This window comes from Polyangium sp. 6x1, from assembly GCF_029946515.1.
Lineage (GTDB): Bacteria > Myxococcota_A > Polyangia > Polyangiales > Polyangiaceae > Polyangium.
The window spans coordinates 1-56,582 of the sequence record NZ_JARZHH010000029.1 but is presented as its reverse complement, the minus strand read 5'-3'; the positions used below and the strand labels follow the sequence as shown (position 1 = coordinate 56,582).

The following is a 56,582-nucleotide window of genomic DNA, read 5'->3' as shown; positions in this document are numbered from 1 at the left end:
GGAGCAGTCCACGGTGCCTCGGACGACGACCGAGCCGTCGATCGACGAGAGCGAGGCCTTGGTGTCGACGATGAGCTTCGCCACGAGCATCTCGCTGACGGAGACCTGGAGCATGCCGCCGAGCGCCGCGGTGGGGTCGATGCCTGGCGTGGCCACCATCAGGAAATAGGTCTGTCCGGCCACGACATCGAATTCGATCGCGGATTGCACGTTGAAGTCGGTGTCGTTGTTGCAAGCGATCGGCGTGAGCGCGCCGATCGATCCGCTGAACGCCGAGAGGGTCGTGTCGTAATCGCTGCCGAACGTGTTGGCCGTGAGGCGGGCGTCCTCCGAAGCGACGAACGAATACCAGACGGTGTGCCCGTTCCCGGAGCAATCGAGGTTGTCGCTGGGATCTACCGGGAAGGTGGTCGAGGTGGTCGCCGAGCCGGTATAGTAGGGGCCGTCGTTGAACGGCAAGCTCGGGATCACAGTGGCCGCCAGGATCGAGTCGTTCAGCGGCGGCGGCGCCGGCGCCGGCGTGATGGACGCGGTCGCGAGGCAGATCGACGTCGGAAAGTTACTCCCGGCGGCGATCGTCGGCAGGGGCAGGCCCGTCGCGGCGCTGAAGACGCTCACCCCCTTGCCGTTCTCGGGGACGTAGAGCTTGGTGTCGTCAGGCTCCGGGTGAATCGCCAAGAGCTCCGGCCCCTGGAGCGAGAGGGCCGGCTCGACGACCAGCGGAGAGAACACGGTGCCGAGGAATTGCCCCGTCGTGGGCTCGTAGAAAAACGCATCGACGGAGCCGGGCTCGATGCTCGACCCGCCGGCCCGCGCGAAGACGCGGTCTCCGGACGGAGAGAGGATCACCGATCGACCGTTGCTCGCCGTGAGCAACGCGGTTTCGACGGGCGAGAGACCCGGGATCGAGAACGACTGGATCGTCGCCGGAGCGCCGCCGCCGACGACGACCGCGGAGTCGCTGCCGAACGCGCACGCGACGTTGTGGCCGTCGAAGCCGATGGGGAACACGACGACCTCGCCCGTGTCGCTCAGCGAGCCGTCCGCGCCGAGCGTCAGGCGGCGGAGCGAAGACCCGTCGGACGCGACCACGAGCACCGAGCCGTCGTCGCACACGTCCACGGAGCGGCAGCCCTGCCCCGCGAAAAAAATGTTCACCTGTTCGACGGTCTCCACGTTGACGACGGATATCGGCTCGGGCCCCAAGCCACCGCAGACGACCGCGAATGTCCCGCCGGGGGCGAGCGCAATGTCTTCACTGGCATTCTCGAGCAATATCGAGGGCCTGTCGACGAACGGAAGCGGCGGCATGGTGGTGAGGTCGAACACGAACAGTTGAAAGTTGCCGCCCGCGACGAGGCCCCGCGTCGTGTCGGCCGACGCGACGATCTCGCAGTCCCGCGGCTCCACGAAGGGCAGCGACGCCGTCCCGAAGACATCGCCTGTGTCGGCGTCGAACGAGGTGATGCTGCCGCTGTCTTCGGGGACGAGGCCGATGGTGAAATCGGCCGCGGCCGGTCGCGCCGCGAGGGCCGCCGCGAAGGCGGTGAGGATCGCTGGAATTCGCAAGAACCGGCCGGAGGAAAGGGATCCGGCCCTGTGAGATTGCTTCACGGTCAACTCCTCGGACAATGCCGACGGCATCCCGTGGAGACGCAGCCCGTCACGTCAACGCAATGACGCGGACGACGAACGTCGTGGCCTGATCCCCCGAGATCGCCGGGAAAATCGACGGATCGACGAGGGACCCGAAGACCGGCACGCGGGTATACCGCCAACGCGTCGATCGAACCACATCAATTCATCGCGACGAGGCCGCGCTGCGCCCGAGGCAATCGTGATTCTGCCCGGAATGCGGGCATTTCAGTGGTAGCTCGTCTTCCCATCGACGACCTACCTCGACGACGATTTCAATGAGGCGGAGGGGCGGGCCCCGACCGCCGGCAAACGGTGCGCGCCCCCGCTTGCCACCTCCGCCTCCCACCCCCTCCCAAGAAACCATTTGCCTAGCATATAGTTTACCAGGCACACTACTTAACGTGAGACACCGAACAGCAAGCGGGAGCCGAGGATGACCACGGAGGGCCGATCCATCGACCAGGCCCGGCGGGCGCTGCGGCTCTGTCAACGCCTCGCACGCTGGGCGGCGGCGAGCGTGCAGGCGAGCCGATCAGGGCAGGAGCTGAGCCTGCGGCAGCTCGGGGCGCTGTTCGCGATCCGGGAGGGGCTGACGTCGCCCGGGCAGATGGCGCGGCGGCTGCGGGTCACGCCGGCCGTCGTCACGGGGCTCGTCGACCGGCTCGTGCGGCAGGGTCACGTGCGGCGCGAGGCAGACCCGGACGATCGGCGCAAGCTCAAGCTCGCGCTGACGGAGACCGGGACGGCCGTGAGCCAGTCGGTCGAGCGTTCGCTGACCGAGCCCCTGGCAGGCGAGCTCGCGGCGGCCGAAGCGGCCGAGATCGAGGCGATGGGGCGCGCGCTGGACCTCCTCGAGCGCGCGCTCACGGCGCTGGAGGCGCGCACGCCCAAGGTCACGGACGGCGGGCTTGACGGGGACAACGACGTTTGGGGGGAGAACACGGAGGAACCATGACGACGAGCTCGGCAGACGGAGCGGAGAGCGCGCGCGCGGAGCGCGAGGGCAAGGGTGAGGCGAGGGGCGCGGCGAAGGAGGCGCCCCGGTATTCGTCCGTGGTGCTGGACAGGTCGGATCCGGCCTTTCTGGCCAGGTCCCCGGAGATTTACGCGGAGATACGGGCCGAGGGGCCCGTCGTGCGCGCCCTTCATCACCCGTTCCCGAGGGATGAAGGCGAGCGGCAGAACCTCCTGAAAGGCGAGCGCCCGATCGGCGAGGTGCTCTTCGTGGGCCATTACGAGAACACGGCGGCCGCGCTGCTCGACGATCGCCTCGCCTCCGACCCGTACGCGCGGTTGACGCCGGAGCAGCGGGCGAAGATGCCGCCGGTGCCGGAGGAGTTCCAGCCCATCGCGCATTCGCTCCTCATGATGGATCCGCCCGACCACACGCGGCTGCGCAAGCTGGTCCAGCCGGGCTTCAATGCCCGCGCGATGGAGGCGCTCCGGCCGCGCATCCAGCGCCTCGCCGACGATCTGCTCGACAAGGCCGAAGCCGAGGCGGCCGCGCGCGGCGAGGTGGGGCCGGAGCGGCGGATGGATCTGATCAAGGCATTCGCGTACCCGCTGCCGGTGACGGTGATCAGCGACATGCTCGGGATCCCGGAACAGGACCGCGAGGCCATCCAGAAGCTCGTGGAGCTGCGCGTCGACAGCAAGGACCCCGCAATCATGCAAGAGACGCGCAAGAAGCTCGTCGGGTTCAGCCATTACCTCGTCGATCTGTTCGAGCGCAAGCGGCAGGCGCCCGCGGACGACATGATAAGCCAGATGATCCAGGCCCAGGAGGACGGCGACAAACTCAACGAGAAAGAGCTCTTGTCGATGGTGTTCCTGCTTTATTTGGCCGGGCACGTGACGACGGTGAACCTCATCGGCAACGGGGTCGTCGCGCTCTTGACGCACCCGGAGGAGCTCGCCCGCTTCAAGGCGGATCCGGGGCTCGCGAAAGGGGTCGTCGAGGAGACGCTCCGGTACTGGGGGCCAGTCGATTACCTCGGCGCGGTGCGCACCGCGAAAGAGGACATGGAGATTGCCGGGGTGCCGATCCCGAAGGGTGGGCAGGTGATGGTCGGCCTCGGTTCGGCCAATCGGGATCCCGCGCAGTTCGAGAATCCCCACGCGTACGACATCACGCGCGAAGGCGCCCACCGCCACATCGCTTTCGGCAAGGGGATTCACCTGTGCCTCGGGGCGCCCCTGGCGCGCATCGAGGGGCAGATCGCGTTCGAGACGCTGTTCCGGCGGTTCCCCGAGCTGCGCCTCGCGGTGCCGGCCGAGGAGCTGCGCTGGGGCGGCGCCGCGGGGCTGCGCGGGTTCCGCGAGCTGCCGGTGCTGTTTTAGCGGCGAAGGTTCCGCTTCCGCCTGCGCCTCCGCCTCCGCCTACACGTCCCCGGACGTCACCGCGTGGTCCCAGTAAATCACGCCGCCCTCCTTCCACGTGACGAAGCGGACCCAGCCGTCCTGGGAGACGACGATCGCGAGCGCGCCGTGAATGTGCTGGCAAAGGCGATAGGCGGAGCGGTGCCGGGTCCCGACCGCCTCCGTCGACTCGATCGCATCACGCGTCCCTTCCATGTCCAGGGCCCGCCTCACCGACGGCACCTCGGACAACGCGCCGCCGATCTCGCAGCCGAATCCGAGCAGCTCGAGGCGCCTCGTCAATACGACGGCGCCATCCACGTCCGCCAGGCCCGCGATCAGGGTCGAGAGCTCGGAAACCGCTTCGTCGAGGTTCACGAGGTGCGGGTCGGTGCTGGACTCGTAAATGTCCCAGCCGACCGACGCCGAGGGCGGCGCCCACGCCTTGTTGCGCCCGGCGAGCGCGTCCATGGTCGCGAGGATCAACGTGCGATAACGACGCCGCGGCTCCCCCTCGGAAAACTCGTATTTGATGCGGAGCAGGCCCGCCGCCTCGCCCACGTCGCCCGGCGGCAGGAAGATCAGCGTGCCGCCGTGGTGCCCCCGGCGAATCGTGGTGATGAGGCGCTTCAGCATCTGCCAGGTGATGAGCCGCGTCACCTCGGGATCGAGCTCCGCGCCGGGGGTGCGCGCGAAAGGCCGGGCCTCCTCGTGCAGCGCCGTGAGCTCGGCGTGCACCTCCTCGAATCCCTCGGAGAGCCAGCGCGCCTCGAAGACGTTCATCACCGGCCCCGTGATCCTGCCGCCCTGCAGCTCGCCCAGCGTGATCGGCCCCCTCGCCACCGCGAGCTGCCCCGGCCCCGAGGCGCGAATGACGAGCGCCCACGGCGGCAGGCTCGACCACGAGCCCCGCCCGCCTTGCGCCGCGTGGAGCCAGCGGGGACCCGAATGCAGCAGGCCCCATATCTCGAATCCACCACGGCCGTCCTCACGCACGCCGATGAGCGCGCGGTGGTATTTGATGGCCGGCGACAGCCGCCGCAGCTCGTGCGCGTCGAGCGGGCGGGCACGCGTGAACACCAGGCGGTGCAGCCCCCAGGGGGGGCCGGCCTCGGCCGGATACCTCTCGGCGTCGCCGAGGATCAATCGGAAGGTGACCGGTCGCTCCTCCTCTCGCAGCAGGCTCGCCTGATAACAGATCGACAAAAGATCCTCGAGCGCCGAAAGCATCGGGAGTCGTGCGCTCCCCACCGCTTCCACCTCGTCCCATCGCTCACGCACGAGCCTGGCGAGCTGAGGTGGATACGAATGCAGCACCCTTCGATCCTAAGGCCCGCGCGGCATCCTCCCAAGGGGCCCGCTCCGCGGCGGTCGCCTCATCCTGCGGCCGCGCGCCGAGCTCCCTCGTCATCGAACGGCAGCCGCATCGTGAACGTCGTCCCGCGTCCGGGGGCGCTCACGACGTCGACGCTCCCGCCGTGGGCCTCCGCGACGCCGCGGACGACGGCGAGTCCGAGCCCCCAGCCGCCCGGCGATGCGCGCTCGTGGCGCGCGCGGGTGAAGGGCTCGAACAGCGTGGCCTGCTCGTCCGCGGGGATGGGCCGGCCCTCATTGTGGACCTCCACCTCGACGCGGTCCGGCAGCGACCGCACGGTGAAGCGCACGGGGTCCGCCGATCCGTATTTGAGCGCGTTCGACGCGAGGTTCCAGAAGGCTCGCCGGAGCTCCTCGCGACCGAAATTCCCCGTCGTGGGCCCTTCGGGCGCGACGACGACGAAACGATCGCCGTGCTGCTGGGAAAGCTCGGCCACGAGGTCTCGCACGATATCGAGGACGTCACAGCGATCGCGTGAAATCGGCAGGCGCTCGCCGGCCTGGACGCGCTGCGCGTCGAGCAGGTCGCTCACCATGCGCTCGGTGCGGTCCAGGCTCCGGAGGAGGGTCGACGTCCAGCGTTTGGACCTGGGGTCGTCGGTCGAGCGGTCGGCCATTTGCGCGGCGACACGCGCCGCAGAGAGCGGGCCGCGGAGGTCGTGCACGAGGACCGACGAGAGGACGTCTCGCAGCCGCTGCTCTTCGTGCAGCGCCTCGATTCGATCCTCCAGCATGCCGTAGAGCTCGGCGTTCTCGATGAGGAGCGCGAGGTGCTCGGCGATCGCCTCGATACGCCGCTTCTCCCGCGCCGAGAAAGGCCGCTGCTCGCGCATGCCGACGTACATCACGCCGAGGAGCTTGTGCTGAAGAGGGATGCGGACCCCGAGGAGCGAATGAATGCCACTATGGCGGAGGTTGTCGGTCACGTCGAGCTCGGTCGTCTCGGCGTCGAGGAGGCTCGTCGTCTCGTCGCGCGACGCAATTTTCCCGGCAAACGAGGAGGGCGCGAGCGAGCGGGCGTAATGCGTGAGCCGCTCGTCGGCGTCCCCCGCCGACGCGGTCATCACGAGCTTTTCGGTCGTGGGCTCATGAAGCAGGAGGGCCGCCGTCGCGGCGCCGAGCGCCTCCATGACGATCGGCATGGCGGCGTCGAGCCGGTGGGCCAGGGTCGGGGACCTGCGGAGCGCGTCGGGCGGCTCGCCCGTGAACGCCTGCCGTAGCAGCCGGAAGAACCGCTTCTCCGATTGCGCGTCGTCGAGCAGGTGCCGGACGAACCTGTCGGACACCAGCACCGCGGACCCGTGCACGACTTCGAGGATCCTGTCGAGCTCCAGCGGATCGCACCGCTCCTCGGGCGGCACAGCCGCCCACGCCTGGAAGATGCAGCGGCCGATCAGCGTGAACTCGCTCTGAAGCTCGACGAGATCGAAGCCGTGGCGGAGGCGGGAAGCGAGGTGGTTCTCCACGAGCTCGACCTGGCGGGCGCTCGGCTCATGCCCGTCCGAATCGACCAGGGACGCGAGGTAGAGCGGGATGATGTTCATCAACTCGGGCCGCGAAAGCCCACGCGCCGACGCCGTTTTCTGCGCCACCTCGGCCCACCGGTCGAGGATCCTGCCGCTCTGCGTCTCGATGATGTGCTTGATCGTCGGCACGATCCACCCCTCCAGCGGCTATCCCATAGCACGTCTCATGCAAAGCCGAGATGCTCGGCCCGGGCGCCCCCTTTGGCGTGCTTCCGCTTCCGCTTCCGCTTCCGCTTCCGGGGCCCCGAAAATCGCGGACCGCAGACTCTGCTGGTCCGGAGACACACCACGGGTTAGCCTCGCGGCCATGCCGGACGTGACTTGGATTCGTGGCGCGAGTGATACCGAGATCGCGGAGAGGGTGATCGACCCCATCCTGATGGCCGCATTGGACCGAAGCAAATGGGCTATGCTTCGCAGCGAAGAGCGTGCCGTCGGAGTCGTCTGCCTCCTGCACAACACCGCATGTCGGAGTGGACTCGGCTCCTACATCGCCGAGGAGCCTGCTCACGTGCAGGATGCGACGGCGGGTGCAGCGCGTGACCTCGGGCTCGAGGATATCGCGGCCGGATGGGAGCTGGCGATTCGTGGGATGGACCTCTCTGCGTGGCGTGGGGGGATTCCGAGTGAAGTCGAATGGGGCCATGCAGAAGCACGCGAAGCCCTGGAACAGGCGCTCGTCACGGGTGCCCACGGGGACATGCGAACCTTCCTGGCGAACTGGGTCCGCAAGCATGCGGACGCCTTCGCGCACTGATCTCCACGTCCACGTATCTGCACCTCGGTCCCGAGCGCGGTCCAGGCTCACAGGCCTATCCACCACCGGGGAATCCTCCCGTCGCGTGATTCGCCCGGCGAGGACAACGCCCACCGTGTTCCCTTCGTCCTCCCAGCTCGCCGAGAACGCAGGGGGAATGTTCCCGCCGTCCTCCCAGCTTGCCTATCCCCCAGCCGGGAACGGCAGGACCGTCCTCCCAGCTTGCCTATCACCCAGCCGGGAACGGCAGGACCATCCTCCTCGCCACGCGAGGAGGCAGGGGAGAACGTTCCCCTTCGCTTCTAGCTCCGCTAGGAGACAGGGGGGAACGCTCCCCCCTCGCTTCTAGCTTCGCCAGGGCGCACCTCGGAACGTTTCCCGGGTCTTCACGACCGGGCAGAGGGATGGCAGAGTACCTCCAGGATATCGCTTGATGCGCCGCCAATACTTGCTCATCGCGTGGGTGCTCGGCTTCGGCTGCGCGTCCCCACCGGCACCTTCGTCGCCGCCACCATCCCCCGCAGCCGCGCCTGAAGTCCCCATCACGCCGGCGCCGACGCCGACGCCGACGCCGACGTCGCCGACGCCACCCACCACAGCCGCGATCAAGACCCCGATCACGCTCGGATGGCGCGGGCTGGGCCCATCCGACATCGACTTGTTTCAGATGCTCGAGAGCGGCGAGCTCCGCCTCGGCATGACGCGCGAAGAGATCGTCCGCGTCCTGGAGCACGAGCCGACGAGCACCGAGACCACTAGCGATGGGGACTGGCACTTCCATGCGAGGATCAACGGCCTTCGAGGCGATTGGAACTTCGACATCATGTACGGCAGTCTCTCGCGCCTGTCCTTCGAGGCGTACCGCGCCGTCGACAGGAAAACGCTGGACGGAACGTCACCGGACGGACGCGAACGAGCGACGCGCGAAGCCGCCGAAAACGCGCACACGACGATGAACGATCTGACGCTCCTCTTCGGCGCGCCTCTCCGCGTTCGCAAGGGCGGACTCGTGCACAAGAACGACACGAGCGCGGATGCCTCGCGCTACCTGCTCGACGCGCGATGGTCGACGCCCTCGCAAAGGGTCAGGCTTTCTTCGATGACCGATTGGGGGAAAGGCAAGTTCGCGATCGTCACGCGGATCCTGATCGCGCCGCTCGCGGCGACCGAGGACGACGACTGACGGCCGCATGGCCGCCCCGTCCCACGCGTTTCCACCTCGCTCGCGTCAGATCCGTGCGCGTTGTACCCTCGGAAGGAGAGCCCTGCTACGTTGGCCGGCAAACGTAGAGAGGAGACACGAGGACCCATGGGCGTCAGCTTGAACCAGATCCCGCGCGCGCAGAAACGCGACATTGCCAAGAAGATCAAGGAGAACCTCGAGGCGCGCGCTGCGAACGGCCCGCCGGAGCCCGCGCTGGACATCTACATCGGCGAATGCAACGACATCGGCGATGCGCTCGACGCGCACGTCACGGGGAACGTGCTCGCCCATGCGGAGCGCGCCGCCCGGCTCGCGCAGCTCGAAGCCGCCGACGACGAGGTCGATAGGTGGTACCGCCACATCGAGAGCTACATGAGCGTCGAGGCGCGGCGCCGCGTCAGCCCGAACCTCCTCGGCGCCCTCGCCGCGCACCAGGCCGCCTTTCCCAATGGCCTCGCGCACATCGACGATCCCATCGCGGACGAGAATCGAATTTGCCGCGAGGCCCTGCTCGTGCTCCGCGCGCCCGAGCACGCAGCGACGCTTTCGGCGATCGATCTGCCGGCCGTTTGGCTGGATCGGTGGGAGGCGGCCATTCTCGAGAGTGATGCCTTGCTGGCCGAGGTCGAGAAGGCCCGCACGGACAAGCGCGCGCACGTCGGGGCAGGCCGCGACGCCGAGACGGAATGGGTGGAGCTGATGGTGCGGCTGCGGCAATACGTGGCGAGTCGAGCGAAGCGGTCGGATCTGGCGCGGATGCAGGAAGGGAAGGCGCTGCTCGCGCCGCTGCTCGATGCCATGGGGAAGCTGCGTACAGAGGCGGCCGCGCGGGCGACGCGGAAGGCGAATGGGAAGCAGGAGACGCCGGCGGGGGAGACGTCGGGCTGAGGAGGGCCGCGGCCGCTTCCGCCAGCGCCTCCGGCCGTCGGTCGACGAGGTGGCGCGGATCAACAAGGTCCCGCCGTACACGCCGTGACGCGACGGGCGGACGCAGGTGGCGAGCCCGTTGACGCCGAGACAAACCTGGTCTAGCCGAGACCCCATGGTCGAACGGGTCACCGCTCGCTTCGGAACCCTCGTCTTCGACCGAGACGCCATCGTCCGCGCCGCGCTGCGCGCTTACGTGGAAGGCTGCCTCGAGGGGATCGCGCGCGTCGGCTTCCCGGCCATCGACCAGGCGGGCTGGACGGGTGATCTCCAGCGGGGCACCCTCCGCCACGACAACGGCAGCGGGGACTACGAGGTCGTGGCGTGGACCGAGGCAGGCGTCGTTGGCCTCGCGTACCAGCTCGGGTGCGGTCCGATCGAGCAGCTCGGCCTCTCGCTCGACGCGGTGACCGGCGGCCCGGACGACGTGCGCGGGGCCGTGCCAGGGCTCCCCGCCGAGCTCGAGCCCGCGTTCGTGATGGCCGTCGACAGGCTCGACGTGGGGCCGGAGCATGGGGAGAGGTGGGCGGGCGTGGGCTTCTGGCTTCACGGCGACCGCGTGGGAGGCACGCTCTTCGCCGTTCGCGATCCCTCGCTGGCCCACGGCGCCGTCCGACTCGCCGCGTGGGGCTTGATCCACAACGGGCGGCTCTTGCCGCTGTCTTGTGAGTCGTATCGTCCACGCCCCGGGATGATCGTGACGGCGTTCGTCGACCCGAAAGCCGCCCCCTCCCACGCGGTCATGGACGCGGTGACCGACCGCACCCTCCGGGGACCCACGGAGTTCACGCCCGCCGAGCTCGAGACGCTCCTTCTCCCGACGCCCAAGCCGGAGCGCGTACTCGCCATCCAGCGCGGGCTTCAGAAGGTCGGCATCACCTGGCCCGGCTCGCCTGAGATCCCTGAGCCGCAGGCATGACGGGCCAACACCTTTTACGGCGACTCGTCGCCTCCGCGGACGATGAGGACGCATGAGACGAAGCACTGTCCGGGCGCGGAAAAGGGATGCCCGTCCTGTTCGCGCATCGGCTGGGAGCGCGACGATCCATCCCCGTCGTTCGTCTCTCTGCGCAGGCGCCCCCGAGGAGGCGGAAATCCTCGTTTCTTTGTCCTTGGTACAGTAGTTCTCGCTGCCCCATGCTTTCGCGCGAGAGAGTGCCAATCGAACGCGTGCGATGGTTCCACGTGCCATGGAGCGGCCTTCAGCACTCCCAGCCAATGCTCGCGGCGCTGGCCGCGATCGGCCTCTTGGCGTGTTCGACCGCGGTCGCCGATCGACGGCATGGTCCCCCGGGTCGGCCGTTTCGGCAGACGTGCGAGCTGCCGAAGTCCGTGCCGCCTGACGTCGTCCTCGCGGTCGAGCGCACGACCCTCCCGGATGGCGACTCAATCACGTGGCGCGGACAGCTGACGGCGTCCGGCGCGTGCGACCGGGCGGTCTTCGACTGCGCGCGCCTCCCGAACGATCGAATCTCCGAGATCTACGACCACGTTCGGCGGTCGACCACGCCCGGTTTTCTTTCGCGCAACGAGGGGGCGCAAGCAGGTGTTCCGAAAAGGACGGTGGAGGCGCACTCTAAATCTCGACGTGGCGGGCCCGTAAGGACCCGACATCCTCGCTTGCCTCGCGCTCATCCACACGACCAGCTTTCACACGCCTCCGTACGACGCGCTCGAGGCGCTCATCCCCGTGGGGAAATCAGTTTATGGCGGCGGTCTGGTTCTCTTTTTCACGAGACCGCGAGTCTGCCGTGATCCCGAGCCCCCTCTCGATCGACCGCCGCACCTGGTCCGTCATAGACCGTCCCGTCGCGCCACATCGCCCACAGCAATCCGGCCAGCCGCCGCGACTCGTGAAGCGAACGAGCATCACGTCGACGAATTCACAGCTGCGTCGACTTGACGAAGTCCACGAAGGCGCGCAGTGGCGTCGGAAGGTGCCGACGACCGGGGTAGTAGAGAAAAGGCCCGGGGAAGCTCAGCCACCACGGTTGGAGCACGGGGACCAACTCGCCTCGGTCGATGAAGGGACGTAGCCAATCCTCGAACAGATAGATGATCCCGCTGCCTGCCACAGAGGCCTCCACAGCGAACTCCGTACCGCCACCGAAACCGACGATCAGCGGGCCCTTTGGGTCGACTTTGATGGTCTCTCCGTCCCGTTCGAACTCCCACGGATGCAGTGGGCCGTTCGTGAAGCGCCACCGTACGCAATCATGTTCGAGCAGCTCACGTGGGTGTGTGGGAGGACCACGGCGAGAAAGGTATGCGGGTGACGCGGCTGCGGCGTAACGCTGGACGCGCGGGCCGATGGGCACCGCCACCATGTCCTTCTCGAGCCAGTCTTCGTAGCGGATGCCGGCGTCGAAACCATCGGCGACCACGTCGATGAGGCGCTCATCTGCGGTCACCTCGAGACAGATGTCGGGGTACTTCGCGAGGAAGGGCGGCACGATGCGAGGAAGGACGAGCCGTGCAACGGCGGTCGGCACGTTGAGCTTCAGACGACCTGCGGGACGATCGCGGAAGTCGTTGACCACGTCCAGCGCAGCGCGCACTTCGCCGAGCGCCGGGGTGATCCGCTCGAGCAGGCGCGCTCCCGCGTCGGTGGGTGTGACGCTGCGGGTGGTGCGATGGAGCAGCCGGACGCCGAGCCGGGCTTCCAGTCGACGAACCGCGTCGCCCATGCGGGACGCGCTCGTGCCCGCCGCACGGGCGGCGCTGCGAAAGCCACCCTCACGGGCAACCGTCAGGAAGGCGGTGAGGTCTGCGAGGTCATCCATCGACTGTGCAGACTACCGCACAGGCCGTACAGATTGCGACGGATTGTCGCGCAGTGAGTTTCTGCGTAGATCCCGGGGCGAATCACACTTCCAAGGACCAACACCATGACCGACCTCTCCATCGCAGACACCTACAGCCTCGGCTCTCACACCGTTCGTCGTCTCGGCTACGGCGCCATGCAGCTCGCCGGCCCCAACGTCTTCGGTCCCCCCAAGGATCGGAAGGCCGCCGTCGCCGTGCTGCGCGAGGCCATCGCTCAGGGCGTCAACCACGTCGACACCAGCGACATCTACGGTCCCCACGTCACGAACGAGATCATCCGCGAGGCGCTGCATCCGTATCGCGACGGCCTCGTCATCGCCACGAAGGTCGGCGCCGTACGCGGCCCGACGGGGTCGTGGGAGCCCGCCCTCTCCGCCACCGACATCGAGCGCGCGGTTCACGACAACCTCCGCAACCTCGGCTTGGACGTGCTCGACGTCGTAAACCTTCGCGCGATGTTCAGCGCCGAGGGCCCAGCGGAAGGCTCCATCGAAGCGCCGCTCACGGCCCTCGCCGAGCTCCAGCGACGCGGGTTGATTCGGCACATCGGCTTGAGCAACGTCACGGCCGCGCAGATCGCGGAGGGACGCAAGCTCACGGAGATCGTGTGCGTGCAGAACCACTACAATCTGGCGCACCGCGGCGACGATGCCGTCATCGACGAGCTCGCCGCGCTCCGCATAGCGTATGTGCCCTTCTTCCCGCTCGGCGGGTTTGCGCCGCTGCAATCGAGCACGCTGAGCGCGGTGTCCACACGTCTCGGGGCGACGCCGATGCAAGTGGCGCTCGCGTGGCTCTTGCGGCGGTCGCCCAACGTGCTGCTCATTCCCGGCACGTCTTCGATCGCGCATCTGAGGGAGAACCTCGCGAGCGCCTCCATCGTCTTGAGCGCCGAGGATCTGGCCGAGCTGAACGGGCTTTCCAAGCACTCCTGAAGGCCGACGTCCCCTGAGCACGTCGAGGCGCGGACCTCGATGGTCTCGGGGAGCGTCGTGCACGCGCCCGTCGCTTCCTTGCACTTGCAGGGTCGCAGTCCGCGGGAGGCGCGGAGACGTCCGCGCGTCCGGAAGAACTCCAAAAGCTCACGAATTCACCCCTCTGCCATGCGCGGCGGCACTTCTACCCGACGTGCGCCGCCGTTCCGCCTCTCGACGCTGGGCCCAAAAGCAGCGCGTGGATTCCATCTAGGTTGTTCGTCGCGAACCGCTGCGCGCCGCGCACGGTGCTGGCTCGTTCGGCGCGCGAGGCGATGGCCGCGCGCGGCGAGGTGGCCGAGACGTCGATCAGCCATCGCGTCGCATACCCGGAGGCAGCGTCGATCGGGGAGAGCGTGCTGACGACGGACCCGAAAGGGGCCGCGGCAGCCGAGGTGTTGAAGCTGTTCAAGGAGATCATGCCGCGACGGCGGCGCCCGCTCCGGCGGCGAAGCCGGCGAGCGGCGGCGGCAGCGGCGGCGGAGGCGGAAGCGGAAACGGGAGCGGCAAGCGGCAAGCGGCGAGCGGCTCCAAGGTGCTCGATCGAGCACGCCGCAGCGACCCCCGCTCACAACCTGCGCAAGCAGTTCGGCTCAGGGCGTGTTGGCGCCGGTGAACTGAAACGGCTTGCCGGCCGTCGCGAAGCTCCCGCCGAACTCGAATGGGTCGTTGCCGCTCTCTCCCATCTTGCAGGGCGCAGAGGACTGGCAGGCCGCGGGGACGCTCGCGTTCATGTCCGTATTCGTCCAGAAGATCACGTTGCCGAAGCGGTAAGCTGCATGGGGAGCATGCGATGGTCGGAGCGGCTCTGGAGGCGCCTGCGCCGGGCGCAAGAGCGGCACGGAACAGTCCGCAGGGCGCCTGCGCCGGGCGCAAGAGCGGCAAGGAACAGTCCGCAGGGCGCTTGCGCCGGGCGCGAGGGCGGCGGGGAGCGGTCCGCAGGGCGCTTGCGCCCGGCGCAGGAGCGGCGGGGAGCGCTCCGAAGGGCGCTTGCGCCCGGCGCAGGAGCGGCGGGGAGCGCTCCGAAGGGCGCTTGCGCCCGGCGCAGGAGCGGTGAGGAACGGTCCGCAGAGCGCTCGTACCGGGCGCGAGAGCCTCAAGGAGCGCTCCGAAGGGCGCTTGCGCCGGGCGCGAGAGCCTCGGGGAGCGCTCCGAAGGGCGCTTGTACCGGGCGCGAGGCCGAAAAGGTCGGTTGTGCAACCGGAATCTTGGGTGACACTTCAGACCGGGAGCTCGGGTGACACTTCTTCGCTTGTCGAGGCAGCGCCAAGATGGCCGCTGACCTCGGGGGAGCGGGAGCGGAGGCGGGAGCGGGAGCGGGAGCGGGAGCGGAGGCGCAGGCGGAGGCGGAGGCGCAGGCGCAGGCGCAGGCGCAAGCGCAAGCGCAAGCGCAGGCGGAAGCTACGCGAGCGCGAGCGTCTTCAGGCGCTCCCGAGCGAGATGCAGGCGCCCGTAAACAGCCTTCGCCTTGATCCCGAGCGATTCGGCGATCTCCCGGATCGAATGCCCCTCCAGAAACGGCACCACCACGGCGCGGACGCGCGGCCCGATCTTCTGCAGGAACCACTTGAGCCGGAACACCCCGTACGTCGCCTGCAAAAGCGCCTCCGGCGACGTCCCGTCCTCCTGCTCGGGAAGATCCTCCGCGAAACCCACGAGGACCTCACGCTCGTACCGCGCAAGCTGTCGATGATTGCGCGCATGGTTGAGCCCGATCACCAAGAGCCACGGGCGGGCCTGCTCCGGCGTGACCAGGCACGAAAGCCGTCGCCATACCGTGAGGAAAACCTCTTGCAGGACATCCTCCACGTCGCGGGGAGGGACGGCCTGAACGAGAAGCACGCGTCGCAAGAAATCACGGTGTTCGAGGTAGAGGCGGCCAAGCAAGGCGTGCGACGCCGAGAAGTTTGCCGGCGGCGAATGGAGGTGTAGCGTTGTCATTAGCTCATGACTCCGGGTAGCGCGGTGTTGTGGGTCAGACGCCGGTCGGTGGTGAGAACACCGGCTGGCGTCGCTTGTTTTGTCTCATGAATTGCGGGCGAACTCAACGGTAAAATGGCGGATTGGTTCGTCGCGGGAGAACCCACGATCCGTCGGGAATGGCGAGAGGGGGTCGTAATGGGGGCCGTGATCCAGGCCGTGTAGGCGGGCCGCCCTGGGGGGGACGGCCCGTGGGGGGTCAGGAGGCGCGGCGGTAGACGAGGCGGCTGAGGGTGGCGATGACGTGGTCCATGCGGTCGAGCACCGCAGGACGGACTGTTTCGATGTAATGCATGGCCTGGGCGACCTGAACGCAAGCGAGCACCTCGTGCGCCGATCCGAGGGCGGTGGAGTAGCGTTGGCGTTTGTGCCCTGGGAGGTTCCCCATCCCTTCGGCAATGTTGACCTTTCGCCAAACCGGGACACTGCCTCTCGTGCTGGCAGGAACCGTGAAGTTGCCCACGCGCCGCACGCCCGCGGGGACGGCGGAGGCGTGGGCGAAGGCTGAAAACGCGAAGGGGCACGTGTGCGCCTGCGGGTGCGGTGGGAGGATCGTGGTGAAGCCGTGGCACCACTGCGTGGGGATCCCGCGGTTCATCCGGTGGCATCAGCTGGATGTCTCTACAGCCTGGGCGGAGGCTGAGAACGCGAAGCGGCGCCACGTCTGCGCTTGCGGGTGCGGGAAGCCGATCCGGGTGTTCCCGCGGCATCATCGGGCCCGGCGTTGGGATCCCGCGGTATCTGCGGGGGCACTACGACCGGTGCCATCGTTCGGGGACGTGAGGACCACCGGTCCTCACAGTTTGCGCTGGCTTGCGTTCGGCTTTGCCCGGAAGCGTTCAGACTCGACAGCTTGGTCCAGCGGGAGAAGCTCGCCGGAGGCGAGATGCGCCTACTCGACGCGCTCGATGGTCACCCGCACGGATCCCGACACGTCAAAGGCATCGGCTCCAGAGTCGAGCTTCCCGAGCGTGATGAGGCCGGGCGCTGGAATCGCCTGTCCATCCTTGCGGTAGAAGATGGCGACATCGTGAGCGGGCGACCAATAGGCGATGTCGCCGACCTCATACGACCGCGTCCGCGGCGCATCCTCCGAGAGCGCCCTGGGCAGGTGGGCGTACTTCTCTCGCTGAAAGAGGTCGTTCATCTCGAGCGTCAGCGGCAACAAAGAAGCGAAATCGCTGGCGGTCTCGCCGCTGTTCAAGGTTGCGGAGACGACCCTTTCGTTGATCTTGATTCGAAGTTTCATTGCGCGGGGTTGCTCCGTTGGTTTCTCGGCAGGTTGAGGCGAAGGGGCTCCACGGGTCGTGCTGGCGTCAGCGCCGCATGAGGCTTGAAGGAGGAACGCAACAGCCACGGGACAGGCCACCGCCATCGCGAGGGCTCGGATTGTAGTTGCCTTCATGACCTACCTCGGGAGTTCTTCCCTTATCGCTGATACTGCTCGTCGCTGACCTGCTCCATCCAGTCGACGACCTTGCCGTCGACGTGTTCTTGAATCGCGATGTGCGTCATGGTCTCGGTCGCCGTCCCGCCGTGCCAATGCTTCGCCCTCGGCGGCGTCCAGATGACGTCACCTGGCTTCACTTCGTGCTTCTGGCCGCCCCATTCCCGAACCCAGCCCGTACCCGCCGTCACAATCAACGTCTGGCCGGCCGGATGGCTGTGCCACGCTGTGCGGGCGCCAGGCGCGAACCTGACGGACGCAGCGGCGCCGCGTCGGTGAGCGTTCGCTGCGAAGAGAGGATCGATGACGACGTCCCCCGTGAAGTTCTCCGCGGAACCCTTGGTGGAAGGCTGCGAACCGGCCGGTGTGATCTCGAGCCGCGCTCCCGTCGGGCTCGCGGCGTTCGCGGTCGCCTGCGCTTCCGGAGAACAGCCGCCGAGCGCGCACGCGAGGAGAGAAAGCGAGGACCATGCTGCAATGCGATGTTTCATGACGTCACTCCCCTTTCGACGGCGCGAACAGCTCCTTGGCGCGCGCCACGGCCGACATGGCATTGGGCCAGCCGACGTAGAACGCCAGGTGCGTGATGAGCTCTACGAGCTCTTCCTGCGTCACGCCGTTCTCGATGGCGCGCGGGAAGTGGAAGCTCATTTGCTCCGTCTTGCCGGTCGCCACGAGCGCCGCGCAGGTGATCAGGCTGCGGTCGCGCTTCGACAGCTGCGGCCGCTCCCAGACGTCCCCGAACAGCACGTCGTCGGTGAGCTCGACGAGCTTCGGCGCGAAGTCCCCGATGGCTTTCTGTGCGGCGGTGGCAGGTTTGTCAGCATTCATGTGCGTCCCTCCCTCAGAGTCCCGTCATCCGCTCCAGATGCTCGGGATAACGAGCCCCTTGCACCGTGATCTTCGCGGCTGCGCCATCGATTTCGCGGAGATCATCCGGCGTCAGCGCGACATGAGCGGCTCCGACGTTCTCCTCCAGGCGGCTCCGCTTCGTCGTGCCCGGGATGGGAACGATCCACGGCTTTTGCGCGAGGAGCCACGCGAGCGCGATCTGGGCAGGGGTCACCCTCTTTCGTTCTGCGACCTCGCCGAGCAGATCGACGAGCGCCTGATTCGCTCTGAGGGCCTCCGGCGTGAAGCGTGGAATGATGTTGCGGATGTCGCTCCCGTCGAACGTGGCGCGCTCGTTCATCTTGCCCGTCAGGAAGCCCTTGCCGAGAGGGCTGAACGGGACGAACCCGATGCCGAGCTCCTCGAGCGTCGGCAGCACGTCCGCTTCGGGTCCTCTCGTCCACAACGAGTATTCGCTCTGGACCGCCGTGACCGGCTGGACCGCGTGGGCGCGGCGGATCGTCTTTGCACCCGCCTCGGAGAGGCCGAAGTGCTTGACCTTGCCTTCCTGGATGAGCTCCTTTACCGCGCCTGCCACGTCTTCGATCGGCACGTTCGGGTCGACGCGGTGCTGGTAGAACAGGTCGATGGCCTCGACCTGGAGCCGCTGGAGCGAGGCTTCGGCGACCTGCTTGATGTGCTCGGGCCGGCTGTCCAGGCCCGCCTGCCTTCCGTTGGAATCGATCTTGAACCCGAACTTCGTGGCAATCACCACTTGCCCGCGGAAGGGAGCGAGGGCTTCCCCCACGAGCGCTTCGTTCGTGAACGGGCCGTAGACCTCGGCGGTGTCGAAAAAGGTGACGCCGCGCTCGACGGCCGTTCGAATGAGCGAGATCGCCTCCTGCTTTTCGGTGGGGGGGCCGTAGCCGAAGCTGAGGCCCATGCAGCCGAGGCCGATCGCCGAGACTTCCAGATGGGTATTTCCGAGCTTGCGCTTCTGCATGGTTTCTCTCCTTCCAGCAGCAAAGGATCAGCGTGCGGTGTATCCGCCGTCGACCGGAAGTGCGACGCCGACGACGAAGCTCGCGCCGGGGCTGCAGAGCCAAAGCACGGAGGCTGCGATCTCCTCGGGCTCGCCGAGGCGCCCGATGGGCTGATTCGCGAGCGCCACGGACAGGTCGAGCTCACCCTTGGCGAGCATGTCCGTGACCATCGGTGTGGCAATCGTCCCAGGACAGATCGCGTTGATGCGGATCCCTCGGGGCGCATACTCGAGCGCCGCGCTTTTCGTCAGGCCGAGGACCCCGTGCTTCGATGCGTGATAGGCAGCCCGACCTGGCAGACCGACGAGGCCACCGAGCGACGAGCAGTTCACGATCGAGCCGCTTCCTTGCTTCCGCATCTGGCCGAGCTCGTGCTTCATGCACGACCAAACACCGCGGAGGTTCGTCGCGTTGACGCGGTCGAACAGGCTCGCCGGCTCATCCGCGGCATCCGTGGGAGGCGCCTGAACGCCGGCGTTGTTGAAGGCCATGTCCAGCCGGCCGTAGGTCTCGACGGAACGCCGTACCATCGCTGCGACTTGCTCCTCGTCGGACACGTCGCAGACAACCCCCATCGCCGCATGGCCCGCCGCCTTCAGCTCTTCGGTCGCAGACGAGAGCGCATCCCTGTTGATGTCGGCGAGCACGACCGAAGCCCGAGCCGCGGCGAAGGCCCTCGCGGTGGCGAGCCCCATTCCCGAGCTCGCGCCGGTGACCAGCGCGACCTGTCCATGGAAATCGTACATTGGATTCATGTCATCTCTCCGATTCGAGCTCTTCATCATTTCACGGGCGCAGCAGCGTCTTGATCGCGCGGCGCTCATCCATTGCGCGGTAGCCCTCCGCCACCTGCTCGAGAGGCAGCGTCAGGTCGAAGACCTTCCCGGGATGGATCTTCCCATTCCACACGAGGTCGATCAGCTCGGGCAGAAAGCGGCGCACCGGGGCCGGGCCACCGTGGAGGTGAACGTGGCTGAAAAACAGGTTCTGGCCGTCGAGCTTTACGCCGTGCGGGACGCCGACGTAGCTCACGGACCCGCCCGGGCGGGTGGAACCAATCGCTTGCAGCATCGACTCCTGCGTGCCGACGCACTCCAGCACCGCGTCCGCACCTACCCCGCGGGTCAGCTCCTTGATGCGGGCGACGCCCTCTTCACCGCGCTCGGTCACGACGTCGGTCGCCCCGAATTCGCGAGCGAGCTTTTGCCGCGCTTCGTGGCGGCTCACCGCGATGATCCGCGTTGCCCCCATCTGCTTGGCCGAGAGCACGCCGAGGAGGCCGACCGCACCGTCACCGACGACAGCGACCGTCATGCCCGGCTTCACGTCGGCCGCGTCGGCGGCGAACCAGCCGGTGCCGAGGACGTCGGAGACCGTCAAGAGGCTCGGAATCAGGTCGTCCGAGGGAACCTCCGGGGTGGCCACCAAGGTGCCGTCCGCGAGCGGGACGCGTAGCATGGGCGCCTGCGCGCCGACGACGAACTCCCGGTGCTGGCACGACGTCTGATAGCCGGCCTGGCAGTGCGGACAGGTATTGTCGGAGGCAAAAAAGGACCCGATGACGAACTGGCCGGGCTTGACCGAAGTGACCGCGCGGCCGACCTCCTCGACGATGCCACAATACTCGTGCCCCATCGGGCTCGGCTGGGTGACCGGGTTGATGCCGCGGTAGGGCCACAGGTCGGACCCACACACGCACGTGGCCGAGATCCTGATGACCGCATCCGTCGGCTCGAGGATCCTCGGGGGGTCGCGTTCCTCGAAGCGCACGTCGCCCCGGCCATAGAGAACGGCACCTCTCATCACTTGTCTCCTTGGTTTGCCTCGCGGTCCTCGTCGGAGCGCCAGGCGTTGGATTGCTCGTCGGTGACCTTCTCGCGCCAATCGACGGGCTTGGGGACCGACGCGAAGGAAGATGCGCCGGATCCCGTGGCAGGAGTAGACGCCACCGAGCGGATGGGCTGTTCACCCATGCTTGACAATCGGGAGCGAACGAAGACGTATCCTGCGCATGAACACGGCCCCCTTCGCCCAGCTCCAGGCGTTCCTCACCGTGGCGCGCCTGCAGAGCTTCAGCCGCGCGGCGCGCGAGCTCGGCGTGTCCCGATCGGCGGTGAGCCAGGCCGTGCGGCAGCTCGAGGAGCAGCTCCGCGTGGTGCTCCTGGCCCGCACGACGCGCAGCGTGTCTCTGACGGACGCGGGGCGACGGCTCGTGGAGAGCGCGGGCCCAGCGGTGAGACAGGCGCTCGCGGCCCTCACCGAAGTCTCCGCGGAGCCGGGAGAGGTGGTGGGCCGGGTCCGGCTGTCGGTGCCGCGGGCGGCGGTGCCCTTCGTCATCACGCCCGTGCTGCCCACGTTCCGCGAACGTCACCCGCGGGTCGAGGTCGAGGTCGTCATCGAGGAGCGCTTCGTGGACCTCGTGGCGGAGGGCTACGACGCGGGCGTGCGGCTGACCGAGGCGATCGAGCGCGACATGGTGCAGGTGCGGCTCACGGACGCATTTCGTTTCGTGGTGGTGGGCGCGCCGAGCTACCTCGCGCGCCACGGGACGCCGCAGCGCCCCGAGGATCTCCTGCGCCACGAATGCATGACCTTTCGCATGCACAGCACCGGGGCGCTCTACGCGTGGGAGCTCGAGCGGGGTCGCAGGAATTGGCGTGTGCCGGTGCGCGGGGGCGTGGTCACGAACGACAATCAGCTGACCGTGGCCATGGCCGAGGAAGGCCTGGGGCTCGCGTACGCCTTCGAGCCCATGGTGGCGGAGCAGCTACGCACCGGGCGGCTCGAGCGGGTGCTCGAGCCCTACGCGCCCAGGGTCCCTGGCTATTTCCTCTACTACCCCAGCCGTGCGCAGAGCTCCCCAGCGCTGCGCCTCTTCGTGGACGTGGCCAAGGAACGGCTCGTGCACGCCAAGTGACCAAGACGGCGCCCTCCGCCCCCGCTTCCGCCTCCGCCCACTTGGGTGTAGCGTCCCCCCCCGCGATGAACGACGACCAGACCCCGGCCCCCGGCGCGGCCCCACCTCCCGCTCCCGAGCCGACCCATGCCATCGCCGACGAACCAAGCATCGTGGGCGCCTTCCAGGTCCACGAGGCTGCCGCCGCAGCAGCCGCCGCCGACGCCGCCGCGGACGCCGCCGCCGCTGCCCACGGCGCTGCCGCCGCCGCCCACGCCGACGGCCACGCCCACGGCGGAGCCGCTCACGGCCACGGACACGGCCACGGACACGCCCCCGGCGCGCTCCCGGGCCTCGTCCTCGCCGCGCTCGGCGTCGTCTTCGGCGACATCGGCACGAGCCCGCTCTACGCCGTCAAGGAGTGCGTCACCGCGCCCCACGGCGTCAAGGCCAGCGCCGCAAACGTGCTCGGGCTCCTCTCCCTCATGTTCTGGTCCCTCAGCATGGTCGTCGCGGTGAAATACCTCACCTTCGTCCTCCGAGCGGACAACGAGGGCGAGGGCGGGACGATGGCGCTCCTGGCCCTCGTGCCGGAGAAGCTGCGGCCGAAGAACAAGATGAACATCGGCTGGATCGCCGCGCTCGTCCTGTTCGGCGCCTCGCTCCTCTACGGCGACGGCGTCATCACCCCGGCCATCAGCGTCCTCAGCGCCGTCGAAGGCCTCACCGTCGGCGCCAGCTCCCTCAAGCCTGCGGTCCTGCCGATCACCGTCCTCATCCTGCTCGGGCTCTTCTGGGTCCAGAAGCGGGGGACCGCCGGGATCGGCAAGGTCTTCGGGCCGATCATGATCCTCTGGTTCCTCACGCTCGGCGGCCTCGGGGCGTATTACGTCTTCAAGAACCCCGCCGTCCTCGCGGCCGTCAACCCCAAGTACGCCGTCACATTTTTCCTGACGAACAAGTGGCACGCGTTCGTCATCCTCGGCTCCGTCGTGCTCTGCGTGACCGGCGGCGAGGCGCTCTACGCGGACATGGGGCATTTCGGCCGCAAACCGATCACCTATGCCTGGTACGGCATGGTCATGCCGTCGCTGGTCCTGAACTACTTCGGCCAGGGCGCGCTCCTGCTCCAGCATCCCGAGGCCGCGGAAAACCCGTTCTTCTCGCTCGTCCCCAAGGGGCCGGCGACGTACGCGCTCGTCGGTCTCGCCACCGCCGCGGCCGTCATCGCCTCGCAGGCCATGATCTCCGGCGCCTACTCGCTCACGCGGCAAGGTGTGCAGCTCGGCTTCCTGCCGCGCGTCCAGGTCAAGCACACCTCCTCGGAGACCGAGGGGCAGATCTACATCCCCGAGGTGAACTGGGCCCTGTTCGCCGCCTGCATGGTGCTCGTGCTCTCCTTCCGCGAGTCGTCGAAGCTCGCCTCGGCGTACGGCCTCGCCGTGACCGGCTCGATGACCATCACGTCGATCGTGTTCTTCGTCGTCGTGCGCGAGCGCTGGCACTGGCCGCTCGCGAAGGCGCTCCCCCTGCTCTTGCTCTTCCTCACGTTCGACCTCGCGTTCCTCGGCGCGAACCTGCTCAAGTTCTTCGATGGCGGCTACGTGCCGTTCCTCATCGCCACGCTGATCTTCGTCTGCATGGCGATCTGGCGGAAGGGCCGCGCCTTGCTCGGCCAGGAGTTCAAGAAGCGCACGCGTCCGCTCTCCGAGGTGCTCGTGGAGCTGCGCGACGAAAAGACGGCCGCCCGCGTGGACGGCGCCGCGGTCTTCCTCACGTCGAGCGCCGAGGAGGCGCCGCCGGTCCTGCTCCACCACGTCAGCCGCAGCAAGGCCCTGCAGAAGGTGGTGCTCCTCGTGACCGTGATCCCCGAGCGCATCCCGCGCGTGCCCGCGGAGAGGCGCGTCGAGGCCTCGCTCATCGCCGACGATTTTTACCGCATCATCTTCCGCTCGGGCTTCATGGAGGACACGAACGTCCCGGTGCTGCTCGCCGTGGCCAAGGCGAAGCTCGGCCTGCGGATCGGGCCGGAGGAGACGACGTACTACCTCGGCCGCGAGACGTTGCTCGCCACGGGCAAGGGGAAGATGGACAAGGTGTCGGAGACGATCTTCGGTTTCCTGTCTCGCAACGCGACCGGGGCGACGAACTTCTTCAACCTGCCGCCCGAGCGCGTCGTCGAGCTCGGCATGCAGCTCGATCTTTGATGCCCGCGCTCGCCCTGGGGTAACCTCGCGGCCGATGAGCAGCCGCGAGACCCTCGCCGATCGGATCCTGTCGCGCCCGCAGCGCTCCATCCACGACGTCCTCGCCGTGATGGAGATGATCGACGGCGCCCTGCCGAGCTCCGACGGCGTCCACGCCTTCAACGAGCTCTACTTCCTCGTCACGGACAGGATTCGCGTCGAGCTCGATCGGGGCCGGTTTTCCACGCCCGTGCTGATCGAGGAGCTCGACGTGGTCTTCGCCGGCCTCTACTTCGACGCCATCGTCGCCGAGCTGCGCGCCCCGGGCTCGTCGCCGCGCGCCTGGCAGCCGCTCTTCGAGACGCGGCACGACCGCTCGATCGCGCGGCTCCAGCACGCCCTCTGCGGCATGAACGCCCACATCAACCACGATCTCGCGATCGCCGTGGTCGAGACGTGCAGCCGCAAAGGCATCGAGCCGCGGCGCGGGACGGGGTTTTTCGATGATTACCTCGTCGTCAACGACGTCCTGGAAGAGGCCGAGAAGGTCGCCACGGAGAAGCTCGCGACGGGGATCCTGCGCGACGTCGAGCAGGCGCTCGGCCGGGTGGACAACGTGATGGCGATGTGGAGCGTGCGGCGGGCGCGGGACGCCGCCTGGGCGAACGCCGAGGTGCTGTGGACGCTCCGCGACAACGATCTGCTCTACGAGACGTTCCTCAAGACGATCGACCGCATGGCGGGGTTCGCCGGTCGCGGGCTCTTGCTGCCGCGCGGTTTTGCGGGAGAACCGGGGACGTGACGACGGAAAGCATAGGCATGCGCGGGGGCCGGGGGCGCGGGAGCAAGCGCGAGGCGGCCGAGACCACCTGGTCGCATCCGCTGAACCCCGAGGCGGGGATGAGCCCGATGCCGACGGATCCACGCGAGATCGACGCGGCGCTCCGGGCGGGGAAGATTTCGCTGCGGCTCACGCCCTATTACGGGTTCCGCTACGGCGAGCGGGGCGTCCGGTTCACGCGCAGCGACAGCGCGTTCCTCGCGACGCTGCCCGAGCACGACGAGGCCACGATCAAGCGGCAGATCGAGTGGCTCGCCGGGGTGCTCGCGAACCGCGGCATGCCGAGCGTCCTGCTCGAACAGCACCTGCGGGTGCTCGCGCGCGAGCTCACGCGGGCCGTGCCGGAGAAACGTGATTTTTATCGCGCGCTCGTCGTGGCGTCGGACGGGCTCCGCGCGCGGCGGGCGGCCCTCTTGCCGGAGAGCGCGGGCCGGCCCATCGCGGAGGCGTTCCCGGCGGCCGCGGGGCTGCCGAACACGTGGCGCACGCGGGGGACGGGGCACCTCCTCGTCGCGGCGGTGGCCGACGAGCGCGCGGGCATGCGGAACGCGGTGCCGAGCCTCGAAGCGTTTTTCCTCGACGAAACGACGTTCCCGGCGCGCTTCGTCGCGGCCGCTCGGGAGACCATCGCGCGGGCGCGGGGCGCTTGACGGGCGGCCGCGTCCTCGAATCGGTCGTCCGTCCCCTTTCGATCGCCAGCGCGCCGCGCCACGTTCCGGCCGAGAGGGGGACGCCATGGCCCGAACGAATCTCCGCGCTTCACTCGATCTCCCGTACGACGAGGCGCTGGCGAAGATCCCCCAGCTCCTGAAAGACGTCGGATTCGGGGTCCTCACGCGGATCGACGTCGACGAGACGCTGCGCGCCCGGCTCGGCGTGCCTTTCCGGCGGTACACGATCTTCGGGGCTTGCAACCCTGTCCTCGCGCACCGGGCTCTCTCGGCCGATCCGGATGTCGGCATTCTCCTGCCTTGCAATCTCGCGGTCTACGAGGACGACGACGCCCGCACGATCGTGGTCGTCATGGATCCGCTCGAAATGCTCGCCGAGGACGAGGAGGCGGCGCTGCGGGAGGTCGCGGCCGAGGCGCGGACGAAGCTGAACCACGTGCTTTATTGCCTCTCGACGCGAAACCACCGCGCCGCTTGACGCCCGCTCTTTTCAGCCGGTACCCTCGGCCTGAAAGGAGCTTCTTTACATGACGAGCAGAAGCTGGACCGAGGACGCCCTCCGCGATCACCTCCAGAAGGCCGTGTACCTGGAGCTGTGGACCATTCCGATTTACCTCGCGGCCGCGTATTCGTTGCAGGTGCCGGGGACGAGCGCGTCGAATCCGCCCAAGCTCACGCCCGTGCGCAGCGCCAAGAACCCGAACCGGAGCCGCGAGCAGCTCGCGTTCAACAACATCTATTCGGTCGTGGTGCAGGAGATGCTGCACCTCGAGATCGCGGCGAACCTGTACAATGCCCTCTTCGCGGGGAAAGGGTACGCGCCGAAGCTCACGGGCCCGTGGGCGCCGCGCTACGATCGCGGGTTCCCGCCCTGGATCGGGGGGAAGGTGCCGGTGCAGCTCGGGCCGGTGAACGACGCGCAGCTCCTCCTGATGGCCACGATCGAGACCCCGGAGCCGAAATCGGACGGGCCCGCGAACGGACCGCAGGAGGTCTACGACTCCATTGGCCAGTTTTACAAGGCGATCGATCAGGGCGTGGATCAGCTCTGGGGCAGCCTGTACGATCCGAACGCCGATCACCGGCAAAAGAGCGAGTTTTCCGATCCGCAATACCCGGGCGACGATTACACGGGCTTCTCCGCGACGATTGGCGGCGACAGCCAGACGGCGCGGGCCCAGGCGGACAAGGCGATCAAGGCCATCGTCGATCAGGGCGAGGGGTGCGTCGGTCCCTTCATCGAGCCGGACCTGCGGCCCGAGGACAGCACCGACATCCAGGACCGCTTCAGCCATTTCGGCCGCTTCCGCATGGTGCAGGTCATGCTCAAGCTCGGCGGGGCGTTCAAGACGTACCCGACCAGCGGGAGCGATGGGCTCGCCGCCGCGCAGAAGGCGCTGAACGAGACCTACACGGCCCTGCTTTATTCGCTGGAGAAGGGCTTCGCCGGCGACGCCGACCTCGACCTCGGCCCGATGTGGGACCTGCCCGGCAAGATCGTCGCCGTCTGGGCCGCCGGGGGCGTGCCCGCCTTCCAGTCGCTCGACAGCTCCGACGCCGCTCGCTGACCGAGCGCTCCCGCCCCAGAAAACACGCCTCGCACGTTCTCGTCCACACGAACCATTGACGCCGGCCCCAGAGTCGGATACTTCGCACGCGAAACTTTCTCGCGCGAGGGATCCAGCTCATGGCGAACGAGCTTCGTTTCGATGGAAGAGTGGCGATCGTTACCGGTGCGGGCAACGGACTCGGGCGTGCGCACGCGCTCCTGCTCGGCAGCCGCGGGGCCAAGGTCGTGGTCAACGATCTCGGCGGCGGCCGGCATGGCGGGGGCACGAGCTCCGAGGCGGCGGACAAGGTCGTCGCCGAGATCAAGGCGGCCGGCGGCGAGGCCGTGGCGAATTACGATTCGGTCGAGAACGGCGGCAAGATCGTGCAGACCGCGCTCGACGCGTTCGGCCGCATCGACATCGTCGTCAACAACGCCGGCATCTTGCGGGACGTCACGTTCCACAAGATGACCGAGGAGGACTGGGATCTCATCTACCGCGTGCACGTGCTCGGCAGCTTTCGCGTCGCGCACGCGGCGTGGCCGCACATGCGCGACCAGGGCTACGGTCGCATCATCTTCACGTCGTCGGCGGCCGGCATCTACGGCAATTTCGGGCAGGCGAACTATTCGATGGCCAAGCTCGGCCTCGTCGGCCTCTCGAACACGCTCGCGCTCGAGGGCAAGAAGAAGAACGTCCTCGTGAACACGATCGCGCCGCTCGCGGGATCGCGCCTGACGGAGACGGTGCTGCCGAAGGAGCTCATCGACGCGCTCAAGCCCGAGTACGTGAGCCCGCTCGTGGCGTACCTGTGTCACGAGAGCTCGACCGAGACCGGCGGGCTTTTCGAGGTGGGCGGCGGGTTCTTCGCGAAGCTCCGCTGGGAGCGCGCCGAGGGCAAGACGGTGCGGCTCGGGCGCGAGATCAAGCTCGAGGACATCCAGAAGAGCTGGGGCGCGATCGCCGGCTTCGACAAGACCACGCATCCGGCCGAGATCAACCAGTCGATGGGCCCGGTCATGGCGAACGTGCAGGCCGGCCCGGCCAAGGGCGGCAACGAGCTCGTCGATGTCGATCAGGCGCTCGGGTACGAGTATCCGGCGGTGCATTCGAGTTATGACGAGCGCGATCTTTCGATCTACGCGCTCGGCGTCGGCGCGGCGGAGAACCCGCTCGACGACAAGGAGCTGCGTTACGTCTACGAGATGCACGGGCAGGGGTTCGTCCCGCTGCCGACGTACGGCGTGGTGCCTGCGCTCTCGGCGCTGATGGATCTCGCGAAGGCGGGCAAGACCGCGCCGGGCATGAACTACGGGCTCGAGCGGCTCCTGCACGGCGAGCAGTACCTGGAGCTTTCGCGCCCGCTGCCGCCGAAGGCGAAGCTCACGCACAAGGCCAAGGTCAAGGAGATCTGGGACAAGGGCAAGAACGCGCTGATCGTCACGGAGATCCGCTCGACGGACGAGTCGGGCGAGGAGCTGCTCCGCAACGAGAGCACGGCCGTCATCCGCGGCGCGGGGGGCTGGGGCGGCGAGCGGGGTCCGTCATCGGACATCAACGTGCCGCCCGAGCGCGCGCCCGACGCGACGATCGAGCAGAAGATCCCTGAAAACCAGGCGCTTTTGTATCGACTCTCCGGCGACTGGAACCCGCTGCACGCGGACCCGGGCTTCGCGACGGCGTTCGGCTTCTCCAAGCCGATCCTGCACGGGCTCTGCACGTTCGGTTATGCCGCGCGGCACGTGATCCACGCGTTTGCCGGCGGAGACGCGCGCAAGTTCAAGAGCATCAAGGTGCGCTTCGCGGACAGCGTGTTCCCGGGCGAGACCGTCGTGACCGAGATGTGGAAGGAGAACGACGAGCGCATCGTGTTCCGCTGCAAGGTGAAGGAGCGCGACAAGGTCGTCATCTCGAACGCGGCGATCGGGCTCTGGAAGGAGATCCCGCTGCCGTTGGCGAAGCCCGCAGCGGCTGCTGCAGCGGCGGCGCCCGCGAAGGCGGCCGAGGATCCGGCCGGCGACGTGTTCATCGGGATCCGCGATTACGTCGAGAAAAACCCGGCGGTCGTCGAGAAGGTGAAGACGATCTTCCAGTTCGACCTCAAGGGCCCGGACGCGACCTGGACGATCGATCTGAAGAACGGCAAGGGCGCGGTCTTCGAGGGCAAAGGCGCGGACAAGGCCGACACGGTGCTCGAGATCGCGTCGTCCGACTGGCTCGCGATGGCCACGGGCCAGGCCGATCCGCAGAAGCTCTACTTCGAGGGCAAGCTCAAGATCTCGGGCAACGTGATGGCCTCGCAGAAGCTCGGCTTCATGAAGAAGATCGATCCCGAGCAGGCCAAGGCCGCCATCGCCGCGCACAAGGCGAAGGCCGGCGGCGCGGCGGCCCCTGCCGCGGTGGCGCCCGCGAAGGCAGCCGAGGATCTGGCCGGCGACGTGTTCATCGGGATCCGCGATTACGTCGAGAAAAACCCGGCGGTCGTGGAGAAGGTGAAGACGATCTTCCAGTTCGAGCTCAAGGGCCCGGACGCGACGTGGACGATCGATCTGAAGAACGGCAAGGGCGCGGTCTTCGCCGGCGCAGGCGCGGACAAGGCCGATACGGTGCTGGAGATCGCGTCTTCCGACTGGCTCGCGATGGCCACGGGCCAGGCCGATCCGCAGAAGCTCTACTTCGAGGGCAAGCTCAAGATCTCGGGCAACGTGATGGCCTCGCAGAAGCTCGGCTTCATGAAGAAGATCGATCCCGAGCAGGCCAAAGCCGCCATCGCCGCGCACAAGGCGAAGGCCGCGAGCGGCGAGGCGAAGGCCGAGGCGGCGCCGCAAGCGGCGGCGGCACCGAAGGGGCCGGGCGCGGCGGCCGTGTTCGACGCGCTCAAGGAGCGGCTGGCGAAGTCGCCGGAGCTCGCGAAGGAGGTCAACGCGCGCATCGACTTCCGGCTGACCGGGCCGGACAGCGAGTGGCACGTGGACTTCACGGGTGGCAATACGACGGTGGCCACGGGTCGCGCGACGAACCCGTCGGCGGTGCTCACGCTCTCGACGGAGGATCTCGTCGCGCTCGTGTCGGGCAAGGAGCAGGAGGCCCATCTCTACCAGACGGGCCGGCTGCGGGTCGACGGCGACGTACGGATCGCGTCGAACCGCCTGAACTTCTTGAAGGGGCTCTTGGGTTAATCGCGCACGTTCGCAGAAGGAGGCTCAAATGGGCAGGCGAGTCAACGTCATCGGCGTCGGAATGGTGAAGTTCCAGAAGCCCGGCGCCAGCGAAGAGTACAACGTGATGGCCGCGAAAGCGGCGCGCACGGCCCTCGCGGACGCGGGCGTCGATTACAACGATGTCGAGCAGGCGTACGCGGGATACGTCTTCGGCGACAGCACGTGCGGGCAGCGGGCGGTCTACGAGGTCGGCCTGACGGGCATCCCCGTCATCAACGTGAACAACAACTGCTCGACGGGCTCGACGGCGCTCTACCTCGGCCGGCAGGCCATCGAAGGGGGCCTCGCCGAGTGCGTGCTCGTCGTCGGGTTCGAGCAGATGGAGAAGGGCGCGCTCGGCTCGAAGTGGAGCGATCGGACGAGCCCGATCGACAAGCACGCGGACGTGATGAACCGCGTGCAAGGCTTCAACCAGGCGCCCCCGACAGCGCAGATGTTCGGCGGCGCGGGGCGCGAATACCGCTGGAAGTACGGCGCGAAGCGCGAGACGTTCGGCAAGGTCGCGGAGAAGGCCCGCAAGCACGCGAGCAAGAACCCCTACGCGCTCTTCAACGATGTTTTGTCCCTCGAGCAGATCATGGCCTCGCCCGAGGTCTTCGATCCGCTGACGCGCTTCCAGTGCTGCCCGCCCACGTGCGGCGCGGCGGCAGCGATCCTCTGCTCGGAGGATTTCGCCCGGAAAAAGGGCATCTCCAACTCGGTCTACATCGCCGCGCAGTCGATGACGACGGACTACGCGTCGAGCTTCGGCGACAGCATGATCAAGATGATCGGCTTCGACATGGCGAAGGCAGCCGCGGACCAGGTCTACGCGAAGTCAGGGCTCGGCCCGGAGGACGTGCAGGTCGTGGAGCTGCACGATTGCTTCACGGCAAACGAGGTCGTGACGTACGAGGCGCTCGGCCTCTGCAAGGAAGGCGAGGCCGAGAAGTTCATCGAGGAAGGGAACAACACGTACGGCGGCAAGTACGTGACGAACCCGTCGGGCGGCCTGCTCTCGAAGGGCCATCCGCTCGGCGCAACCGGCCTCGCGCAGTGCACCGAGCTCGTCTGGCAGCTCCGCGGCACGGCCGACGCGCGCCAGGTCGAAGGGGCGAAGGTCGCGCTCCAGCACAACCTGGGCCTCGGCGGGGCCTGCGTCGTGACGATGTACCGCAAGGACTGAAGCTCCGGGGGACGAAGGAGGCCGCGCTCGAAAGGGCGCGGCCTTCGTCGTTTCGAAGGGCCATTATCGGGGAGGCGCCGCGCCGGGGCTCTGCCCCGGGCCCCGCGGGGGCTATTCGCCCCTCGACCCGAACCAGGGCCAGCCCTGGACCTCTGGGCATCGACTGCGCGAAGCGCAGTCGATGCGGGGAAAGTTTCTCAAGCTGTCCGCCCCCTCTTTGCAGGGCCAGCCCTGGACCTCAGGGGGAAGAACTGCGCTGCGCGCAGTTCTTCCCACAGGCCGGTGGGACCGCGTTGCCGGCTGAACCAGCAGCGCTGCTGTCTTGGTTGGCAGGGTCGCTCGCGGTCTTGACCTGGCCCGTTCGATGAACTGCGCATTGCGCAGTTCATCGACCCCGAGTCCAGCGCTTGCGCTGGTCCGGGTCCAGGGGCGGATAGCCCCGGTGGGGCCTGGGGCAAAGCCCCAGCGAAACGCCTCCCGGCAGCGGTGCCGGCGTGGCTCAGCGGGGCACGATTTGGTAGGTCGCGCGCCCTCGAAATACTGCGGGATGGAGCTCCTCGGCGCGGCAACACGCAGGCACGAGGCGGAGCAATGTTGCGCGTCTCTCGGCGGCTTCTGGTCGCGGATCGAGGACGAGGAGCGTGCCCGGCTCGAACGCCGCGGCTACGTCGGACGCGTGCGCGACGAGATCGGCGGGTGAGGCGGCGAAGACGGGCATCTCGGCGGGCACGTTCCAGAGGGCGAGGGGCAGCGAGCCTCGGGCGACCGAGTCGAGGACCATCCGGCGCGCCGGGGTCACGGTGGACATCGACGCCTCGACCTCTCGGGCTCGCCAGAGCTCGTCGACGACGAGGACGGTCGAGGAGACCACCACGACGGCGACCACGGCCTGTTGCACGCGGCGGTGGAGCGTGGGGCGGAGGAGGGCCCATGCGAGGACACAGGCGAAGAGCGGGTAATCGAGCGCGAGATACTTCGCGCGCATGGCTCCCGCTGGGCTGCGGAATGCGAGGAACAAGGCGACTTGCCCTCCGAATGTGAGCCCGAGCAGCGCGAGCGCGCGGAGTACGCGAGGTTCGAAGGGGCGGAGGATCGCGACGAGGGATCCCTTTGGAGCACGAATGGCGAGCACGAGCGCGACGACGAGCGTGATCATCCACGCCACCACGAGCGGCACGCTCCAGACGAAGAAGCGGCCCATCCCGACGAACACGCCGCCGATACGCACTGGGATGTCGAGCGGGGCGAAACGTTGGGCTTGCTCTCCCTGCCTCTTCAGGACCTCGAACACGTGGGGGTGCGCGAGGAGGCCGAGCGTCGCGCCGATCGTGAGGGAGCTGGCGAACAGGAGCGCGCGCCGGGGCTCCTTCCTGCCGAGCGACACGGCTGCGACGACGAGCCCTGCGCCGAGCGCGAGCACGAAATGGTAATGGGTCGCGACGCCGATCCCGCTCACCATGACGAGGAGCAGCGCGACGACGGCTGGGCGGCGGGGTGAGGCGGCGTCGAGCGACATCGACGCGAGGAGGGCGAAGACCGTCATCACGAGCCCGAGCAGCGCGTATTGCCGCATCTCGAGGGAAGCCTCGAGGGGACCTGGCGACAGAGCCCAGAGCGACGCCGCGACGGCGCCCACGCGGGCGTCCCTCGAGAGCCACTTCGCGAGGAAAAAGAGTGCGACGAGCGTGAGTGTGTCGAGGAAGAGGTTCAGCCCGAGGACCACGCCGACCGTCGCGCCGAAGGCCCGTGCGACGAGCGAGCCGAGCCAGAAGTAAGCGGGCGGGTGGATGTCGAGCGCCCCGAGCTCCGCGCCGATCTGGCCCAGCGTGGGCGGGCGATCGGGCTCCAGCGTGAGCAGCCTCTTCCATTCGCCGGCGGGGGCCCACGCGTGGTGGGGCGGCGCGTCGCCGCGGATGGTCCGGTCGTAGGCGGCCTGGTGGCCGGTGATCACGAGCAGGGTGATCGCCTCGTCGTGGAGGATGTCGCGCCGTCGGAGCGCCGGCGGCAGAAACAACGCCGCGTGCATCACGATCGCGGCGAGGAGCACGAGGACGTGGCCTCGCCGGATGGCTGCATTCGGGTTCGACACCACGTCGTCCTAAACGCCGAGAGAGGTCAGGACGGCGGCGAACCGGTCGGCCGCGGTCTCCGAGGAAAACTCGGCCGGCGCCGGGACGGGCGTGGGCAGCGCTTTCGTCGCGCGGAACCGATCGAAATGCGCCGAGAGCGACGCGACGAGGGAATCGACGTCGCCGGGGCGGATGCGCGCGTTGTCCGGACGATGCGCGAGCAATTCGTCGACCTCGGGGTTTTCCGTGATCGAGACGATCGGCATGCCCGAGGCGATGTAATCGTACGTCTTCGCCGCGATCCGCAAGACGACGCGCGGATCCACCATGGAAAGCAGCACGTGGGCGCGGCGCAGCTCGCCGAGCAGGGCGCGCTGGGGGATCGTCGGGGCGAACTCGACGAAGCCCGAGAGCCCCATGCGGGCGACCTCCGCGCGCTCGTACTCCGTCGCGCGGCCGATCTGCCGGAGGACGAGATCCGCGGGTGTGAGTTGGTCCCGGTCGATGATGCGGCGGAGCGCCTGGCCGATGTCGTCGACGCGCGTCTCGGCGCGCAACGTGCCGGTGTGCAGGATCGTGAACCGCGAGGGGGGCTCGGGCGACGCGGGGATGGGGTCGTAGAGCGACGCGTCGAAATGGTTCCGGACGAAGGACGATTTGGAGGCGAGGAACGGATACCGCTCCTGGTAGGCGGCGAGGGCGCGGCGCGTGTTGAGGACGACGTGGTCGGCGCGCGTGAGGATGTGGGTTTCGAGGGCGTCGATGACGTGGTGGCGGCCTCGCTCGGCGGCGTCGCGCGGCGGCGCGGCGCCGGACTCGTGCAGCCCCCAGGGGTCGCGAAAGTCGAGCACGAGGGGCACGCCGAGCGCGCGGGCGACCCACATGCCGGAAGGGACGGCCGAGAAGGGGCCGGCCGTGACGACGACCGCGGAGACGCCCTCCTGGCGGGCGATCCGCTTGGCCTCGCGCGCGCCGTGAAGCGTGTGGATCGTCCAGTGGTCGTTCATGGACTGGAAGGGCCGGAGGCCCTCGAGGGGGCGGAGCGGCCCGGCGGGCTTCTTCGATCGCGGCAGGCGCGCCGTGAGGGAGCGGAAGAGATCCGTCGCCTGGAGCAAGCGAGGATCGAGGTACACGTCGTGCACCGGCACCTCGGGCGGGACGGCGGCGAGGAGGTCGGGATCGCGGGCGGCCTCGGGGAAGGCGCCGGTGACGACGACGGGGCGAAAGCCGCGAGGAACGAGCTTGCGAGCGAGCTTGACCCAGCGATAGGCGCCGACGGCGACCTGGGGCGCGAAGTACGGGGCGATGAGGAGGAACGAGCGCACGCGAGGACGGGCTTTCTCCGAAACGGAGGGGTATGTCAAGGGCGGGGACCGAGCGCGGCGGCCTCGTGGTAGACGTCGAGGGTCGTCTGGGCCGTGGTGTCCCACGAGAACGACTTTGCGCGCTCGGGGCCGCGGGCGGCGAGCTCGGCGCGGAGGACGGGGTCGCTCGCGACGCGGCGCATCGCGGCCGCGAGGCCCTCGGCCGATCCGCTGGGGAAATGCAGGCCGGCGTCGCCCGTGACCTCGACGAGGGGGGCGATGTCGCTGGTGATCACGGGGCAGCCCGCGGCCATCGCTTCGAGGGCGGGCATGCCGAACCCCTCGGCGAACGAGGGCTGCAGCAGGGCGAGGGCGCCGTGGAGGAGCGCCACGAGGTCGCCCTGCGGGAGCGTGGGGCGGACGAGGAGGCGGTCCTTGATGCCGAGCCTCTGCGCGAGGGCATCGAGGCCGCGGCCGGCGGAGAGGCGCTGGACGAGGACGAGGCGCTCGCCACGCGTGGCGGCGGCGGCGAAGGCCTCGAGGGCGAGGGCGTGCCCCTTGTAGGGGGCGTTCTGGCCGACGAGGAGGAAGTAGGGCGCGTCGGTGCCGAGCACGCGGGCGGCGCGGGCGCGGGCGGCGTCGCGGTCGTTCGGTGGGACGAACCAGGGATCGGCGGCGTTGTGCGTGACGACGACGCGGCCCTTCGTGGAGGGGTCGTAGTGGAGGATGGCGTCGGCGGAGGCGCGCGAGACGGTGAGGATGCGGGTCGAGCGGCGCAGCGAGGCGTGGAGGCCCGCGCGGAAGAAGGGCACGCGGAAGGCGCGGCGGAAGGCGGATCCTTCGGCGAAGTGCGGGGTGTCGAGCCACATGATGTCGTGGATCGTGGTGACGACGGCCGAGCGGATGCCGCGGCCGAGGATGTTGTGCGGCGCGTGGAAGACGTCGGCGTCGGTGGGGCCGAAGAGGCGCGGGAAGAGCAGGGAGAAGGGCTCGTTCGGGGTGCCGATCGCGCGGTGCTCGTCGACGTTCGGCGCGGCGGAGAGGCGGCCCTCGACGCTCGTGTGGCGCCAGAAGGTGAAGTGGTCCTGGGGGGCGAGGGCGGGGAGGCGGTCGACGAGGGCGCGCACGTAGGCGCCGATGCCGCTCGGCCGCTCGCAGATGTACCGGGTATCGACGGCGACGTGCATCACGATCCCGCGGAGAGGAGCTCGCCCACGGTGACGGCGCGGAGGCCCTGGGCTTCGATGGCGTCGAGGATGCGGGGCAAGGCGCGGACGGTGGGCTCGCGGGAGGCCGGGTACACGGAGCCTGGCGCGCAGCCGTCGTGAAAGAGGAGGATGGCGCCGGGCTCGAGCGAGGCCTCCGTGCGCCGGACGATGGTCGGCGCGTCGGAGGCCACGTCGAAGGCGCCGGACCAGTGGACGCACGTCATGCCGTAGAGACGCTCGACGTCGCGGGGGGCGACGCGGCCCGGATGGCCCCAGGGAAACCGATAATGGCGGGGGCGGGCGCCGAGGGTGCGCTCGAAGAGGTCGAGGGCGCGCTCGGTGTCCTCGCGGAAGGCGTCGAGGCTCGTGACGGTCGCGCGCGCGTGGGCATACGAGTGGCAGCCGATCTCCTGCTCGGCGGCGACGCGGCGGGCGAGCTCGGGCCACCGCTCGACGGCGCTGCCGAGGAGGAAAAACGTGGCGCGGGCCCCGCGCGCGGCGAGCAGGTCGAGGATCGCGGGGGTGTGGGCGGGGTCCGGGCCGTCGTCGAAGGTGAGCGCGACCGCCGGCTCGGGCGGGCCGTGCATGACGAGGCCGCCGCGCATGCGTCCGCGGACGGCACGAACAGCGCGCCGGAGCGCCAGGAAGGGGCGGAGAGGCGGCTTCGAGGAGCTCACGTCAGCGCTGCGTGCTCAAACGTGACTGCGCGACCACGAGCTTCAGGTCGGATGAGGAGGAGGCTCATCGGGCGGGGACGGTATCAGCGCGAAGGAGGGCGAAGCAAGCTCGACGGGGACGGTCGGGCTCGTTCGATCCTGGCCCGCACAGGGCTTGTCGAAGGTACCGGCTCCTCCGAGGGGCTGGCCTGCGTGCGCGGTCGTCCTTCGGCGGGGGCGACGGAGGCTTGTCTTTGCCCCGAGCGCGCTGCTACGCCGGTGGTCGGATGAAGCGCCCGAGGTCCACCAAGTTACCTGCTTCGGAAGGTTTTCTTCGAGCGATCACGCTCGTCCGCGACCGCGTCGAGGACCCGAACGTTTATCCGTACACCATCCCGGCCGTTCGTTCGCTCGATACCCTCGCGTTCGATCCGAGGGTGACGTTCCTCGTCGGGGAGAACGGGTCGGGCAAGTCCACGATCCTCGAAGCAGTTGCGCTCTTGCTCGGGTTCAATGCGGAAGGGGGCACGAAGAACTTTCGTTTCGCCACGCAGAGCTCCGAGTCCGAGCTCTATCGGGCCTTGCGGCCGGTCCGGAGCGCGCGCCGCGAGCAGCACGGATTTTTTCTTCGCGCCGAGAGCACGTTCAATGTGGCCACGCACATCGAGCACCTGGGCATCGAGGCGTGGTACGGCGGCCGCTCGCTCCACGAGCGATCCCATGGCGAGGCATTCTTGACGCTCGTCGAAGAGAAGTTTCGCCCCGACGGCCTGTACCTGCTCGACGAACCGGAAGCCGCGCTCTCGCCGGGGAGGCAGCTCCGCTTCCTCGGGCATCTCCATGTCCTGGCCCAGGCAGGCGCTCAATTCATCATCGCGACCCATTCGCCGATCCTGCTCGCCTACCCGAAGGCGCTCCTCTACGAGCTCTCGGAGAACGGCATCGCGACGGTCGCGTACGAGGACACGGAGCATTACCGCCTCACCCGGGAGTTTTTGTTGCATCGGGAGCGGTTCTTTCGGGTGTTGTTCGAGGACGACAAGTAAGGAAGAGGGGTGAGGGGGGCGGCCGGGATCAAGGCTGTTCGGGCAGCCGCACCTCGCTGAACCGTGGCCTGTGCAGGTTTCCCCTCGCTTCGAGCGCCCCGGCGTTCGCGAGGACGATCAACCGGCGGGCATAGAGACGGATGCGGGTCTCGTCAGAGTACGGAACGCCGGAAGCTTGTGCCGCGTCGATGATGACCCGTGCCGCCTTCAGGTACCGATCGCGCGTGTATTTGAGCAGCATCGCGTCGATGGCCTCCAGACCGGCCGTCCCCATCTCCATCGCCAGCTCGCTCTCCTCTTCGTCGGGAGACTCGGGCAACACAGCCCAATCCTCGAATACCAGGTTTCCCTTGGTGCTCGGTACCCTCAATGATTCACGTGTGATGACCTCCTCCGGGCGCCGCTCCAGGCCATCCATCCCTCCGCTCGACGCGGCTCCTTCACCGCACAACGCCAAGAGCTCTGCTTTGGAGCGGACCTGAATCGTCCAGAAGACATAGTCATGCGGCACATGCGCCAGGTCGGACAGCGCTTCGGCCTTTTTCCCCAACTGAACGAAGGCCTCTGCGCGCAGGAAGTGGAGGGCCTCGCGGTAATCATCCCAGTCGAGCTCGTCACACAGGATGAGCCCCAGGCTGAAGTCGGCCATGGCGCGCTCGTAGTGGCCTGCCATGAGCGCGCATCCGCCTCGATCCATGAACGACACGGGCTCCCGAGGGCTGAGCACTATCGCCCGCGTCAAGGCTGCGATCGCGGCCGTATACTCACCCCTCGCCTCGTAGGCGTACGCGAGCGTATGCCAAAGTTCCCAAATCTCGGGATGTTGTTCGGTGAATTCAACAGCGTCGGCGAACGCAGTCGGATCCTTCGCACGAATGCGCCAGATGATGTTCATGATGTCGGGCGCCAAGAGCCCCAGCAAGTCACGCATCAGTATCTCCTTCCCGGCTGAGGGATCTTGCTTCCATGATCGACTGGCGTGCCACCGCACTCCGGCGTGACAAGGCCCTTTTCACAGTCCTTCTGATTCGTGTAGCCTCCCGTGACGCCGCGCCCTGATTTGCGGCCCGGGATCTTTAGCTGCTCCTCGCACTGTCTCTCCGCATCCGCCCACTCCTCGTCACACTCCTCCTTGGTCGGCTTCCTCTCCTTCGGCAAGGAAACGGCCGCAGCCACGACGAGGACCGCGACGCCCACGACGATCGTCACGCCGGACGCCGAGACGACCACCGGGACGAGCCGGATCAACTGGGAGATGACCGAGACGTTCGCCAGGAAGCCTCGCGAAGGCAAGAGGCCGCCGCGTGAGATCAGCTCGTCGGGATTCGGCGAGTACCCTGCGTCCGTCATCGTCCGCAGCGCATCCATCATGCACTGTTCGAGGCCGGCGTCATCGAGGCGCGGGCCCTTGGCTGCCACGTCGGAGACACGGTCGCCCCGGAGCTCGACCTGGAACTCGATCTCGTACGCGTGCCGCTGGAGCCGCCCCGCTCGCTCCTCTGCGCACGCTTGAAGCGCGCGGACCGTGCTCGCAGGGAGCGACCCCTCCGTCAGGGGCTCGGGCACGGCGGCGTACTCGTCGCTCGCTCCGCATCCCATCGGCATCAGGCTCACCGCGATGCACGTAGCGGACAACGCCGCCCCCGCAAGCCGACCGCTCGCGCCTGCCTTGCCCATGCGCCCCCCCTCGCTGGCGGAGGATGGTAACTGGCCGTCGGGGTGGGGTGGAAGAGGGGACGGGAGCGAATGCGCACGCGCCCGTGGATCCGCATATAGGGTCACGACCACGTCGAACCCAGGAGGCACGTTCGCTCAGTCGCGTTTGCAATCCTGGAAGACGAGCTGGGCCTGAACGGGCGCAGCCGGATCCTCGGGCGCATCGTCGAGCTTCGCGGTGCGCACGCAATTGACGCTGTAAAACTTCGTCACATAACGATCGAGGCCCTGCTGCGCGGCGGCATAGGACGAAAACGAAAGCGTGGCCACGCAGGAGCTCGTCCGGCAGTCGAGCCCCTCGAGCGTGGTCCCGTCCGCGTTTTCCCGGACGAGCGTGTCGAGCGCGGGTCGCAACGCGGCGTTCGTCGTCCTGGACCACGTGGGATCGACGGGCGCTTGCTCGTGGCGATCGATCATCGACTCGACGACAGCCTCGAAGCGGCGGCGCTGCTCCTCGCGCTCCGCAGGATCGGCGGGCGCATTCGTGGGGGCGAGGGAATCGACGCGCTCCTCCAGCGCCGAGAGCCGCGCCGTGACCGGGCCGAGGGGGGCCTGGGGGGTCGCGGGCGCAGGCCCGTCCTGGCGTTTCGCGGGGGACGCGGCCTGGGGCGCGGGAGCATCCTTGCTCGCGGCCGGCACGGCCGGTCGCGCGAGCAACACGGAGGAACCGACGCCGGCGGCAATGCCCATGAGGGCAGGGAGGAGATAGCGGACGAAGAGAGCGGCGCCGCCGCGCGCATTTTCGGAAGGGTTCGAGATCATTTCGCCACCTCGACGGGGACACGGGAGATTCGTCATGCTGGACCGAGCGAGGGGGCCGGCCGCGCCCGCGCGGGGAGCTGCCGGCCCCACGACGGCGAGGCTCAGAACGTGCTGAACCCGGACAGGCTGCTCCAGCCGTAGATGCCGCTCTTCGGCAGGTTGACCAGGAGGACGGGGTAATAATCGGGGTGGGATTTCAGGAAGGGCACGGGATCGTTGGTGCCGGTAAAGGCGGCGATGTTGGTGTCGAAGGCCCCCGTGTACGTGCCCGACGTGAGCTCCACCCAGTTCGAGCAAATCGCGGCCGCGCCGCTGTACGAGCGAACGCAGGTCTGGGCGATGACCCGGCTGTCCTGCTCGAGGTTGATGTAGTTCGGCGAGTCGTTGTTGTTGTCGATGCCGGACACGTACAGCACGTCGAGCGTCGAACCCGTTTGATTGATCGAGTTGCCATTCTCGTCCGGAACGGGACAGTACACCCGGCGCGCGCGGGCGCCGAAGGGATCGCTGCTCGCGTTCGCGATGCCGTTCGCCGAGATCTTGTAGTCGGCGTTGTATTCGGTCTCGATGGTGCACGCGGAGGCGTGGACGATCGCGCGCGACGCCTGCGCGGGCGTGGCATGCGCGACAATGAAGCTCCCCGCGCAGGCCGCAGTGAAGAGCGCGATCGGCTTGAGCACCTGAGTCATGAATGAGTTCATTGTGGCTGGTTCCTCGATGAAGCGTTGGCTGCACCGGCGCTACGGGATGCCGGCGCCGGGGGGGCCAGGCAAGCCGGGTGCCAGCCGCGAGGAGCACATGGCCCAGGCCGAAACACGATGAAAAGCAGGGCGTTCGCGCGTCCGCTTGGTGTTGCGCTGTTGCGCTCCGGGTTGCGCGGCGGCGCCCGCGACTATCGCCGGAACCGCTCCGCCTCGATGCCGTACCGCTTCATCCAGCGCTGGACTTGCATCCGCGCCTTTCCCATCGCCTTCGCGACCGCGGTAATGTTGCCGCCGTGTTCCCGGAGGAGCGCGACGAGCTCGTCCCGCCGCGCAGACTCCTCGGTCGAGAGCCCTTCGAGCGCGCGCTGCACGGCCGCGGGGAGGTGCTCGATCTCCAAAAGCCCTTCCTCTCCCGCGAGCACGACCGCCGTCCCGAGGCACTTCTCCAGCTCCCGCACGTTTCCCGGCCAATCATGGCGGAGCATCGCCCTCGCCGCGCGTGGGCGGATCCGGATGCGCGTCGCCTGCTCGGGCGGGAGGCGGTCGAGGATCGCGCCGGCGAGCAGGCCGAGATCCTCGCGGCGCGCGCGCAGCGGGGGAAGCTCGACCTTGTGGCCGGCCAGCCGGTTCCAGAGATCGGCGCGAAAGGAACCTGCGGCGACCATCCGTTCGAGGGAGCGGTGGGTCGCGGCGATCACGCGGAGATCGACGGGGATCGAGCGCGTGCCGCCGATCGGACGGACCTCGCGCTCCTGCAGGGTCCGCAGCAAGGCGGCCTGGGCCGGCGCCGGCAGGTCGCCGATTTCGTCGAGGAACAGCGTGCCCCGGTCGGCGCTTCGGACGAGGCCGAGGCGATCCTCGGTGGCCCCCGAAAACGCCCCCTTTTTGTGGCCGAAGAGCTCGGCCTCCACGAGGTCCTTGGGGAGCGCTCCGCAATTGACGGCGACGAAATCGCCGGGGCGCCCGGAGAGCGCGTGCAGGGCGCGCGCCATGACCTCCTTGCCGGTGCCGGTCTCGCCTTCGAGGATCACCGAGACGGTCGAGCGCGCAATGGGGACGAGCCTCTCGAACACGCGGTGGAGCTCGGGCAGCACGGTCGCGAGGCCCGGGGCCGCCGGACGCAAGGCCGTCCGGTCGAGCACGGGAGGATCGTTTGGATCGCAAGGAAGGGCTTCCCGGTAGAGGAAAAAAGTTTGTCCGAGCTCGATCAGGTCACCGTCCTCGAGCTCGTCCCGTGTCGTTCGAATGCCGTTGACGAACGAGCCGTTCTTGGATCCGGCATCGTCGACGACCCAGCGCTGGAGCAGCTTGCCGAGGCGCGCGTGGGTCGCCGACATGCGGGGATCATCGGTATGAATCGTGAGGCGTCGGGCCCGCGAGGCGGTCGTCGCCGCGATCTGCCGGGTGGCTCCGCGGCCGATGTCGATCTCGTCGAACTTCGCGAGCGCGACGCGCGCGGGCGGGGCGAGGGGGCGGTGCGCCTCGAGGACGAGGAACAGGTGGGGGCGGTGGTGGGCGTCGCCGAGCTCCTTGGGCTCTTCGGTGGAGGAGAGCGTCCTGCTGTCGGGGCCGTCGATCATCGCGTTTGCTGCATACACCATCCGATCCCAGGCGTCGCCGAGGCGCGCGCCCCCGGGTGGAACAGGGGGTGCAACACCGCAACGCGCGTCGGAAGGCGCGGGCGCGGAGCCACGCGCCGAGCAAGCGGGCACGGGTCTTGCCTGGGCGCGAGGCATGAATGTTCGACGCTTCCTCGCCTCGCTTGCCCTCGTGCCCGGCATCCTCGGGATGGGGTGTGGAGCAGAAGATACGCTCGAAGAGGCCACGGACTCGACGCAGCAGCCGCTGTCCACGCCTGATTTCGAGATGCCGCAGAATGGGCTCCCGACCGAAACGCTCGGCTCCAACGCAAACCTCGCGCTCTTGCAAAACGTCTGGCAGCATCCGCTCGACGACTTCGACGCCACCCTCTCGGCGAACGGGAACATCCCGGGCCTGTTCGACACGGGCACATCGACGAGCGCCGAGAAGCTCATGGAGTACGTCGTCTCGTGCGCGCTTGGTCCCACGAGGGTCGTGGAATCTTCTGCGACGTCCTCCCCGTGGCATGGCCAGCTCGGACTTTGCGACGCGACGTCCCCGTTCGGGAGCTGGTGGAATGCGCCCGCCACGTCCGCGTGTCGCGAAATCGTCTCCGCTTGCGTCCTTGCGCGGATGAACGCGCGGAACAAGCACGTCCCCATCTCGATACGCATCCCGAATGGCAGCGGGGCTCATCCTGTGAACACCAGCGCGTTTCAACCGGCGAGCAAGGTCCGGGTCCAGACCACGCTCCGGAATGGAATCCAGGTCGGAAGCGGCTGGCAGCCAGAATTCGTGGGGATCTGCAATCGTGGTCAACCCGTGACCTTGCAACGGAGCGGCGTGGCCAAGGTGCGCGTGTGCAAAGGAATTCACGGGTGTGATCCCGGCCAGCAGTCCCCGAGCGTCCCGGGGGCCTCGCAATTTTATGCAGGCTTCGTCCAAGAATTCGGTGATGGGAATGGCCCCATCACGTTCACGTGCCCCGCGGACGTGAGCACGGCCCCGAACGGTCAACCCGGGAAGGCGTACTTCAGCATTTTGGTTGCACCGGCGAGCCCTGGCGGGGGCTCGGCGCCCGCTCCCATCGTGCAGCCCATGTCCGGCGCTACCTATCCCGCCACCGAGCGGCAGGTGTTCACCTATCCCGAGGGTGCGTTTTACGGCAACATCTTCCCGAACCCGGGCGTCGGCGTCACCATGAGCACGTGCCACAGCGACGTTTGGCAAGCAGGCAAAGTGTACATGGCCGATCGGCTCTGCGAGGATCCTTCCGCGCCACAGAATTGCATTGATTCCTGGGCGTGCGGAGCGGGCTGGGCGGGGGGCTGCCAGGGGAGGAGCCCGGCGCCGGAGGAGGCTTACTACGATTGCATGTCGGATGTCGACGTTCCGTTGTGGCGGCACGTGGTCACCGTCTTCCTCAATGAGCCCACGGCCATCTCCGAGGACCCGACTGCGTCGGCGATCGTCTCCTCCCACGACGCGTGCACGCCGGGCGCGCCGCTCGCCGACGGGAGCAGCGCTGTCGTGACCCACGTCTGCGCCGCGGACCCCTATTGCTGTAGCTCGGCCTGGGATACCCAATGCGTCGCCGAGGTGCAGACCGTGGCGAACAGCAATGCGTGCGGTCCCACGTCGTGCAGCCACTCCGTCTGCGCCACAGGGGATAAGCTCGCGGGTGGGTGCAGCGCTGTCGTGACGAGCGTCTGCGCCGCGGACCCTTACTGCTGCAAGACGGCCTGGGACAGCCAATGCGTCGCCGAGGTCCAGACCGTGGCGAACAGCTTGGAATGCAGGTGCAGCCACTCCGCCTGCACCACGGGCGCTGCCCTCGACACGATGTGCGGCTCCCTCGTGAAGAACATCTGCACCGCGGATCCCTACTGCTGCAATACCGCCTGGGACAACCAATGCGTCCACGAGGTCCAGAGCGTGGGGAACAGCGTGCAATGTGTCTCCGGCGCGTGTGATCACACGCTCTGCACCGAAGGCGATCCTCTCACCTCGGGCTGCGACGTCCCGCCCCTCGTCTCCCCGGGCTGCGCGGCGAGCATCTGCAGCGTGGATCCCTATTGCTGCAACACGGCCTGGGACAACGTCTGCGTCAATGAAGTCCAGACCGTGTGCGGCAAGTCCTGCAACTGAGTGCTCACCGCGCCGCGCGCCGCCCCTCCTGAGCAAGCAGGCGCATCTCCGCCACCGCGGGGACCGTCTCATCCGCCACCGACCACGCCTCCAGCACTCGATTCGCGAGCGCCCGGGCCCGATCGCCATCCCCTTGCTTCGCCGCCCGACGCGCGGCGCGTACCAGCGCGAGGCTCGCCCCATTCAGCTCCGCGGAGCGATCGGCGAGCGCCGCCTCCAGCCTGGCGACGAGCTCGCTCTCTCCCGTCTGCTCGAACGTCTCGATCATCGGCTCGGCGAGGACCTCGACGAACGGGCCCGGCGTCCGGAGCAGGGGCCGGAATGCGCGCGCCGCGCCGGCAAAGTCTCCCTTTGCATAACGCTCCGCCCCGTCCGTGAAGGCGTCGGCGTCCGGGAGGGCGCTGTACGACAGGCGTTGCCGGAGCTCGCGGAATCGGGTGAAGCAGCGCCGCGAAACGGCGGGCGAGGCGTGCGCGCAAATGGCGGGGAGCCGGAGTGGGACGTCGAGGTACGCGCCGTCGAGCGGCGGCGGCTCGGGTTCGAGGAAGCGCTCCACGACGAGATCGGCGATCTCCTGCGCGCGGCCGAGGACGAGCGCAATCTGCAGAGCGCGCCAGGCGATTTCGAACCGCTGGACGCGCTGCCAGCCTGCATCGTCCGCGGAGACGACCATGGCCCGCTTTGCGCGCGCGAGAGCCGCGCCCAATCGTGCCTCGCTCGCCTCGATGCGCACGAGGAGAAGATCGCTGGCCACGCGGTGGACGGGTGCACCACCCGTCGCCAGCGCGAGCGCAATGCCCCGGGCCTCCTCGCGCGCGCCGGAGGTGAGGAGCGTGTCCGCGAGCGTGCCTGCGACGGACATGTCCAGCGGCGAGAGCACGTACGCGCGCCGGGCATACGTGAGGGCGTTGTGCTTGTCTCCCAGGCGCTTCGCCTGATACAGCCACCCATAGCTGTTCCACGGCACCCATGCCTGCATGGCCCGCAGCGACGCCTCGGCGCTCGTGGTGCCGTACGTCACGGCCAGGAGCTGGAGCCAAGGCGCGCAGCCCTCGCCAATCGGATTCCTCGGCTCCGCGGCGACCGCGAGCAATGACATTTCCGCGGCCCGCTTCGGGTCGCCCGATTGAAGGAGGCACGAGAGGGTCGTCGCGAGCGTCGAGCGCCCGCGGGGCGTCGTTTCGTGCGCGAAGCGGCGCTCGAGCTCGGCAATCGACGCCGGATCGTCCACCCGTCGAACCACGTGCTCGACACGGGCGCGCGCGGCGAGCTCGCCGGGGGATGCCATGTCGCCGCGGGGGGAAAGACGTACCTCTGGCAGCGGGAGGCCGAGCGTGTAGGCGCAATGGCGGGCCTCGGCGGGCCCTAGCTCCGCGAGGTCGGCGCTCCTCGCCGCGACGCGGGAGCATTCGTCCGGGAGCCCGCCCGCGTTGTTGCTCATGGCTGCAGCAAGATCGAAGAGCGCGAGGGCGCCGCCGACGTCTCGGGCGCGCGAAAAATCCGCCATCGTGGCGTCGAGCGTGGCCGCGACGGGGAGCGCGCCCCGCTCGGCCAGGGGGTTCATCGCGCCCCGCAGAGCCTCGTAGAGGGAACGCCCGGTGCCGACGGCGTGGTCGAGGTCCGCCCCGTCGGGCCGGCGGAGGGTGACCGTGATCCGGAAGCCGGTATTCTCCCGGACAACCTGACCATCGGCATAGGCTGCCGCTCGGCGACGGGCGGCGTCGATGGATTTCGCGCGGGTATCGGGCGCGGCATAGGGATCCTCGGGGAACCGGTCCACGGGCTGCGCCGGGAGCGCGAGGAGCTCGGCAGGGGCGAGCGTCCGTGTGGCAGAGCCGCCCAAAAGGACGCTGGCTCGGTCGCAAAAAAGGGACGCCGCCGCGGCGCCCATCCACCCGGAGGGCTCGTCGATGCCCGACGCCTCGAAGACGGGGCAGCCGAGGACCGATGACGTCGATTGCAAGGGGGAAACAACGAGGGGAGCGGGCGGGGGCAGGGGCGCAGACGGCGCATTGCGGTGGACGAACCATGCGCCCACGACCGCCAGAATCAGGCCGCCGGTGATCGCTCGGACGCCCCACACGCGCGGGCGCCCGGGAGCGAGCGGCGTGGGCGCCGGGGCCGCCCGCTCGATGGGAATGGCACTCCCTTCGTCTCTCGTGAGCCCGCGAGACCCGATCTCCGGCGTCGAATCCCCGAGCGTCGAGCCCTTTTGGGACGCCGGCTCCGTCTCTCCCAAAGCTATCGCTTCCGAGCCTTGTCCTGCCCCGCCGTCCTCGAGCCCGCCGTCCCCCGCCGTAGCGGCCCTCGTCTCCGCCGCCGATGGCTCGTGGAGAAGGGCCGGATCGGGCAGGGCGAGCGCCCCCATTTCGACGATCCCGAGCGCGTCGCCGAGCGCGCGCACCGCTGCGGTTGCCGTCGCGAAACGCTCGTCTGGGTCCACGGCGGTCACCTTCGCAAACCACACGTCGAAACCGGCGGGCAGAAGGACGCCCTTCCTCGACGCGCGCTCCATCGCCGACTCCACCGGGCCGTAGGCCGCGCTGAGCGCAAAGGCGACGAGGTTGTCTTCTTCGGTCCTCTCGTCGGCCCAGTACGCCTCGCCGACGAGGAAGGCATAAGCCATCATCCCGAGCGCGTAAATGTCCGTCGCCGCCGAGACGCGCTGGCCACGGAACTGCTCGGGCGCCATGTACAACGGCGTCCCCACGGTCTGGGTCGCGCCTCCGCGGGCGGTGCCCTCGGCGACGATTTTCGCCACGCCGAAATCGAGGATCTTGATACGCCGGTCGCCCCCCTCGCGCACGCTCAGGAAAAGATTGGCCGGCTTGAGGTCGCGATGGACGATCCCCGCCGCGTGCGTCTTGTCGAGCGCGAGCGCCGTCTGATGGAGGCACGCGAGCGTCTCCTCGAACGAGAATCGCCCCACGCGCCGGAGACATCGCCCGAGCTCCTCGCCGCGGAGCAGCTCCATGACGAGAAACGGCACCCCTGTCGCCTCGTCGACCCCCGCATCGAAGACCTCGACGAGGAACGGGCTCTCGATGTGCGCGGTGATCCGCGCCTCGAGCTCGAACCGCCGCCGGAGCTCGGGACGCTCGATGATGTGGGAGAGCATCACCTTGAGCGCCAACCGGCGGTCCGTCCCGAGGTGGCGAGCCTCATACACCGCGCCCATGGCGCCCGTGGCGAGGCGGCGGATCAGCCGGTAACGCCCGGCAAAGATCGCCCCCTCCATCACCTCGGCGGACATCACCAGCAGACCTCGGGGGGAAAGATAGCGTGACGCTCCTGGAAAAGCCCACGAATACACGCGCCGCAGATCCCGCTCCATCAGAATCGAAAGGCGATCCCCGCGCGTAGGCTCGTGCTCTCGTGGGACGCGCGCACCGGGCCCATGCGGCCCCACCGATCGAGGTGCTCGACCTCGACCCAGCCGAGCCGCTGCTTGTCGCTCGGCAGCGTATACGAGAGCCAGGCGCCGCTCGCGTTTGTCCGCGACCACGGTCTTCAAGTGCTCGTCGCCGCGGCTCTTGATGTACGCGGACGCGGCCATCGAATGCACCGCGCCGAAATCGCCATAGGCGTCCACGCTGGCGCGGGCGCGGGCATTTCCCTGGTGGAGCGTGAGGTCGACGTAGACGCCGCCGAGCAGGACGCGCGCGAGGAGGTCGAGCTGCGTCACGCCCCGATCGTCGACGGATCCGACGAGCCGGGGGCGAGGATCCTCGTGGTTTCGCCGGGATGGTCGAACCCGCGGACGTCGATGATCTCGGTGCTCACGCCGATGCAAGACGCGGACCGGTCAGCGGAGCTTGCTCGTCAGGGGATCCAGGGCGCGATCTCGCGGTAGGCGTCGAGCGTGCGCTTCGCGGTGTTCTCCCAGCGAAACCGAGCGGCATGCGCGAGCCCGCGGGCCCGGAGATCCCGCCGGAGGGCCTCGTCCGTGGCGACGGCGCGGAGCGCGCCTCCGAGCGCGCCGAGGTCGCGCGGATCCCGGACGAGCGCGGCATCCCCCGCGACCTCGGGCACGGACGTGAGGTTCGAGCAAACGACGGGACAGCCGCACGCCATGGCTTCGAGCACAGGCAAACCAAAGCCCTCGTAGAGCGAAGGAAAGATCAGCGCCTCGGCGCGAGCGTAGAGGCCGACGAGCGCCGAAAGGCCCACGCGGCTCTGGACGTGCACGCGCGAGAGGAGACCCGTCCCGCGCAAGGCCAATTCGAGCTCGGCCGGGAAGGTGCGCTCGCGCTGAATGATGACGAGGTGCACGTCATCGGCGGTCGTGAAGGCGCGGGCGAACGCGAGGACGGCGGCCGTGTGGTTCTTGTTGGGGTAGCCGCCGCCGAGGACCAGGAAAAACCGCCGGCCCTCGGGGACGAGTTGTTCCGTACGCGCAAGGGCTTCCGGGGCATCGAGCGGCGCGAAGACGGGATCGACGCCGAGGTGCGTGACGCGGACGCGAGGCGCGGAGGCAGGATCAATGCGGATGGTGTCGTCTTTGCTGTACTCGCTCACGGCGAGGATGAGGCCAGCGCGGCGGATCGAGGAGCGCATCGCCGTGGACCAGTACGGCGCGAGGAACACGCGGAGCAGCGGGTTCGGAAAGACGAGCTCCGGGCAGACGATCGGCATCAAGTCGTGCATCGTGATGACGCTCTTCGCGGGCGCCCCGACCGGCAGGACGCGGTAAGGGGCGTGGAAGAGGTCATCGGGGCCGAGGCGCTTCTTCAGCCAAGGTCCAAGGCGCAAGAGCGAGTCCGGCAAGTTCGGATCGCCCGAGACGAGCCACTCGGTGACGTTGGAGGCGCGAGAGAGAGGCCCGCGCGCATCGGGATGCCGGAGCAGGACGAAGGGCACGTCGGGCGCAAGCGCAGGGAGGTGGTCGACGAGCGCAGCAACGACGGTGGCAACGCCGCCAGGCGCGCCGCGAAGGACGCGGGCGTCGAGGACGATGCGAGGAGGCGCCAAGCGGGTCATGCCGTCTCAGGCCGAGAGGAGCTCGCCAACGGTGACGGCGCGGAGGCCCCGAGCGTCGAGGGCGTCGAGGATGCGGGGCAAGGCGCGAACCGTGGGTTCACGGGAGCCAACGTACACGGAGCCAGGCGCGCAGCCGTCGTGGAGCAGGAGAATGGCGCCAGGCTCGAGCGCGTCCTCGATGTTACGAACGATGGCCGGCGCGTCGGATCGTTCGTCAAAGCCGCCGCCAGACCAGTGGACGCAGACCATGCCGAAGAGGCGCTCGACGTCGCGAGGGCGAATGCGGCCGGCGTTGCCCCAGGGAAAACGGTAATGGCGGGGGCGCGCGCGGACCTCACGATCGAAGAGGTCGAGCGCCTTCTCCGTGTCGACACGGAAGGCCTCGAGATCGTTCACAGCCGAACGATCATGAGCATACGAGTGGCAGCCGATCTCCTGCTCGGCGTGGACGCGGCGAGCGAGGTCAGGCCATCGCTCGACGGCAGTGCCGAGGAGGAAAAACGTGGCACGGGCGCCTCGCGAGGCGAGGACATCGAGGATCGCCGGCGTGTTCTCCGGATCCGGACCGTCATCGAAGGTGAGGGCAACCTCGGGCCGCGCCGGGCCATGCATGACGAGGCCGCTGAAGACGGCGCGGACCGAGCGGAAGCCACGCCGGAAAGCGCGCAAAGGGCGATGCGAGAACGAGAACGGGCGCACGTCAGCAGGCTCGGGCGGCGGCGTATCAGCAACAGGCAAGCGCGTCAAACAGGGGCGCGCCGGTTGAGGGCGCCTCGCTGGGGCTTTGCCCCAGGCCCCACCAGGAGCTATCCGCTCCTGGACCTGGACCAGCGCCCGCGCTGGACTGAGGGTCGATGAACTGCGCTCCGCGCCGTTCATCGAACAGCCGGGGTCAAGACCACGAGCGACCCTGCCAAGCAAGACGGCAGCGCTGCTGGTTCAGCCGGCAACGCGCTACCACCGGCCTGTGGGAAGAACTGCGCGGAACGCAGTTCTTCCCCAAAGGGTCCGGGGCTGGCCCTGCAACGAGGGGGCGGACAGCTTCAAAAACTTTCCCCGCATCGACTGCGCGAAGCGCAGTCGATGCCCAGAGGTCCAGGGCTGGCCCTGGTTCGGGTCGAGGGGCGAACAGCCCCCGCGGGGCCCGGGGCAGAGCCCCGGCGCGGCGCCTCCCGAGGAGTCCCCTAGTAGGTGGGACCTGTCTCCGCGGCGAGCACCTCGAGCGCTTTCTCCCAGGTGGCGCCGCGCTCGTCGTCTTGCCAGCTCGTGGCTACGCTGTCGCCGCGGCTCACCTCTCCGATGCGCGCCATTGCTTCGGCGTGCGCGGGGCTGCCGACGAACTGGTACATTGCCTCTTCGTCCTTCCAGACGGTGAGCGTGCGGCCCACGCTGCAGCTCGCGGCGGTGCCGAGCCGGAAGGCCACGAGCCCTGGCTGGGTCTGGAGTGCCCCGACGATCGGGCCCACGAGCTCGCCGAACTTTGCTTCGGATGCCGGCGTGCCCTTTCGGTGGATGTAGGTGGTGCTCAGGATGTAGCTCCCTGGTGCGAGGTTTCCCTCGGCGTCGACGCCTGCGCCTGCGAGGGGCTCGGATGCGAAGTCGAGCTCCAGCTTGCTTCGCGCACAACCGTCGTCCTGAGGTTCGGGGGGCGGCTGCGTGGGCGGATCGGCCTCCGATCCGCTGCACGCAAGGAGGGAAACGGCGAGGAGAGCTGCTGCTACGGAGGTGCGCTGCATGGTGTGGTTCCTTTGGAGTGGAGGCGTTTCGCAGGGACATCAGCGAGGTTTGGGGGCGCGGGGACGAACGGTGCCGAAGAGGAGCGGTGAGAAATCGCGGCTCAGGCGTTTGGAGTGGAAGTCCTCGGCGCGCGCGAAGACCTGGACCTCGACGTCCTCCGCCGTGGAGGCGGTCGACGTCAGCGTGGCGACCCAGTGCTCCGTGCCGGCCGCGTCTTGCACGCGGAGATAGAGGTACGAACCGGCGGACACGCGCTCCGCGACGCGACCTGTGAAGCCGAACCTCGACGACGGCCCGAGCGCGTATGCGACCAGGGGATTTTTGGCAGGCCCCGCGGATGTTGCCGCGTGGGCCCCCGCCGCGAGCCCCGCGGCTAGCATCATCAGGGTGGCAAGGACCGTTCGTCGCATGCCCGGACGCTACAGGCCGGGCCGTTCGTCGCGAGCGCGAGCCGATGTGCGGCGCGGCAGAGCGGATGAGCGGCGCGGGAGGGCCGACGAGCGGCTACTCGGCGAGGCCGAGGGCCGCCTTCAGAGCGGAGAGCGAGCGCCGGCTGACGCGCGCGATCTGTCCGTCCTCGAGCTCGACCTCGTGGATCCCGTCTTCGCTGCGCAGGGCCTTCACGCGGACGACGCGGACGAGCTCCCCCCGGTGCACGCGCAAAAAACCATGGGCGCCGAGCCGCTCCTCCAGCGTGGAGAGCGTCTCCTCGGTGCAATGTTCGTCCTGGTCCGCGCGGAAGACCGTGTACTTGTCGCTGCTCCAGAAACGCGTCACGTCGCGGGCATCGAAGAAGCGGATGACCCCGCGCGTGACGGTGACGATGCGCGAAGACGGCCCCGCGCGATGGGCGACCGTGGAGAGCGCTCGGGCCCGCGCCTCCTGGGTCGCGAGCAGACGATGGCGAGCGCGCTCGATGGCGGCCCCGAGCCGCTCGGGACGCACCGGCTTGAGCAGGTAGTCGACCGCGTTCACCTCGAAGGCCTGCACGGCGTGTTCATCGTAGGCGGTGACGAAGATGAGCGGCGGCAGGTCCGCGTACCGCTGCGCGAGCGAGAGCCCATCCAGGCCGGGCATCCGGATGTCGAGCAGCACGAGCTCCGGGCGCCGCATCGCGATCTGCTGGAGCGCTTCTTCCCCGTCTCCGGCCTCTCCCACGACCTCGGTGCCCGGGATGTCCCGGAGCAGGCGGATCAAGCGCCGGCGCGCCGGCTCTTCGTCGTCGACGACCAGGATCTTCATGCCGCCGCGTCGCTCACGGGGATGGCCACCCGCGCGAGGCAGCCTCCGCCAGGGGCCGATTCCAGGGAGATCGCCCCACGCTCCCCGTAAAGCAGGCGCAGGCGCGCGCGAAGATCCTCCACGCTCGTCTGGCTGCCGCGGTGCTCCGAGGCGGAAGGCCCGGGGCCATCGTCGAGCACCTCGACGGCGACGTGATCCCCCTCGTGCCGCACGTGCACGAGCACGCGGCCGCTGCGCCGGTGGGCCATGCCATGCAGGATCGCGTTCTCCACGAGCGGCTGCAGGAGCAGCGGCGGGACGAGGGTGTCGGCGGCCCGCTCGTCGAGCTCGACGTGCGTGTGCAGGCGCGAGCCATACCGCGCGGACTGGATCTCCAGGTAGTCGCGCACCGTCTCCACCTCGCGCCGGAGCGTGACGAGCCGCGTCTTCGAGCTGTCGAGCGCATACCGGAAGAGATCGGCCATGCGCTCGAGGGTGCGCTCGGCGAGCGCGGGGTTCTCGGGGATGAGGGCCGCCACGGTGTTGATGCTGTTGAAGAAGAAGTGCGGGTTCGTGCGGCCCTGGAGCGCCTTGAGCTGGGCCTCGAGCGCGGCCTCCCGCTCGAGCTGCGCCATGCGCTCGATGGTCCGGGCCTTGTTCCGCAGGCGCTGCACGATGAGGGCCGGGAACAAGTAGATCCACGAGATGATGACGCATTCGAGAGCGAACTCGCGCGGCTCGTGTTCGCCCGGGGCGATCCTCGCTTTGAAGGCGAGGAGAAACGGGGCCAGGAGGACCGGGACCGCGGTCGTGACCGCGACGTGGAGCGCGCCACGCGCGAACGGCGAGCGCAGGCGCGGCACCACCTTGGGCATCACCCAGACGTAAAGCGCGTGGAAGGTGAACGAGAGGGTGAGGAAAGGGACATAAAGCCCCGCGATCGGCACGAGCACCTGGCCGAGAGGCCGCGAGAAGAGATCCCCAAGGAGCAGCGGCGCGGCCGCGAGCGGCACGATCGGGTAGAGCCAGAGCATCTCGCGTGGCAAAAGCTCCATCCCCTCCGGCAGAGGGAGCTCGCGACGGCTGCTCTGGCTGCTCTCGGGAGGCCTTCCCATACGAGCCGGAGCGTAACGGGGGCCGCTCGCCGTGATCAAACCCGACCCGATGGACGGTCGTTCCTGGGGGATGAGCGGCTGCGGGCGGGGCACGTGTGCTTGCGCCCCTTCCGCTCGTTCGAGCGCTTCGACTTGGAAGGGTGTGCCGGGGTGGTAGGATGCGCGGTCATGGATCCCGCCGCGCTGCTCGCCGAGCTCATCCGTCATCGCACCGACAACCCCGGGGGCGACGAGCCGTCCATCTGCCGCATGCTCTCGCGCTCGCTCGCCGAGCTCGGCGCGGACGAGGTCGGCGTCGTCGAGGTGCCGCGCGCCGAAGGCACGGGCGCGTACGTGGTCGCGCGCTGGGGCGAGCCGCGCACCATCATCAACGCGCACGTCGACACGGTGCCCGCGAACAGCGGGTGGACCGTGGATCCGTGGGAAGGCGTGGTCACCGCGGATCGCGTCGTCGGGCTCGGCGCGGCGGACACGAAGGGCGCGATCGCCGCGACGCTCGTCGCGCTCGAAGGCAAGAAGCCGCGCAACGTGGGCGTGGTCTTCTCCGGCGACGAGGAGCGGACGGGCACGTGCATCCGGCATTTTCTGGCGAGCCCGTGGGCCCAGGTCGTCAAGCGCGCCGTGGTCTGCGAGCCGACGGGGCGTACGGTCGGCGTGCGGCACCGCGGCTGCGTGGCGCTCTCGGCCGAGGTGCTGGGCCGCGGGGGCCACTCGTCGGGCGCCGATCACATGCCGAAGCCGATCGTCACGATGGCCCGGCTCGCGGTGGGGCTCGACGAGATCGGAACACGCTGGCTCGATCGAGGGCCTGCCGACATGAAGGGGCTTTGCTTGAACGTCGCGGCGATCGAGGGCGGCGTCGCGTTCAACGTGGTGCCGCATCGGGCCTCGCTCTCGTTCTCGGTGCGCCCGCCGCCCGGCTTCGATGACGCGGCCTTCGAGGCCGAGCTCGCGGCGAGCGCGCGCGCGGCGGGGGAGGGCATCGAGCTCAAGACGACCCTCGCGATGTCTCCCTTCGAGACTCGCGACGTGGCGCCGTTCCGAAACCTCCTCGGCTCGCTGCCCCGCGCCGAGTCGACGCTGCCGTTCTGGACCGAGGCCGCGCTCTTCTCCGCCGCGGGCATCGACGCGGTGGTGATCGGGCCTGGCGACATCGCGCAGGCGCATGCCCCGGACGAATTCGTGATGAAGAGCGACCTCGAATGGGCCGTGGAGGTATTCAGCCAGGTGATCGCGAGAGCGTCGTCGGATTGACGTGACGCGGCATTCTCGGATCAGCCGCCTTTTCGAAAATCGACGCGCCGCACGCGCGCGCCTTGCTTGAGCCGGATCCCGCTCTCGGGGACTGGCTCGTCGACGCCCTCATCGCGGCTGCGCGCATCGGCCGCGGGCGAGGCGCCGGCGCCCCGGGGCGCGCGCCGCAGGCTCGTCGCATCCTCGGACGTCTCTCCACCTGCGCGCCCCGCGAGCCACAACATCCCCGCGATACCCGCGAGGACCACGGTGCTGAGGACAACGAGTTCGCCGTGCGGAAAGCCCATGGATACACTCCTCCCGTCGCGCGGGGAGAGCAGACGCGCGCCAACGAATAGGACTCCGCCCAACCCGATCAGAGGTAATCGGGGGCATTGTGCGGGGAACATCCACTCTACGGGATTCCGCCGCCCTTCGCTACACATTTCTTGACGATTCGATCGCGTCACGATGCGTCACGAAATGAGCATCATCGGCGCGCGGACCTCATCGCGGGTGGTAACGCCGCAGAGCATCTCGACGAGGGTGAGGACAAACGCGAACGTCGTCCCCGGGCCCTGGCTCGTCACGAGAGACCCGTCGATCACCACGGGCTCGCTCTCGTGTTTGCCATGCCGCGCGACGACCTCGCGCACGGAGGGGTGGCACGTCATGCGGCGCCCCAGAAACACGCCATGCGCCGCGAGCGCGCTCGGCGCCGCGCAGATGGCAGCCACCAGGCGGCCCGCCTCGACCTGCGCGCGGAGAAGCGCGCCCACCTCGGGCGACGCGGCGAGCCGCTCGGCGCCGCCCTTGCCACCCGGCAAAACCACGACGTCAAACGAGCCCGTCACCTCGGCAAGGGCCATGTCGGGCACGATACGAACGCCACGGCTGCAACGAACCGGAGACGCGCCGTCGATCCCAGCCAGCACGACCTCGACCGAGGCTCGGCGGAGGACATCGACGCTGATCGTGGTTTCCATTTCCTCGGCCCCTTCGGCGAGGAGGACGAGGGCGCGGGGGTTCTTCGAGTTCATGGCAAGAGAATGGGGCCCGGGGGCGCGGGCGTCAGCGGATCCGGCTGATCTGGAGGACGGGCTTCAAGTCCGTGTAATGGGGCAGGTCCGCGTTGATCTCGCGGCCGTGCTGGGCGATGCCGCGTTGAAAATTCTCGATCGCATCGAACTCCATGCCCATGATCACGACGAACGGAGCCGGCGCGCCATTGCGCGGGAGGCCCTCGGCAACCTCCGCGCTCTTCAAGCCGAACGGCCCGAGCAAGGACTTCACCAGCGGGACGTGCTTTTGCACGTAGTAGTCGAGGTCGAAGCGCTTGCCCTCTTCGTGCGGATACAGGACGGTGACACGGTACATATCTCGGCCTCCTCGGCTGGTCGTTGTCCATACCACGGACGAAGGCGCTCCGCGGCCATCACGACGCGTTGACATGAGTCCGGCCGGCCGGATACGTTCGGGACTTCCCTGTGAGGGCACTCTCAGTGGAAGGAGCGAATAGAATGAAACTTCATCTGGGACGAATCTCGATCGTGGCCCCGATTCTGGTGATGCTTGCGTGCTTCGCCGGATGCAGCGACGGCGGCGACGGCGGCGACGGCGGCACCGGCGGCACGGCCGGCAGCGGCGGCAGCGGCGCGTCCGGCGGCAGCGGCGGCGCCGGCGGCAG

52 protein-coding genes (1 of these 52 running past the window's edge) are annotated in these 56,582 nt (G+C 68.6%); 18 read left to right on the top strand and 34 right to left on the bottom strand.

Translation table 11 applies throughout. From position 1 onward, the window contains the following. Together QHF85_RS25685 and QHF85_RS25680 are read right to left on the bottom strand one after the other, a co-directional pair. Positions 1-1,614 carry the 5' portion of a hypothetical protein gene (locus tag QHF85_RS25685; protein ID WP_281329949.1) on the bottom strand. It extends 249 nt beyond the left edge of the window, so 1,614 of the gene's 1,863 nt are visible here — the first part of the coding sequence; it begins with the start codon at positions 1,612-1,614; its stop codon lies beyond the left edge, outside the window. A 49-nt stretch (positions 1,615-1,663) separates the two neighbouring features. Further along, entirely contained in the window at positions 1,664-1,795 is a 132-nt protein-coding gene (locus QHF85_RS25680) for a hypothetical protein (protein ID WP_281329948.1), read from the bottom strand. Between the two features lie 276 nt (positions 1,796-2,071). Between QHF85_RS25680 and QHF85_RS25675 the strand changes: the two genes are divergently transcribed. After that, positions 2,072-2,593 carry a MarR family transcriptional regulator gene (locus QHF85_RS25675; protein ID WP_281329947.1) on the top strand — a complete coding sequence of 174 codons (522 nt, stop codon included), beginning with the start codon at positions 2,072-2,074 and terminating at the stop codon, positions 2,591-2,593. After that, positions 2,590-3,978 (top strand): cytochrome P450, encoded by a 1,389-nt coding sequence (locus tag QHF85_RS25670; protein WP_281329946.1) that lies wholly within the window; start codon positions 2,590-2,592, stop codon positions 3,976-3,978. The genes QHF85_RS25675 and QHF85_RS25670 overlap by 4 nt, the downstream gene beginning before the upstream one ends. Positions 3,979-4,017: 39 nt before the next feature. On the opposite strand, the gene QHF85_RS25665 is transcribed toward QHF85_RS25670, so the two are convergent. Both QHF85_RS25665 and QHF85_RS25660 read right to left on the bottom strand, forming a co-directional pair. After that, positions 4,018-5,313: a putative sensor domain DACNV-containing protein gene (locus QHF85_RS25665; RefSeq protein WP_281329945.1), complete on the bottom strand. Its 1,296-nt coding sequence runs from the start codon at positions 5,311-5,313 to the stop codon at positions 4,018-4,020. Positions 5,314-5,372: 59 nt separating this feature from the next. Next, on the bottom strand, positions 5,373-7,025 hold the full coding sequence (locus QHF85_RS25660) for a HAMP domain-containing sensor histidine kinase (RefSeq protein WP_281329944.1): 1,653 nt from the start codon (positions 7,023-7,025) through the stop codon (positions 5,373-5,375). Between the two features lie 178 nt (positions 7,026-7,203). On the opposite strand from QHF85_RS25660, the gene QHF85_RS25655 reads away from it, so the two are divergent. From QHF85_RS25655 to QHF85_RS25640, 4 genes are all read left to right on the top strand, one after another. Continuing rightward, positions 7,204-7,653: a hypothetical protein gene (locus QHF85_RS25655; RefSeq protein ID WP_281329943.1), complete on the top strand. Its 450-nt coding sequence runs from the start codon at positions 7,204-7,206 to the stop codon at positions 7,651-7,653. Between the two features lie 433 nt (positions 7,654-8,086). Then, complete coding sequence (locus QHF85_RS25650) at positions 8,087-8,836, top strand: hypothetical protein (RefSeq protein WP_281329942.1); 750 nt, start codon at positions 8,087-8,089, stop codon at positions 8,834-8,836. 126 nt (positions 8,837-8,962) lie between these two features. Next, positions 8,963-9,745 (top strand): hypothetical protein, encoded by a 783-nt coding sequence (locus QHF85_RS25645; protein WP_281329941.1) that lies wholly within the window; start codon positions 8,963-8,965, stop codon positions 9,743-9,745. 154 nt (positions 9,746-9,899) lie between these two features. Beyond that, positions 9,900-10,703 carry a hypothetical protein gene (locus QHF85_RS25640; protein WP_281329940.1) on the top strand — a complete coding sequence of 268 codons (804 nt, stop codon included), beginning with the start codon at positions 9,900-9,902 and terminating at the stop codon, positions 10,701-10,703. Between the two features lie 964 nt (positions 10,704-11,667). Here QHF85_RS25640 and QHF85_RS25635 read toward each other — a convergent pair. Next, positions 11,668-12,567 (bottom strand): LysR family transcriptional regulator, encoded by a 900-nt coding sequence (locus QHF85_RS25635; protein ID WP_281329939.1) that lies wholly within the window; start codon positions 12,565-12,567, stop codon positions 11,668-11,670. Between the two features lie 105 nt (positions 12,568-12,672). On the opposite strand from QHF85_RS25635, the gene QHF85_RS25630 reads away from it, so the two are divergent. Continuing rightward, positions 12,673-13,545 (top strand): aldo/keto reductase family oxidoreductase, encoded by an 873-nt coding sequence (locus tag QHF85_RS25630; RefSeq protein WP_281329938.1) that lies wholly within the window; start codon positions 12,673-12,675, stop codon positions 13,543-13,545. Between the two features lie 184 nt (positions 13,546-13,729). Here QHF85_RS25630 and QHF85_RS25625 read toward each other — a convergent pair whose 3' ends face one another. The 10 genes from QHF85_RS25625 to QHF85_RS25580 all read right to left on the bottom strand — a co-directional run bounded on the left by QHF85_RS25625 (position 13,730) and on the right by QHF85_RS25580 (position 20,688). Then, positions 13,730-14,005: a hypothetical protein gene (locus QHF85_RS25625; RefSeq protein WP_281329937.1), complete on the bottom strand. Its 276-nt coding sequence runs from the start codon at positions 14,003-14,005 to the stop codon at positions 13,730-13,732. Positions 14,006-14,177: 172 nt separating this feature from the next. Beyond that, positions 14,178-14,318, bottom strand: a complete 141-nt coding sequence (locus QHF85_RS25620; RefSeq protein ID WP_281329936.1) for a hypothetical protein — start codon at positions 14,316-14,318, stop codon at positions 14,178-14,180. A gap of 667 nt (positions 14,319-14,985) precedes the next feature. Then, complete coding sequence (locus QHF85_RS25615) at positions 14,986-15,525, bottom strand: sigma-70 family RNA polymerase sigma factor (RefSeq protein WP_281329935.1); 540 nt, start codon at positions 15,523-15,525, stop codon at positions 14,986-14,988. A gap of 238 nt (positions 15,526-15,763) precedes the next feature. Then, complete coding sequence (locus tag QHF85_RS25610; RefSeq protein WP_281329934.1) at positions 15,764-16,162, bottom strand: hypothetical protein; 399 nt, start codon at positions 16,160-16,162, stop codon at positions 15,764-15,766. 294 nt (positions 16,163-16,456) lie between these two features. Next, positions 16,457-16,813 carry a cyclophilin-like fold protein gene (locus QHF85_RS25605; RefSeq protein WP_281329933.1) on the bottom strand — a complete coding sequence of 119 codons (357 nt, stop codon included), beginning with the start codon at positions 16,811-16,813 and terminating at the stop codon, positions 16,457-16,459. A gap of 179 nt (positions 16,814-16,992) precedes the next feature. Next, entirely contained in the window at positions 16,993-17,382 is a 390-nt protein-coding gene (locus QHF85_RS25600; protein ID WP_348652763.1) for a cupin domain-containing protein, read from the bottom strand. Between the two features lie 124 nt (positions 17,383-17,506). After that, positions 17,507-17,842, bottom strand: coding sequence for a carboxymuconolactone decarboxylase family protein (locus QHF85_RS25595; protein ID WP_281329931.1), 336 nt, complete (start codon positions 17,840-17,842; stop codon positions 17,507-17,509). A 13-nt stretch (positions 17,843-17,855) separates the two neighbouring features. Then, positions 17,856-18,845: an aldo/keto reductase gene (locus QHF85_RS25590; protein WP_281329930.1), complete on the bottom strand. Its 990-nt coding sequence runs from the start codon at positions 18,843-18,845 to the stop codon at positions 17,856-17,858. Between the two features lie 27 nt (positions 18,846-18,872). Continuing rightward, positions 18,873-19,640, bottom strand: coding sequence for a glucose 1-dehydrogenase (locus tag QHF85_RS25585; protein WP_281329929.1), 768 nt, complete (start codon positions 19,638-19,640; stop codon positions 18,873-18,875). Between the two features lie 31 nt (positions 19,641-19,671). Further along, positions 19,672-20,688: a zinc-dependent alcohol dehydrogenase family protein gene (locus tag QHF85_RS25580; protein ID WP_281329928.1), complete on the bottom strand. Its 1,017-nt coding sequence runs from the start codon at positions 20,686-20,688 to the stop codon at positions 19,672-19,674. 208 nt (positions 20,689-20,896) lie between these two features. On the opposite strand from QHF85_RS25580, the gene QHF85_RS25575 reads away from it, so the two are divergent. The 8 genes from QHF85_RS25575 to QHF85_RS25540 all read left to right on the top strand — a co-directional run bounded on the left by QHF85_RS25575 (position 20,897) and on the right by QHF85_RS25540 (position 31,415). Next, positions 20,897-21,802, top strand: coding sequence for a LysR family transcriptional regulator (locus tag QHF85_RS25575; RefSeq protein WP_281329927.1), 906 nt, complete (start codon positions 20,897-20,899; stop codon positions 21,800-21,802). 65 nt (positions 21,803-21,867) lie between these two features. After that, complete coding sequence (locus QHF85_RS25570; protein WP_281329926.1) at positions 21,868-23,988, top strand: KUP/HAK/KT family potassium transporter; 2,121 nt, start codon at positions 21,868-21,870, stop codon at positions 23,986-23,988. A gap of 34 nt (positions 23,989-24,022) precedes the next feature. Further along, positions 24,023-24,769, top strand: a complete 747-nt coding sequence (locus QHF85_RS25565; RefSeq protein WP_281329925.1) for a DUF5995 family protein — start codon at positions 24,023-24,025, stop codon at positions 24,767-24,769. A gap of 17 nt (positions 24,770-24,786) precedes the next feature. After that, positions 24,787-25,458: a hypothetical protein gene (locus QHF85_RS25560; protein ID WP_281329924.1), complete on the top strand. Its 672-nt coding sequence runs from the start codon at positions 24,787-24,789 to the stop codon at positions 25,456-25,458. A gap of 85 nt (positions 25,459-25,543) precedes the next feature. Next, complete coding sequence (locus tag QHF85_RS25555; protein ID WP_281329923.1) at positions 25,544-25,957, top strand: DUF302 domain-containing protein; 414 nt, start codon at positions 25,544-25,546, stop codon at positions 25,955-25,957. 49 nt (positions 25,958-26,006) lie between these two features. After that, the gene (locus tag QHF85_RS25550; protein ID WP_281329922.1) at positions 26,007-27,047 is read left to right on the top strand and encodes a ferritin-like domain-containing protein; all 1,041 of its coding nucleotides are present in this window, start codon (positions 26,007-26,009) and stop codon (positions 27,045-27,047) included. A gap of 119 nt (positions 27,048-27,166) precedes the next feature. Then, the gene (locus QHF85_RS25545) at positions 27,167-30,208 is read left to right on the top strand and encodes a peroxisomal multifunctional enzyme type 2 (protein WP_281329921.1); all 3,042 of its coding nucleotides are present in this window, start codon (positions 27,167-27,169) and stop codon (positions 30,206-30,208) included. Between the two features lie 28 nt (positions 30,209-30,236). Next, the gene (locus tag QHF85_RS25540) at positions 30,237-31,415 is read left to right on the top strand and encodes a lipid-transfer protein (RefSeq protein ID WP_281329920.1); all 1,179 of its coding nucleotides are present in this window, start codon (positions 30,237-30,239) and stop codon (positions 31,413-31,415) included. Positions 31,416-31,914: 499 nt separating this feature from the next. On the opposite strand, the gene QHF85_RS25535 is transcribed toward QHF85_RS25540, so the two are convergent. Genes QHF85_RS25535 through QHF85_RS25520 form a run of 4 tightly spaced genes read right to left on the bottom strand, consistent with a single transcriptional unit; the run spans position 31,915 to position 36,673 of the window. Further along, on the bottom strand, positions 31,915-33,504 hold the full coding sequence (locus tag QHF85_RS25535) for a glycosyltransferase family 39 protein (RefSeq protein ID WP_281329919.1): 1,590 nt from the start codon (positions 33,502-33,504) through the stop codon (positions 31,915-31,917). Positions 33,505-33,513: 9 nt separating this feature from the next. Then, entirely contained in the window at positions 33,514-34,809 is a 1,296-nt protein-coding gene (locus QHF85_RS25530; RefSeq protein WP_281329918.1) for a glycosyltransferase, read from the bottom strand. Positions 34,810-34,844: 35 nt separating this feature from the next. Beyond that, on the bottom strand, positions 34,845-35,975 hold the full coding sequence (locus QHF85_RS25525; RefSeq protein ID WP_281330015.1) for a glycosyltransferase family 1 protein: 1,131 nt from the start codon (positions 35,973-35,975) through the stop codon (positions 34,845-34,847). Next, positions 35,975-36,673, bottom strand: a complete 699-nt coding sequence (locus tag QHF85_RS25520; protein ID WP_281329917.1) for a polysaccharide deacetylase family protein — start codon at positions 36,671-36,673, stop codon at positions 35,975-35,977. The genes QHF85_RS25525 and QHF85_RS25520 overlap by 1 nt, the downstream gene beginning before the upstream one ends. A gap of 266 nt (positions 36,674-36,939) precedes the next feature. Between QHF85_RS25520 and QHF85_RS25515 the strand changes: the two genes are divergently transcribed. Further along, entirely contained in the window at positions 36,940-37,698 is a 759-nt protein-coding gene (locus tag QHF85_RS25515) for an AAA family ATPase (protein ID WP_281329916.1), read from the top strand. Positions 37,699-37,726: 28 nt separating this feature from the next. On the opposite strand, the gene QHF85_RS25510 is transcribed toward QHF85_RS25515, so the two are convergent. The 5 genes from QHF85_RS25510 to QHF85_RS25490 form a co-directional block, all read right to left on the bottom strand. Then, complete coding sequence (locus QHF85_RS25510) at positions 37,727-38,629, bottom strand: tetratricopeptide repeat protein (RefSeq protein ID WP_281329915.1); 903 nt, start codon at positions 38,627-38,629, stop codon at positions 37,727-37,729. Next, positions 38,629-39,312, bottom strand: a complete 684-nt coding sequence (locus QHF85_RS25505; protein WP_281329914.1) for a hypothetical protein — start codon at positions 39,310-39,312, stop codon at positions 38,629-38,631. The genes QHF85_RS25510 and QHF85_RS25505 overlap by 1 nt, the downstream gene beginning before the upstream one ends. A 198-nt stretch (positions 39,313-39,510) precedes the next feature. Beyond that, the gene (locus tag QHF85_RS25500) at positions 39,511-40,176 is read right to left on the bottom strand and encodes a hypothetical protein (RefSeq protein WP_281329913.1); all 666 of its coding nucleotides are present in this window, start codon (positions 40,174-40,176) and stop codon (positions 39,511-39,513) included. A gap of 101 nt (positions 40,177-40,277) precedes the next feature. After that, positions 40,278-40,865 carry a hypothetical protein gene (locus QHF85_RS25495; RefSeq protein WP_281329912.1) on the bottom strand — a complete coding sequence of 196 codons (588 nt, stop codon included), beginning with the start codon at positions 40,863-40,865 and terminating at the stop codon, positions 40,278-40,280. Positions 40,866-41,068: 203 nt separating this feature from the next. Then, complete coding sequence (locus QHF85_RS25490) at positions 41,069-42,481, bottom strand: sigma 54-interacting transcriptional regulator (protein WP_281329911.1); 1,413 nt, start codon at positions 42,479-42,481, stop codon at positions 41,069-41,071. A 133-nt stretch (positions 42,482-42,614) separates the two neighbouring features. Here QHF85_RS25490 and QHF85_RS25485 point away from each other — a divergent pair, with 133 nt between their 5' ends. Beyond that, positions 42,615-44,609 (top strand): hypothetical protein, encoded by a 1,995-nt coding sequence (locus QHF85_RS25485; RefSeq protein ID WP_281329910.1) that lies wholly within the window; start codon positions 42,615-42,617, stop codon positions 44,607-44,609. Positions 44,610-44,613: 4 nt separating this feature from the next. Here QHF85_RS25485 and QHF85_RS25480 read toward each other — a convergent pair whose 3' ends face one another. The 7 genes from QHF85_RS25480 to QHF85_RS25450 form a co-directional block, all read right to left on the bottom strand. Then, on the bottom strand, positions 44,614-48,294 hold the full coding sequence (locus QHF85_RS25480) for a serine/threonine-protein kinase (protein WP_281329909.1): 3,681 nt from the start codon (positions 48,292-48,294) through the stop codon (positions 44,614-44,616). 137 nt (positions 48,295-48,431) lie between these two features. Continuing rightward, positions 48,432-49,589 (bottom strand): glycosyltransferase family 1 protein, encoded by a 1,158-nt coding sequence (locus QHF85_RS25475; RefSeq protein ID WP_281329908.1) that lies wholly within the window; start codon positions 49,587-49,589, stop codon positions 48,432-48,434. A 6-nt stretch (positions 49,590-49,595) separates the two neighbouring features. Beyond that, complete coding sequence (locus QHF85_RS25470) at positions 49,596-50,288, bottom strand: polysaccharide deacetylase family protein (RefSeq protein WP_281329907.1); 693 nt, start codon at positions 50,286-50,288, stop codon at positions 49,596-49,598. 485 nt (positions 50,289-50,773) lie between these two features. Further along, positions 50,774-51,325 carry an antibiotic biosynthesis monooxygenase gene (locus tag QHF85_RS25465; protein WP_281329906.1) on the bottom strand — a complete coding sequence of 184 codons (552 nt, stop codon included), beginning with the start codon at positions 51,323-51,325 and terminating at the stop codon, positions 50,774-50,776. A gap of 39 nt (positions 51,326-51,364) precedes the next feature. Continuing rightward, entirely contained in the window at positions 51,365-51,736 is a 372-nt protein-coding gene (locus QHF85_RS25460) for a hypothetical protein (RefSeq protein WP_281329905.1), read from the bottom strand. Positions 51,737-51,830: 94 nt separating this feature from the next. After that, positions 51,831-52,568 carry a LytTR family DNA-binding domain-containing protein gene (locus QHF85_RS25455; RefSeq protein ID WP_281329904.1) on the bottom strand — a complete coding sequence of 246 codons (738 nt, stop codon included), beginning with the start codon at positions 52,566-52,568 and terminating at the stop codon, positions 51,831-51,833. Next, complete coding sequence (locus QHF85_RS25450; RefSeq protein ID WP_281329903.1) at positions 52,565-53,662, bottom strand: histidine kinase; 1,098 nt, start codon at positions 53,660-53,662, stop codon at positions 52,565-52,567. The genes QHF85_RS25455 and QHF85_RS25450 overlap by 4 nt, the downstream gene beginning before the upstream one ends. 168 nt (positions 53,663-53,830) lie before the next feature. Here QHF85_RS25450 and QHF85_RS25445 point away from each other — a divergent pair, with 168 nt between their 5' ends. Continuing rightward, positions 53,831-54,916, top strand: coding sequence for a M20/M25/M40 family metallo-hydrolase (locus tag QHF85_RS25445; protein ID WP_281329902.1), 1,086 nt, complete (start codon positions 53,831-53,833; stop codon positions 54,914-54,916). A 20-nt stretch (positions 54,917-54,936) separates the two neighbouring features. Here the strand turns inward: QHF85_RS25445 and QHF85_RS25440 are convergent, their stop codons facing one another. From QHF85_RS25440 to QHF85_RS25430, 3 genes are all read right to left on the bottom strand, one after another. After that, a complete protein-coding gene (locus QHF85_RS25440) occupies positions 54,937-55,203 on the bottom strand; it encodes a hypothetical protein (RefSeq protein ID WP_281329901.1) in 267 nt (88 codons plus the stop codon). Between the two features lie 168 nt (positions 55,204-55,371). Next, positions 55,372-55,935, bottom strand: coding sequence for a DJ-1 family glyoxalase III (locus tag QHF85_RS25435; RefSeq protein WP_281329900.1), 564 nt, complete (start codon positions 55,933-55,935; stop codon positions 55,372-55,374). Positions 55,936-55,966: 31 nt separating this feature from the next. Continuing rightward, positions 55,967-56,272 carry an EthD family reductase gene (locus QHF85_RS25430; RefSeq protein ID WP_281329899.1) on the bottom strand — a complete coding sequence of 102 codons (306 nt, stop codon included), beginning with the start codon at positions 56,270-56,272 and terminating at the stop codon, positions 55,967-55,969. Positions 56,273-56,582: the final 310 nt, after the last annotated feature.

Bases quoted from the DNA above. Each gene is read 5' to 3' on its own strand.
- QHF85_RS25500 (WP_281329913.1), bottom strand. From the start codon at position 40,176: ATGATCTCGAACCCTTCCGAAAATGCGCGCGGCGGCGCCGCTCTCTTC.
- QHF85_RS25510 (WP_281329915.1), bottom strand. From the start codon at position 38,629: ATGCGTGACTTGCTGGGGCTCTTGGCGCCCGACATCATGAACATCATC.
- QHF85_RS25650 (WP_281329942.1), top strand. From the start codon at position 8,087: ATGCGCCGCCAATACTTGCTCATCGCGTGGGTGCTCGGCTTCGGCTGC.
- QHF85_RS25485 (WP_281329910.1), top strand. From the start codon at position 42,615: ATGAATGTTCGACGCTTCCTCGCCTCGCTTGCCCTCGTGCCCGGCATC.
- QHF85_RS25465 (WP_281329906.1), bottom strand. From the start codon at position 51,325: ATGCAGCGCACCTCCGTAGCAGCAGCTCTCCTCGCCGTTTCCCTCCTT.
- QHF85_RS25440 (WP_281329901.1), bottom strand. From the start codon at position 55,203: ATGGGCTTTCCGCACGGCGAACTCGTTGTCCTCAGCACCGTGGTCCTC.
- QHF85_RS25435 (WP_281329900.1), bottom strand. From the start codon at position 55,935: ATGAACTCGAAGAACCCCCGCGCCCTCGTCCTCCTCGCCGAAGGGGCC.
- QHF85_RS25545 (WP_281329921.1), top strand. From the start codon at position 27,167: ATGGCGAACGAGCTTCGTTTCGATGGAAGAGTGGCGATCGTTACCGGT.
- QHF85_RS25495 (WP_281329912.1), bottom strand. From the start codon at position 40,865: ATGACTCAGGTGCTCAAGCCGATCGCGCTCTTCACTGCGGCCTGCGCG.
- QHF85_RS25490 (WP_281329911.1), bottom strand. From the start codon at position 42,481: ATGGTGTATGCAGCAAACGCGATGATCGACGGCCCCGACAGCAGGACG.
- QHF85_RS25675 (WP_281329947.1), top strand. From the start codon at position 2,072: ATGACCACGGAGGGCCGATCCATCGACCAGGCCCGGCGGGCGCTGCGG.
- QHF85_RS25585 (WP_281329929.1), bottom strand. From the start codon at position 19,640: ATGAATCCAATGTACGATTTCCATGGACAGGTCGCGCTGGTCACCGGC.
- QHF85_RS25570 (WP_281329926.1), top strand. From the start codon at position 21,868: ATGAACGACGACCAGACCCCGGCCCCCGGCGCGGCCCCACCTCCCGCT.
- QHF85_RS25625 (WP_281329937.1), bottom strand. From the start codon at position 14,005: ATGATCTCCTTGAACAGCTTCAACACCTCGGCTGCCGCGGCCCCTTTC.
- QHF85_RS25555 (WP_281329923.1), top strand. From the start codon at position 25,544: ATGGCCCGAACGAATCTCCGCGCTTCACTCGATCTCCCGTACGACGAG.
- QHF85_RS25560 (WP_281329924.1), top strand. From the start codon at position 24,787: ATGCGCGGGGGCCGGGGGCGCGGGAGCAAGCGCGAGGCGGCCGAGACC.
- QHF85_RS25670 (WP_281329946.1), top strand. From the start codon at position 2,590: ATGACGACGAGCTCGGCAGACGGAGCGGAGAGCGCGCGCGCGGAGCGC.
- QHF85_RS25525 (WP_281330015.1), bottom strand. From the start codon at position 35,975: ATGCACGTCGCCGTCGATACCCGGTACATCTGCGAGCGGCCGAGCGGC.
- QHF85_RS25540 (WP_281329920.1), top strand. From the start codon at position 30,237: ATGGGCAGGCGAGTCAACGTCATCGGCGTCGGAATGGTGAAGTTCCAG.
- QHF85_RS25580 (WP_281329928.1), bottom strand. From the start codon at position 20,688: ATGAGAGGTGCCGTTCTCTATGGCCGGGGCGACGTGCGCTTCGAGGAA.
- QHF85_RS25620 (WP_281329936.1), bottom strand. From the start codon at position 14,318: ATGAACGCGAGCGTCCCCGCGGCCTGCCAGTCCTCTGCGCCCTGCAAG.
- QHF85_RS25430 (WP_281329899.1), bottom strand. From the start codon at position 56,272: ATGTACCGTGTCACCGTCCTGTATCCGCACGAAGAGGGCAAGCGCTTC.
- QHF85_RS25515 (WP_281329916.1), top strand. From the start codon at position 36,940: ATGAAGCGCCCGAGGTCCACCAAGTTACCTGCTTCGGAAGGTTTTCTT.
- QHF85_RS25645 (WP_281329941.1), top strand. From the start codon at position 8,963: ATGGGCGTCAGCTTGAACCAGATCCCGCGCGCGCAGAAACGCGACATT.
- QHF85_RS25450 (WP_281329903.1), bottom strand. From the start codon at position 53,662: ATGGGAAGGCCTCCCGAGAGCAGCCAGAGCAGCCGTCGCGAGCTCCCT.
- QHF85_RS25575 (WP_281329927.1), top strand. From the start codon at position 20,897: ATGAACACGGCCCCCTTCGCCCAGCTCCAGGCGTTCCTCACCGTGGCG.
- QHF85_RS25595 (WP_281329931.1), bottom strand. From the start codon at position 17,842: ATGAATGCTGACAAACCTGCCACCGCCGCACAGAAAGCCATCGGGGAC.
- QHF85_RS25640 (WP_281329940.1), top strand. From the start codon at position 9,900: ATGGTCGAACGGGTCACCGCTCGCTTCGGAACCCTCGTCTTCGACCGA.
- QHF85_RS25590 (WP_281329930.1), bottom strand. From the start codon at position 18,845: ATGCAGAAGCGCAAGCTCGGAAATACCCATCTGGAAGTCTCGGCGATC.
- QHF85_RS25460 (WP_281329905.1), bottom strand. From the start codon at position 51,736: ATGCGACGAACGGTCCTTGCCACCCTGATGATGCTAGCCGCGGGGCTC.
- QHF85_RS25630 (WP_281329938.1), top strand. From the start codon at position 12,673: ATGACCGACCTCTCCATCGCAGACACCTACAGCCTCGGCTCTCACACC.
- QHF85_RS25455 (WP_281329904.1), bottom strand. From the start codon at position 52,568: ATGAAGATCCTGGTCGTCGACGACGAAGAGCCGGCGCGCCGGCGCTTG.
- QHF85_RS25655 (WP_281329943.1), top strand. From the start codon at position 7,204: ATGCCGGACGTGACTTGGATTCGTGGCGCGAGTGATACCGAGATCGCG.
- QHF85_RS25615 (WP_281329935.1), bottom strand. From the start codon at position 15,525: ATGACAACGCTACACCTCCATTCGCCGCCGGCAAACTTCTCGGCGTCG.
- QHF85_RS25550 (WP_281329922.1), top strand. From the start codon at position 26,007: ATGACGAGCAGAAGCTGGACCGAGGACGCCCTCCGCGATCACCTCCAG.
- QHF85_RS25610 (WP_281329934.1), bottom strand. From the start codon at position 16,162: ATGAACCGCGGGATCCCCACGCAGTGGTGCCACGGCTTCACCACGATC.
- QHF85_RS25605 (WP_281329933.1), bottom strand. From the start codon at position 16,813: ATGAAACTTCGAATCAAGATCAACGAAAGGGTCGTCTCCGCAACCTTG.
- QHF85_RS25475 (WP_281329908.1), bottom strand. From the start codon at position 49,589: ATGACCCGCTTGGCGCCTCCTCGCATCGTCCTCGACGCCCGCGTCCTT.
- QHF85_RS25635 (WP_281329939.1), bottom strand. From the start codon at position 12,567: ATGGATGACCTCGCAGACCTCACCGCCTTCCTGACGGTTGCCCGTGAG.
- QHF85_RS25565 (WP_281329925.1), top strand. From the start codon at position 24,023: ATGAGCAGCCGCGAGACCCTCGCCGATCGGATCCTGTCGCGCCCGCAG.
- QHF85_RS25445 (WP_281329902.1), top strand. From the start codon at position 53,831: ATGGATCCCGCCGCGCTGCTCGCCGAGCTCATCCGTCATCGCACCGAC.